This is a genomic window from Pseudomonas sp. LBUM1655, from assembly GCF_059716085.1.
Genome location: NZ_CP166801.1, coordinates 459,075 through 516,745 on the forward strand (window position 1 = coordinate 459,075; position 57,671 = coordinate 516,745).

46 protein-coding genes and 2 pseudogenes (2 of these 48 cut by a window edge) are annotated in these 57,671 nt (G+C 60.2%); 14 read left to right on the forward strand and 34 right to left on the reverse strand.

The window, feature by feature from the left end; all coding sequences use genetic code 11:
* The 4 genes from ACA074_RS02070 to hemE form a co-directional block, all read left to right on the forward strand.
* Window positions 1-1,361, forward strand: partial view of an AAA family ATPase gene (locus tag ACA074_RS02070; RefSeq protein ID WP_497678346.1) — the 3' portion only. Its footprint begins 232 nt before the window's first position; 1,361 of the gene's 1,593 nt are visible here — the last part of the coding sequence; its start codon lies off the left edge, out of view; it ends in the stop codon at window positions 1,359-1,361.
* Window positions 1,362-1,711: 350 nt separating this feature from the next.
* A complete protein-coding gene (gene gltB / locus ACA074_RS02075; protein ID WP_489880424.1) occupies window positions 1,712-6,157 on the forward strand; it encodes a glutamate synthase large subunit in 4,446 nt (1,481 codons plus the stop codon).
* Window positions 6,158-6,190: 33 nt separating this feature from the next.
* Window positions 6,191-7,609: an FAD-dependent oxidoreductase gene (locus tag ACA074_RS02080; protein ID WP_007909438.1), complete on the forward strand. Its 1,419-nt coding sequence runs from the start codon at window positions 6,191-6,193 to the stop codon at window positions 7,607-7,609.
* 252 nt (window positions 7,610-7,861) lie between these two features.
* Entirely contained in the window at window positions 7,862-8,929 is a 1,068-nt protein-coding gene (gene hemE, locus ACA074_RS02085; protein WP_100846503.1) for a uroporphyrinogen decarboxylase, read from the forward strand.
* A 176-nt stretch (window positions 8,930-9,105) separates the two neighbouring features.
* Here hemE and ACA074_RS02090 read toward each other — a convergent pair whose 3' ends face one another.
* Window positions 9,106-10,380 (reverse strand): MFS transporter, encoded by a 1,275-nt coding sequence (locus tag ACA074_RS02090; protein ID WP_497678347.1) that lies wholly within the window; start codon window positions 10,378-10,380, stop codon window positions 9,106-9,108.
* Between the two features lie 119 nt (window positions 10,381-10,499).
* On the opposite strand from ACA074_RS02090, the gene ACA074_RS02095 reads away from it, so the two are divergent.
* Window positions 10,500-11,396 (forward strand): LysR family transcriptional regulator, encoded by an 897-nt coding sequence (locus ACA074_RS02095; RefSeq protein ID WP_187679612.1) that lies wholly within the window; start codon window positions 10,500-10,502, stop codon window positions 11,394-11,396.
* A gap of 36 nt (window positions 11,397-11,432) precedes the next feature.
* Here ACA074_RS02095 and ACA074_RS02100 read toward each other — a convergent pair whose 3' ends face one another.
* From ACA074_RS02100 to ACA074_RS02215, 24 genes are all read right to left on the reverse strand, one after another.
* A complete protein-coding gene (locus tag ACA074_RS02100; protein WP_497678348.1) occupies window positions 11,433-11,870 on the reverse strand; it encodes an excinuclease in 438 nt (145 codons plus the stop codon).
* Window positions 11,871-12,186: 316 nt separating this feature from the next.
* Window positions 12,187-12,564, reverse strand: coding sequence for a hypothetical protein (locus ACA074_RS02105; RefSeq protein ID WP_497678349.1), 378 nt, complete (start codon window positions 12,562-12,564; stop codon window positions 12,187-12,189).
* Between the two features lie 518 nt (window positions 12,565-13,082).
* Window positions 13,083-13,235, reverse strand: coding sequence for a hypothetical protein (locus ACA074_RS02110; RefSeq protein WP_401269095.1), 153 nt, complete (start codon window positions 13,233-13,235; stop codon window positions 13,083-13,085).
* A 191-nt stretch (window positions 13,236-13,426) separates the two neighbouring features.
* Window positions 13,427-14,230 carry a hypothetical protein gene (locus ACA074_RS02115; RefSeq protein ID WP_497616133.1) on the reverse strand — a complete coding sequence of 268 codons (804 nt, stop codon included), beginning with the start codon at window positions 14,228-14,230 and terminating at the stop codon, window positions 13,427-13,429.
* Between the two features lie 25 nt (window positions 14,231-14,255).
* Window positions 14,256-15,482: a beta-ketoacyl-ACP synthase gene (locus ACA074_RS02120; protein ID WP_497678350.1), complete on the reverse strand. Its 1,227-nt coding sequence runs from the start codon at window positions 15,480-15,482 to the stop codon at window positions 14,256-14,258.
* Window positions 15,482-16,210, reverse strand: coding sequence for a 3-oxoacyl-ACP reductase FabG (fabG, locus tag ACA074_RS02125; protein ID WP_187679616.1), 729 nt, complete (start codon window positions 16,208-16,210; stop codon window positions 15,482-15,484). The genes ACA074_RS02120 and fabG overlap by 1 nt, the downstream gene beginning before the upstream one ends.
* Entirely contained in the window at window positions 16,203-16,667 is a 465-nt protein-coding gene (locus ACA074_RS02130) for a hotdog family protein (protein ID WP_401269104.1), read from the reverse strand. The genes fabG and ACA074_RS02130 overlap by 8 nt, the downstream gene beginning before the upstream one ends.
* Window positions 16,664-17,860: a beta-ketoacyl-[acyl-carrier-protein] synthase family protein gene (locus ACA074_RS02135; protein ID WP_497678351.1), complete on the reverse strand. Its 1,197-nt coding sequence runs from the start codon at window positions 17,858-17,860 to the stop codon at window positions 16,664-16,666. The genes ACA074_RS02130 and ACA074_RS02135 overlap by 4 nt, the downstream gene beginning before the upstream one ends.
* Window positions 17,857-18,447: a hypothetical protein gene (locus tag ACA074_RS02140; RefSeq protein ID WP_497678352.1), complete on the reverse strand. Its 591-nt coding sequence runs from the start codon at window positions 18,445-18,447 to the stop codon at window positions 17,857-17,859. Before ACA074_RS02140 ends, ACA074_RS02135 begins: the two co-directional genes overlap by 4 nt.
* On the reverse strand, window positions 18,447-19,172 hold the full coding sequence (locus ACA074_RS02145) for a class I SAM-dependent methyltransferase (RefSeq protein WP_497678353.1): 726 nt from the start codon (window positions 19,170-19,172) through the stop codon (window positions 18,447-18,449). Before ACA074_RS02145 ends, ACA074_RS02140 begins: the two co-directional genes overlap by 1 nt.
* Window positions 19,169-20,416 (reverse strand): NAD(P)/FAD-dependent oxidoreductase, encoded by a 1,248-nt coding sequence (locus tag ACA074_RS02150; RefSeq protein ID WP_497678354.1) that lies wholly within the window; start codon window positions 20,414-20,416, stop codon window positions 19,169-19,171. Before ACA074_RS02150 ends, ACA074_RS02145 begins: the two co-directional genes overlap by 4 nt.
* Window positions 20,403-21,566, reverse strand: coding sequence for a cation:proton antiporter (locus ACA074_RS02155; protein ID WP_497678355.1), 1,164 nt, complete (start codon window positions 21,564-21,566; stop codon window positions 20,403-20,405). Before ACA074_RS02155 ends, ACA074_RS02150 begins: the two co-directional genes overlap by 14 nt.
* Window positions 21,563-23,902: an MMPL family transporter gene (locus ACA074_RS02160; RefSeq protein WP_497678356.1), complete on the reverse strand. Its 2,340-nt coding sequence runs from the start codon at window positions 23,900-23,902 to the stop codon at window positions 21,563-21,565. Before ACA074_RS02160 ends, ACA074_RS02155 begins: the two co-directional genes overlap by 4 nt.
* A complete protein-coding gene (locus ACA074_RS02165) occupies window positions 23,886-24,488 on the reverse strand; it encodes an outer membrane lipoprotein carrier protein LolA (RefSeq protein ID WP_497678357.1) in 603 nt (200 codons plus the stop codon). The genes ACA074_RS02160 and ACA074_RS02165 overlap by 17 nt, the downstream gene beginning before the upstream one ends.
* Window positions 24,485-24,910, reverse strand: coding sequence for an acyl-CoA thioesterase (locus ACA074_RS02170; protein WP_095187415.1), 426 nt, complete (start codon window positions 24,908-24,910; stop codon window positions 24,485-24,487). Before ACA074_RS02170 ends, ACA074_RS02165 begins: the two co-directional genes overlap by 4 nt.
* Window positions 24,903-26,447, reverse strand: coding sequence for an HAL/PAL/TAL family ammonia-lyase (locus ACA074_RS02175; RefSeq protein WP_497678358.1), 1,545 nt, complete (start codon window positions 26,445-26,447; stop codon window positions 24,903-24,905). Before ACA074_RS02175 ends, ACA074_RS02170 begins: the two co-directional genes overlap by 8 nt.
* Window positions 26,428-27,375 carry a lysophospholipid acyltransferase family protein gene (locus tag ACA074_RS02180; protein WP_497616147.1) on the reverse strand — a complete coding sequence of 316 codons (948 nt, stop codon included), beginning with the start codon at window positions 27,373-27,375 and terminating at the stop codon, window positions 26,428-26,430. Before ACA074_RS02180 ends, ACA074_RS02175 begins: the two co-directional genes overlap by 20 nt.
* Complete coding sequence (locus ACA074_RS02185) at window positions 27,372-28,106, reverse strand: glycosyltransferase family 2 protein (RefSeq protein ID WP_401269129.1); 735 nt, start codon at window positions 28,104-28,106, stop codon at window positions 27,372-27,374. Before ACA074_RS02185 ends, ACA074_RS02180 begins: the two co-directional genes overlap by 4 nt.
* Window positions 28,099-29,778 (reverse strand): ApeI family dehydratase, encoded by a 1,680-nt coding sequence (locus ACA074_RS02190; protein WP_497678359.1) that lies wholly within the window; start codon window positions 29,776-29,778, stop codon window positions 28,099-28,101. Before ACA074_RS02190 ends, ACA074_RS02185 begins: the two co-directional genes overlap by 8 nt.
* Entirely contained in the window at window positions 29,775-30,320 is a 546-nt protein-coding gene (locus ACA074_RS02195) for a COG4648 family protein (protein ID WP_187679628.1), read from the reverse strand. Before ACA074_RS02195 ends, ACA074_RS02190 begins: the two co-directional genes overlap by 4 nt.
* A complete protein-coding gene (locus ACA074_RS02200; RefSeq protein WP_401269136.1) occupies window positions 30,317-30,571 on the reverse strand; it encodes an acyl carrier protein in 255 nt (84 codons plus the stop codon). The genes ACA074_RS02195 and ACA074_RS02200 overlap by 4 nt, the downstream gene beginning before the upstream one ends.
* A gap of 9 nt (window positions 30,572-30,580) precedes the next feature.
* Window positions 30,581-30,841, reverse strand: a complete 261-nt coding sequence (locus ACA074_RS02205) for a phosphopantetheine-binding protein (protein WP_201235862.1) — start codon at window positions 30,839-30,841, stop codon at window positions 30,581-30,583.
* Window positions 30,822-31,631, reverse strand: coding sequence for a lysophospholipid acyltransferase family protein (locus ACA074_RS02210; RefSeq protein WP_497616154.1), 810 nt, complete (start codon window positions 31,629-31,631; stop codon window positions 30,822-30,824). The genes ACA074_RS02205 and ACA074_RS02210 overlap by 20 nt, the downstream gene beginning before the upstream one ends.
* Window positions 31,607-32,332, reverse strand: a complete 726-nt coding sequence (locus tag ACA074_RS02215) for a beta-ketoacyl synthase chain length factor (protein ID WP_401269139.1) — start codon at window positions 32,330-32,332, stop codon at window positions 31,607-31,609. The genes ACA074_RS02210 and ACA074_RS02215 overlap by 25 nt, the downstream gene beginning before the upstream one ends.
* Before the next feature lie 356 nt (window positions 32,333-32,688).
* Between ACA074_RS02215 and ACA074_RS02220 the strand changes: the two genes are divergently transcribed.
* Complete coding sequence (locus ACA074_RS02220; protein WP_102355587.1) at window positions 32,689-33,459, forward strand: ParA family protein; 771 nt, start codon at window positions 32,689-32,691, stop codon at window positions 33,457-33,459.
* Between the two features lie 51 nt (window positions 33,460-33,510).
* Here ACA074_RS02220 and trxC read toward each other — a convergent pair whose 3' ends face one another.
* Window positions 33,511-33,945 (reverse strand): thioredoxin TrxC, encoded by a 435-nt coding sequence (gene trxC / locus ACA074_RS02225; protein WP_187679633.1) that lies wholly within the window; start codon window positions 33,943-33,945, stop codon window positions 33,511-33,513.
* Window positions 33,946-34,140: 195 nt separating this feature from the next.
* Here trxC and ACA074_RS02230 point away from each other — a divergent pair, with 195 nt between their 5' ends.
* Both ACA074_RS02230 and ACA074_RS02235 read left to right on the forward strand, forming a co-directional pair.
* On the forward strand, window positions 34,141-34,437 hold the full coding sequence (locus ACA074_RS02230) for a type II toxin-antitoxin system HigB family toxin (protein WP_489880400.1): 297 nt from the start codon (window positions 34,141-34,143) through the stop codon (window positions 34,435-34,437).
* Window positions 34,434-34,835, forward strand: a complete 402-nt coding sequence (locus ACA074_RS02235; protein WP_489880399.1) for a helix-turn-helix domain-containing protein — start codon at window positions 34,434-34,436, stop codon at window positions 34,833-34,835. The genes ACA074_RS02230 and ACA074_RS02235 overlap by 4 nt, the downstream gene beginning before the upstream one ends.
* 7 nt (window positions 34,836-34,842) lie before the next feature.
* Here ACA074_RS02235 and selO read toward each other — a convergent pair whose 3' ends face one another.
* The 5 genes and pseudogenes from selO to ACA074_RS02260 all read right to left on the reverse strand — a co-directional run.
* On the reverse strand, window positions 34,843-36,306 hold the full coding sequence (gene selO, locus ACA074_RS02240; RefSeq protein WP_497678360.1) for a protein adenylyltransferase SelO: 1,464 nt from the start codon (window positions 36,304-36,306) through the stop codon (window positions 34,843-34,845).
* A 48-nt stretch (window positions 36,307-36,354) separates the two neighbouring features.
* Window positions 36,355-39,708, reverse strand: a complete 3,354-nt coding sequence (mscK, locus tag ACA074_RS02245; protein WP_187679637.1) for a mechanosensitive channel MscK — start codon at window positions 39,706-39,708, stop codon at window positions 36,355-36,357.
* Between the two features lie 34 nt (window positions 39,709-39,742).
* The gene (locus ACA074_RS02250; RefSeq protein WP_187679638.1) at window positions 39,743-41,485 is read right to left on the reverse strand and encodes a potassium/proton antiporter; all 1,743 of its coding nucleotides are present in this window, start codon (window positions 41,483-41,485) and stop codon (window positions 39,743-39,745) included.
* A 326-nt stretch (window positions 41,486-41,811) separates the two neighbouring features.
* On the reverse strand, window positions 41,812-42,684 hold the full coding sequence (locus ACA074_RS02255) for a methyl-accepting chemotaxis protein (RefSeq protein ID WP_371042268.1): 873 nt from the start codon (window positions 42,682-42,684) through the stop codon (window positions 41,812-41,814).
* Window positions 42,685-42,714: 30 nt separating this feature from the next.
* Window positions 42,715-43,542 (reverse strand): annotated as a pseudogene (locus tag ACA074_RS02260) (MCP four helix bundle domain-containing protein); the annotation flags it as partial.
* Window positions 43,543-43,713: 171 nt separating this feature from the next.
* Here ACA074_RS02260 and ACA074_RS02265 point away from each other — a divergent pair.
* From ACA074_RS02265 to ACA074_RS02280, 4 genes and pseudogenes are all read left to right on the forward strand, one after another.
* Window positions 43,714-43,944 carry a hypothetical protein gene (locus tag ACA074_RS02265; protein WP_016987570.1) on the forward strand — a complete coding sequence of 77 codons (231 nt, stop codon included), beginning with the start codon at window positions 43,714-43,716 and terminating at the stop codon, window positions 43,942-43,944.
* Window positions 43,941-44,243 carry a cell division protein ZapA gene (locus ACA074_RS02270; RefSeq protein WP_016987569.1) on the forward strand — a complete coding sequence of 101 codons (303 nt, stop codon included), beginning with the start codon at window positions 43,941-43,943 and terminating at the stop codon, window positions 44,241-44,243. The genes ACA074_RS02265 and ACA074_RS02270 overlap by 4 nt, the downstream gene beginning before the upstream one ends.
* A 144-nt stretch (window positions 44,244-44,387) precedes the next feature.
* Window positions 44,388-45,413, forward strand: a pseudogene (locus tag ACA074_RS02275) (HAMP domain-containing protein); the annotation flags it as partial.
* A 135-nt stretch (window positions 45,414-45,548) separates the two neighbouring features.
* Window positions 45,549-46,280: a methyl-accepting chemotaxis protein gene (locus ACA074_RS02280; protein ID WP_404943128.1), complete on the forward strand. Its 732-nt coding sequence runs from the start codon at window positions 45,549-45,551 to the stop codon at window positions 46,278-46,280.
* A gap of 146 nt (window positions 46,281-46,426) precedes the next feature.
* On the opposite strand, the gene ACA074_RS02285 is transcribed toward ACA074_RS02280, so the two are convergent.
* From ACA074_RS02285 to putA, 3 genes are all read right to left on the reverse strand, one after another.
* Window positions 46,427-48,229, reverse strand: coding sequence for an acyl-CoA dehydrogenase (locus tag ACA074_RS02285; RefSeq protein ID WP_497678361.1), 1,803 nt, complete (start codon window positions 48,227-48,229; stop codon window positions 46,427-46,429).
* A gap of 145 nt (window positions 48,230-48,374) precedes the next feature.
* On the reverse strand, window positions 48,375-49,346 hold the full coding sequence (locus ACA074_RS02290; protein ID WP_497657519.1) for an IS110 family RNA-guided transposase: 972 nt from the start codon (window positions 49,344-49,346) through the stop codon (window positions 48,375-48,377).
* A gap of 321 nt (window positions 49,347-49,667) precedes the next feature.
* A complete protein-coding gene (gene putA, locus ACA074_RS02295; protein WP_497678362.1) occupies window positions 49,668-53,621 on the reverse strand; it encodes a trifunctional transcriptional regulator/proline dehydrogenase/L-glutamate gamma-semialdehyde dehydrogenase in 3,954 nt (1,317 codons plus the stop codon).
* A gap of 456 nt (window positions 53,622-54,077) precedes the next feature.
* Between putA and putP the strand changes: the two genes are divergently transcribed.
* Together putP and ACA074_RS02305 are read left to right on the forward strand one after the other, a co-directional pair.
* A complete protein-coding gene (gene putP, locus ACA074_RS02300) occupies window positions 54,078-55,562 on the forward strand; it encodes a sodium/proline symporter PutP (RefSeq protein ID WP_187679643.1) in 1,485 nt (494 codons plus the stop codon).
* A 357-nt stretch (window positions 55,563-55,919) separates the two neighbouring features.
* On the forward strand, window positions 55,920-57,671 hold the 5' portion of the coding sequence (locus tag ACA074_RS02305; RefSeq protein WP_497678363.1) for a type VI secretion system Vgr family protein. The gene runs 264 nt beyond the window's last position; the window shows 1,752 of its 2,016 coding nt (coding positions 1-1,752); the start codon lies at window positions 55,920-55,922; the stop codon falls past the right edge of the window.

A 57,671-nucleotide genomic window follows, 5' to 3' on the forward strand; every position in this document is an offset into this window, starting at 1 on the left:
CGGTGCAGAGCGTTGTTGTCTCCGCACGCGGTGCCGGCGATGCGGCGGGCGTGCTGCGTCAGGTCGCTCAGGCGCTGAACGTGGCCCAGGCCGAAGTCGGCGCGATTCTGGATCAGGTGGTGCAACTCGCGCTGACTGGCCAGGAAGTCTATTTGCTGGTGGATGACGCCGAGCAACTCGACGAGTCCGCTCTCGAAGCGCTGATGGCGCTGGGTGCCGGCGCTCCGGAAGGTCGTCCGCATGTGTTCCTGTTCGGTGAGTCGTCGCTGATCGCTCAGCTCGAGGCTTTGCACCTCGAGGAAGAGCGCTTCCACGTCATCGAACTGCAGCCGTACACCGAAGAAGAGACCCGCGAGTATCTCGACCAACGGCTGGAAGGTGCCGGCCGGGGTGTCGAACTTTTCACCGCGGATCAGATCTCTGATATTCACGAAAGCTCCGAGGGTTGGCCGGGCAACATCAACCAGGTCGCTCGCGATGCTCTGATAGAAGTCATGATTGCCAGCCGCTCTGCGGTCAAGCGTCCAAGTATGGGGTTCAACATGCCGAAGAAACACGTATTGGCGATTTCCGCCGTCGTTGTGGTCGCGGTCGCCGCCGCCTGGTTGATGCCGGGTCGCAACAAGGCGCCAACCACCGGCGCACCCGCCAACGAACAGGCACAACTGCCATTGGGCCAGGGCGCTGCCAATGGCGCTGCACCGAACGTCGAGTTCGCCGGCAACACGCAGCCGATGCCATTGCCGCTGGTCGGCAATTCGCAACCGGTGATGCGAGGCCCGTTGGCTGAAGCCGCTGGCGGAATCACCGAAGGCGATGACGGCGTGCCACTGGAAGGCTCCAGCGATACGCCGCCAACCGTGACCACTTCGGCGCCACCAGCGGGCGTTCCAGCCGGGCCTGCACCGACGCCGGTTCCAGTGCCTGCGGCCAAACCTGTGCCTGCTCCGACTCAGATCGCTACTGCCAAGCCTGCTCCGGCAGCGCCAGCACCATCGACCAAACCGGCGCCAGCCAAGCCAGTCGCCGCCGCCAAACCGGCCGAGAAGCCGGTTACCGTGGCCAAAGCCGCCGGTGGCAGCTGGTACGCCGGTCAGCCGACGAGCAACTACGTGGTGCAGATTCTCGGCACCAGCTCCGAAGCAGCCGCGCAAAGCTTCGTCAAGGAGCAGGGCGGCGAGTACCGTTATTTCAAGAAAGTCCTCAACGGCAAGCCTCTCTACGTGATCACCTACGGCAACTTCGCCAATCGTGATGCGGCTGTTTCTGCCATCAAGGCCTTGCCAGCGAAGGTTCAGGCTGGTAAACCTTGGCCTCGCACTGTCGCCAGCGTCCAACAGGAACTGGCAACAACTCGCTGAAGATTCGGCGGCCTTACCCAGGCCGCCACTCCAGGCACCTCAAAATTTCCGCAAGTGCGCGCCGCCTCTACAGGCCGCGTGCCTTGTGGTGTCTGCGTCACAGTAGTCTTTGAGTCGTTGCAGTCAAAATTAAAAAAGTTTTGACTAGCACAGCAGATCGCTTTAAACCTTTCACAAATGCGACATAGATTTGCGACATTTCGTCGTCAAATTTGTGAGCGTCTGTGTCGCTGTGTACAATGACCACCCTTTTGCCCCCGCTAAGCCGGCGTACGTTCGGCGTGGATCGCAAGTGGTTGAATTGAAAAGAAATTTGCCTCGAAAAGAGGCAGCCTGGTGAGAAAGTGTCTATGAAAGCAGGTCTGTACCAACCAGATGAATTCAAGGATAACTGCGGTTTCGGCCTGATAGCCCACATGCAGGGCGAGCCCAGTCATACCCTTTTGCAAACGGCCATTGAGGCCCTGACCTGCATGACCCACCGCGGTGGGATTAATGCCGACGGCAAGACCGGTGACGGTTGCGGTCTGCTGATTCAAAAGCCTGACGCGTTCCTGCGTGCCATTGCCCAGGAATCCTTCAGCGTCGAACTGCCCAAGCAATATGCCGTGGGCATGGTCTTCTTCAATCAGGATCCGGCCAAGGCCGAAGCCGCTCGCGAGAACATGAACCGCGAGATCCTTGCTGAAGGCCTGCAACTGATCGGCTGGCGCAAAGTGCCCATCGACACCAGCGTCCTCGGCCGCCTGGCCCTGGAGCGCCTGCCGCAGATCGAGCAGGTGTACATCGGCGGTGAAGGCCTGAGCGATCAGGACATGGCGGTAAAGCTGTTCAGCGCCCGTCGTCGTTCGTCGGTGTCTAACGCCGTCGACTCCGACCACTACATCTGCAGCTTTTCGCACAAGACCATCATCTATAAAGGCCTGATGATGCCGGCCGACCTGGCCGCGTTTTATCCGGACCTGAGTGACGAGCGCCTGCAAACCGCGATCTGCGTGTTCCACCAGCGCTTCTCCACCAACACCCTGCCGAAATGGCCGCTGGCTCAGCCATTCCGCTTCCTCGCCCACAACGGCGAGATCAACACCATCACCGGTAACCGTAACTGGGCACAGGCCCGTCGGACCAAGTTCACCAATGATCTGATGGATCTGGAAGAACTCGGCCCGCTGGTCAACCGTGTCGGCTCCGACTCCTCGAGCATGGACAACATGCTTGAGCTGATGGTCACCGGCGGCATCGACCTGTTCCGTGGCGTGCGGATGATCATTCCGCCTGCGTGGCAGAACGTCGAAACCATGGACCCGGATCTGCGTGCGTTCTACGAGTACAACTCGATGCACATGGAACCGTGGGACGGCCCGGCCGGCGTGGTCATGACCGACGGTCGCTACGCGGTGTGCCTGCTCGACCGTAACGGTCTGCGCCCGGCGCGCTGGGTCACCACCACCAACGGTTTCATCACCGTTGCGTCGGAAATCGGCGTCTGGAATTACCAGCCCGAAGACGTTATCGCCAAGGGCCGCGTAGGCCCGGGCCAGATCCTTGCCGTGGACACCGAAACCGGGCAGATCCTCGACACCGATGCGATCGACAACCGTCTGAAATCCCGTCATCCGTACAAGCAATGGCTGCGCAAGAACGCCCTGCGCATTCAGGCGACCATGGAAGACAACGATCACGGTTCGGCCTTCTACGACGTTGATCAGCTCAAGCAATACATGAAGATGTATCAGGTCACGTTCGAGGAGCGCGATCAGGTACTGCGTCCGCTCGGTGAGCAAGGCTATGAAGCCGTGGGTTCGATGGGCGATGACACGCCGATGGCCGTGCTGTCCCAGCGTGTGCGCACGCCGTACGATTATTTCCGTCAGCAGTTTGCGCAGGTGACCAACCCGCCGATCGACCCGCTGCGTGAAGCGATCGTGATGTCGCTGGAAATCTGCCTCGGTGCCGAGCGCAACATCTTCCAGGAGTCGCCGGAACACGCCTCGCGCGTGATCCTCAGCTCGCCGGTCATTTCCCCGGCCAAGTGGCGTTCGTTGATGAACCTCGACCGCCCGGGTTTCGAGCGGCAGATCATCGACCTCAACTACGACGAAAGCGTCGGTCTCGAAGCGGCCATCCGCAATGTTGCCGATCAGGCTGAAGAAGCCGTGCGTGCCGGTCGTACCCAGATCGTTCTGAGCGACCGCCATATCGCTCCGGGCAAACTGCCGATCCACGCTTCGCTGGCCACCGGCGCGGTACACCACCGCCTGACCGAAAAAGGCCTGCGCTGCGACTCCAACATCCTTGTTGAAACCGCTACTGCACGCGATCCGCATCACTTCGCGGTGCTGATCGGTTTTGGTGCCTCGGCGGTCTATCCGTTCCTGGCTTACGAAGTGCTGGGCGACCTGATCCGTACCGGTGAAGTGCTGGGCGACCTCTACGAGGTGTTCAAGAACTACCGCAAAGGCATCACCAAAGGTCTGCTGAAGATCCTCTCGAAGATGGGCATCTCGACCATCGCTTCGTACCGTGGCGCTCAGTTGTTCGAAGCCATCGGTCTGTCTGAAGAAGTGTGCGAGCTGAGCTTCCGTGGCGTGCCGAGCCGCATCAAGGGTGCGCGTTTCGTCGACATCGAAGCCGAGCAGAAAGCGCTGGCCACCGAAGCCTGGAGTCCGCGCAAGCCGATCCAGCAGGGCGGTCTGCTGAAGTTCGTCCACGGTGGCGAATATCACGCCTACAACCCGGACGTGGTCAACACCCTGCAAGCCGCCGTGCAGCAGGGCGACTACGCCAAGTTCAAGGAATACACCTCGCTGGTGGACAACCGTCCGGTGTCGATGATTCGCGACCTGCTCAAGGTCAAGACCCTCGACACGCCGCTGGACATCAGTGAAATCGAACCGCTGGAATCGGTGCTCAAGCGCTTCGACTCCGCCGGTATCTCGCTGGGCGCCCTGTCGCCGGAAGCTCACGAAGCCCTGGCCGAAGCCATGAACCGCCTCGGCGCGCGTTCCAACTCCGGCGAAGGCGGCGAAGACCCGGCGCGTTACGGCACCATCAAGAGCTCGAAAATCAAGCAAGTCGCGACTGGCCGTTTCGGGGTAACCCCGGAATACCTGGTCAACGCCGAAGTGCTGCAGATCAAGGTTGCCCAGGGCGCCAAGCCGGGCGAGGGCGGGCAACTGCCGGGCGGTAAAGTCAACGGGCTGATCGCCAAGCTGCGTTATGCAGTACCGGGCGTAACCCTGATTTCGCCGCCGCCGCACCACGACATCTATTCGATCGAAGACTTGTCGCAGTTGATCTTTGACCTCAAGCAGGTCAACCCGAAGGCGCTGGTCTCGGTGAAACTGGTAGCAGAAGCGGGCGTCGGCACCATCGCTGCCGGTGTGGCCAAGGCCTACGCGGACTTGATCACCATCTCCGGCTACGACGGTGGCACCGGTGCTTCGCCGCTGACCTCGATCAAGTACGCTGGTGCGCCGTGGGAACTCGGCCTCGCCGAAACCCACCAGACCCTGCGCGGCAACGACCTACGCGGCAAAGTCCGGGTGCAGACCGATGGCGGCCTGAAAACCGGCCTCGACGTGATCAAGGCTGCGATCCTCGGCGCCGAAAGCTTCGGCTTCGGCACCGCGCCAATGATCGCGCTGGGCTGCAAATACCTGCGTATCTGCCACCTGAACAACTGCGCCACCGGCGTTGCGACTCAGAACGAGAAGCTGCGCAAGGATCACTACATCGGCACCGTCGACATGGTGGTGAACTTCTTCACCTATGTCGCCGAAGAAACCCGTGAGTGGCTGGCCAAGCTTGGCGTGCGCTCCCTCGAAGAGCTGATCGGTCGCACCGATCTGCTGGAAATCCTCGAAGGCCAGACCGCCAAGCAAAACCACCTGGATCTGACTCCGCTGCTGGGCAGCGATCACATCCCGGCGGACAAGCCTCAGTTCTGCGGCGTTGAGCGCAACCCGCCGTTCGACCAAGGCCTGTTGGCCGAGAAAATGGTCGAGATGGCGACGTCAGCGATCAACGACATGAGCGGCGCCGAGTTCGAACTGGACATCTGCAACTGCGACCGTTCGATCGGTGCACGGATCTCCGGCGAAATCGCGCGCAAGCACGGCAACCAGGGCATGGCCAAGGCGCCGATCACCTTCCGCTTCAAAGGCACTGCCGGGCAGAGCTTCGGGGTGTGGAACGCCGGCGGTCTGAACATGTATCTGGAAGGCGATGCCAACGACTACGTCGGCAAAGGCATGACCGGTGGCAAGCTGACCATCGTGCCGCCGAAGGGCAGCGTTTATAAGACTCAGGAAAGCGCCATCATCGGCAACACCTGTCTGTACGGCGCCACGGGCGGCAAGCTGTTCGCCGCCGGCACCGCAGGCGAGCGTTTCGCCGTGCGTAACTCCGGTGCCCACACGGTTGTTGAAGGCACTGGCGATCACTGCTGCGAGTACATGACCGGTGGTTTTGTCGCCGTTCTGGGCAAGACCGGTTACAACTTCGGCTCTGGCATGACCGGTGGTTTCGCCTACGTGCTCGACCAGGACAACACCTTCGTTGACCGGGTCAACCACGAACTGGTGGAAATCCAGCGGATCAGCGGCGAAGCGATGGAGGCTTATCGCAGCCACCTGCAAAACGTGCTGAACGAGTACGTCGCCGAAACCGACAGCGAGTGGGGTCGTGAACTCGCCGAAAACCTCGATGACTACTTGCGCCGTTTCTGGCTGGTCAAGCCGAAGGCTGCCAACCTGAAGTCGTTGCTTTCCAGCACTCGTGCCAACCCGCAGTGATATGCGCCTGAAGAGTTTGATGAGGTTTTAACAATGGCTGAACGTCTGAATAACGACTTCCAGTTCATCGATGTCGGGCGCAAAGATCCGAAGAAGAAACTGTTGCGTCAACGCAAGAAAGAGTTCGTCGAGATCTACGAACCGTTCAAACCCCAGCAGTCGGCCGATCAAGCCCACCGCTGCCTGGGTTGCGGCAACCCGTATTGCGAATGGAAGTGCCCGGTGCACAACTTCATTCCCAACTGGTTGAAGCTGGTGGCCGAGGGCAACATCCTCCAGGCCGCCGAGCTGTCGCACCAGACCAACACCCTGCCGGAAGTCTGCGGCCGGGTTTGCCCGCAGGATCGTCTGTGCGAGGGTGCCTGCACCCTCAACGACGGTTTCGGCGCGGTGACTATCGGTTCGGTCGAGAAGTACATCACCGACACCGCGTTCGCCATGGGCTGGCGCCCGGACATGTCCAAGGTCAAACCGACCGGCAAGCGTGTCGCGATCATTGGTGCAGGCCCGGCGGGTCTGGGCTGTGCTGACGTGCTGGTACGTGGCGGCGTGACCCCGGTGGTGTTCGACAAGAACCCGGAAATCGGCGGTCTGCTGACCTTCGGTATCCCGGAGTTCAAACTGGAAAAGACTGTGCTGAGCAATCGCCGCGAAGTCTTCACCGGCATGGGCATCGAGTTCCGCCTCAACACCGAGGTCGGCAAGGACGTGACCATGGAGCAACTGCTCGCCGAATACGATGCCGTGTTCATGGGCATGGGCACCTACACCTACATGAAGGGCGGTTTTGCCGGTGAGGATCTGCCGGGCGTTTATGACGCGCTGGATTTCCTGATTGCCAACGTCAACCGCAACCTGGGCTTTGAAAAGTCGCCGGAAGATTTCGTCGACATGAAAGGCAAGAAGGTCGTGGTACTCGGCGGCGGCGACACGGCCATGGACTGCAACCGTACGTCGATTCGTCAGGGCGCCAAGTCGGTGACCTGTGCCTATCGTCGTGACGAAGCGAACATGCCCGGCTCGCGCAAAGAGGTGAAGAACGCCAAGGAAGAAGGCGTGAAATTCCTCTACAACCGCCAGCCGATCGCCATCGTCGGTGAAGACAAGGTCGAAGGCGTCAAAGTGGTCGAGACCCGTCTCGGCGAACCGGACGCCCGTGGCCGCCGCAGCCCTGAGCCGATTCCGGGCTCCGAAGAGATCATCCCGGCCGACGCCGTGGTCATCGCCTTCGGTTTCCGCCCGAGCCCGGCGCCGTGGTTTGAACAGTTCGAAATCCAGACCGACAGCCAGGGCCGCGTGGTGGCCCCGGAACAAGGTCAGTACAAGCACCAGACCAGCAACCCGAAAATCTTCGCCGGTGGCGACATGGTGCGCGGTTCGGATCTGGTAGTGACGGCGATCTTCGAAGGCCGTAATGCGGCTGAAGGGATTCTGGATTACCTGGGCGTCTAACCCCGGGCCCTGAGCCAAATGCAATAACCCTGTGGGAGCGAGCCTGCTCGCGAGAGCGGTCTGTCAGCCAACTTCAATGTTGGATGTACCGGCCTCTTCGCGAGCAGGCTCGCTCCCACGGTTGTTTCTCAGTGTTGCTAGTAGCGCAATCCAGCGCAATTAATTGACCCGATAGACAAAAGGCTGACCTGCATCCGTGCCTTTTGCGTCGCGCTCTGAGAAAATGCCCGCACTTTTTTTCCGGATGCCGACATGACTGCCCTGAAGAACGACCGTTTCCTCCGCGCCCTGCTCAAGCAACCCGTAGACGTCACCCCCGTGTGGATGATGCGTCAGGCCGGTCGCTACCTGCCGGAATACCGCGCCAGCCGTGCCCACGCCGGTGACTTCATGAGCCTGTGCATGAATCCGGAGTTCGCTTGCGAAGTCACGATGCAACCGCTCGACCGTTATCCACAACTGGACGCGGCGATCCTGTTTTCCGACATCCTCACCATTCCCGATGCCATGGGCCAGGGCCTGTACTTCGAGACCGGTGAAGGCCCGCGCTTCAAGAAAGTCGTCAGCACCCTGGCCGACATCGAAGCCCTGCCGATCCCTGATCCGCACAAAGACCTCGGCTACGTGATGGACGCGGTCAGCACCATCCGCCGCGAACTCAACGGTCGCGTGCCGCTGATCGGTTTCTCCGGTAGCCCTTGGACGCTGGCCACCTACATGGTCGAGGGCGGCTCGTCGAAAGACTTCCGCAAGACCAAAGCCATGCTCTACGACAACCCGCAAGCCATGCACCTGCTGTTGGATAAACTGGCGCAGTCGGTGACCTCGTACCTCAACGGCCAGATCATGGCCGGTGCGCAAGCGGTGCAGATCTTCGACACCTGGGGCGGCAACCTGTCGGCGGCGGCGTACCAGGAGTTCTCGCTGGCCTACATGAAGAAAATCGTCAGCGGCCTGATCCGCGAGCACGACGGTCGTAAGGTGCCGGTGATCCTTTTCACCAAGAACGGCGGCCTGTGGCTGGAAAGCATCGCCGAGGCTGGGGCCGACGCACTGGGCCTGGACTGGACCTGCGACATCGGCAACGCCCGCGCCCGCGTCGGCGACAAGGTTGCGCTGCAAGGCAACATGGACCCGACCGTGCTTTACGCGAAGCCGGAAGCCATCCGCACCGAAGTCGGGCGCATCCTCGCCAGCTACGGCAAGGGCAGCGGCCATGTGTTCAACCTCGGTCACGGCATCACCCCTGAGGTTGATCCGGAACACGCCGGCGCCTTCCTGCGCGCAGTGCATGAGCTGTCGGCGCAGTATCACGAGTGATCTTTGCCCAATAAAAAACGCCCGGCTTATGTCGGGCGTTTTTGTTTGCACGATTCAATGTCGGACACAGATCAACTGTGGGAGCGAGCCTGCTCGCGAAAGCGGTGGATCAGCAAACTTTGCATCAACTGACAAAACGTCTTCGCGAGCAGGCTCGCTCCCACATGGGTTTTTTGTCAGGCTTTGACGCCCTGCAACGGCGGTAACTTCGCCAGCTTCAACGCCACCAACAGCGCCACCAGCAACAACGCGCCGATGAACAAGCCAATCCCGTTCCATCCGCCCAAGTGCCAGAACACCCCGCCTGCCGTCCCGGCAATGCTCGACCCGGCGTAATAGCTGAACAGATACAACGACGACGCCTGGCCCCTGGCCTTGATTGCGCGCCGGCCGATCCAGCTGCTCGCTACCGAGTGAGCGGCGAAGAAGCCGAAGGTGAAGATCAGCATGCCGATGATTACCAGCGGCAACGGCGTGAACATCGTCAGGGCGAGGCCGACGAACATCAGGGCAATCGTCGCCCACAACACTTTGCGCCGTCCCAGCTTGTCCGCCAGCGAACCGATCTTCGCCGAGCTGTAGATACCCGACAGGTACACCACCGAGAGCAAGCCGACAAACACCTGATCGAGGTTGTATGGCTGAGCCAGCAAGCGATAACCGATGTAGTTGAACAACGTGACAAACGCGCCCATCAACACGAAAGCTTCGAGAAACAGCAGCGGCAAACCGGCATCGCGAAAGTGCATGGTGAAACCGTCGAGCAGACTGCGCGGATGCAACGAACGCGAGCGGAAATTGCGTGACTCCGGAAGAATCTTCCAGAACACTGCCGCCGCAATCAGCGCCAGACCGCCGATCACCAGCATCGCCGTGTGCCAACTGACGAAGTCGATCAGCACCCCGGTGATCAAGCGTCCGCTCATCCCGCCAATCGCGTTGCCGCCGATGTACAGACCCATCGCCAGGCCGATGTGTTGCGGGTGAATCTCTTCGCTCAAGTAAGTCATTGCCACCGCCGCCAGCCCGCTCAACGACAGCCCGATCAGCGCGCGCATGATCAGCACGCCTTGCCAGCTCGGCATCATCGAACTGGCGATGGTGCACAGCGCCGCCGCAAACAGTGCAGTGACCATCACCGGTTTGCGTCCGACCCGATCGGAAATCGGCCCGGTAATCAGCAGGCCAATGGCGAGCATGCCGGTGGCGACCGAGAGGATCAGGCTGCTCTGCGCCGCGTTGATCGAATATTCGTGAGATAGCAGCGGCATCATCGGCTGCACGCAATACAGCAGGGCAAACGTCGCAAACCCGCCGCTGAACAACGCCAGCACCGTGCGCATGAACATCGGCGTGCCTTTTTCGATGTAGATCTCTTGCAGCTCGGCGACGACATCGTCGGCCGCAGCGGGCGGGACTTCATGGGCAAGAGAGGCGGCGGCGGTTTTCACATCAGACCTCGGAGAGCACGGCCAGGCAGGCAATGGAAAAAATCATATAGCTGGCTAATGTTTCTATCCAATATATTGTTCGACCTGTTTGATAGCTTTAACGACCTAATGGGGTTTTCATGGAATTGCGTCACCTGCGCTACTTCATCGCCGTCGCCGAAGAACTGCATTTCGGCCGTGCTGCACAAGTGCTGGGCATTTCCCAGCCGCCGCTGAGCCAGCAGATTCAGGCGCTGGAGCAAGAGGTCGGTGCGCGGTTGTTTGAACGCACCAATCGTCGGGTCGAGCTGAGCGAAGCCGGCAGATTATTTCTCGAGGAAGCGCGGCTGGTGCTGGCGCAGGTCGACAAAGCGGCGGATGTCGCCCGGCGTGCGCAACTCGGCGAACTCGGTGAATTGAAGATCGGCTTCACCTCGTCGGCGCCGTTCAACTCGACCATTCCCCAGGCGATTTTCTCGTTTCGTCAGCGTTTTCCGGCGGTGCACCTGAACCTGCGGGAGATGAGCAGCACCATGGTTGCCGACGCCTTGGTGGACGAGTCGATTGAAGTTGGCATCATGCGCCCGCTGGGTCTGCCCGATTCGTTGAGCGTGGTGGAGCTGATGCGCGAGCCTTTGGTGGCGGTGCTCAGTGCCAAGCATCCGTTGGCCCAAGGCAGCGAAGAAGGTCTGTTTCTCTCGGCGCTGGCGCTGGAGCCGTTCGTGTTTTTCCCGCGCAGTTACGGTAGCGGTCTTTACGCACAACTGCTCAGTCTGGCTCGCGATGCCGGATTCAGTCCGCATTTTGCCCAAGAGGCCGGGGAGGCGATGACCATCATCGGGCTGGTGGCGGCGGGGTTGGGTGTGTCGGTATTGCCTGCGTCCTATCAGCGGATGCGCATCGACGGCGTGGTCTACCGGCCGCTGCTGGATCCTGAAGCGATTTCAGCGGTGTGGCTGGTGCAGCGCAAGGATCAGAAATCGCCGATGGCCAAGGCCTTTGTCGAATTGCTCACGCGCAAGGTTGAAGGTGATTGATTAACCGCCGAAGGCTGCGATCTTTTGATCTTGCCGTTAAGGCAACCGCACCAAATCCCCCTTCAACGCCACCCGCGTGACAAAAATCCCCGCCCGGCATTCATACGTATTCAAATCCTTGCGCACATGCTGGTCGTAATAACTGACGATATTGACCACCGCATTCGCCCCGACCCGCTTGGCCTCGGCCTGCAACTTGATCAGGTTCGACTGCAACACCCACTCGCAGGAATCGTGATCGCTCTTGTTGAAGCCATTGGTCTTCAGATCACTGGTCACATCGCGCTGCAACAACCGCTGAGTGCCCTGAGGCCCATTCCCGGCCAGATAAAACTTCACACTGCCATCCAGCCGCCCGGCACGGAGCGCGTCCGACAACACCGTCTCGAAGGGCATGTACATCAGATTGGTGGCATGGCTGGCACTGGGGAGCAGTCCGAAGAGCGTGGCGGCGATCAGGGCTTTCACTTGCATGGTCATCTCCTTGACGGTGAAAGTGAACCGCGAGTACTCGGCGGATTGGGGCTCGCTGTTCTGGCAGGCGTTGTGTGATGGTCTGCTTGAATGAGTGTAGATCGTGTAAATGAAGAGGGCTCGGACGGAAGTACACCGGATATCCTTAAAACAATTAAGAGTAGCCAATGGAAATTAAGCCGACACTCATAACTTGATGTATCAATGTATGCCTACTCGTCGTCAGCTATCGAAATGAAGTCTTGGATAGATAGTTTTGTTTCAGGTCCATGCGCCTCAACCCGAAGGGTTCAATGCATCGAGCGGTACTTAACAATCAACGAATAATGTTGATCGTGACCACGCAAAACATGGTTTTTCTGTTGTGTGTGTCTCTGATCTCTTGTCTGTAGGGCGCATATCCTTGAGTGAAGCGCCTTATGTTTTCAATGTCTTGCTCGTTCGAGTTTAAAAAATCGTAGGCGGGATTCAGATACTCGTTAATCCTGGATACGAAATCCTGGATGGATAATTGAGTTTCAGATCCATGCGCCTCAACCAAAAGGTTGATAGGCGTGAAAATACGTTTGTTTGATTCAGTGTAAATAAAATCTCCTTCCTTTGTTCGAATGGTGTTCTTGTCATCCGCTGTGACATCTATCATCAGTTGCTGAATTGTTTTTTCAAGTTTTTGTGCGCCGACTATATCGTTCATGGGTATTCCCTTTTGATAAATAAATTTGTGAAGGAATGGTGTGTTAATCCATTCTCCATTGCGTTTATGTCACGGGAGTAATTTAGTTGATCTCTGCAGTCTCTACACCTGTCACTAATGACAGGCGCAGAGACTGATTCGCTATATTTTCGTATTTTTTTAAATGTTTTTGTTTTATGGCGCTTGATGCTTTTTGAGCTAAAGGCATCTAGGTGTTTAATAACAATTTTGTCTGTTCTGTGGCAGTCAAACGCATTCCTATGCTCCAGTTGGGAGCAGCTTTTAGACGAAAAACACAATGGCTACACTGAACTTTTTAGCAAATAAACTTCCAGAATGAAAAAGGGCGCCGAATGGCGCCCTTTGTCGTTCCTACAACTCAACCAATCTGTTTGTGAAAAATCCCCACGCAACGCTACGCTCGACACCATTTTTTACAGGTCGTAGCGGTCGGGGCTGGCCGTTGGGTAACGCTGCGTATTAATCTATGTCATTTAATTTAACTTGCTGGGCTAGCTTCAATGCCCATTGCCTTGCATCGAACTCTGTATTTGTTCTTGTTGTTGTTTTTGTTTTAATAACTCTGCTCGCCGAGCGGCGTTCTCTGCGTCAAGATCTTTAATTTGCTCCTGATTTAGATTGAGAAGTTCTTTGTCGGATAGGGTTGGCATTTTGATCACCTTGGTCGTTTGGGATAAGCTACGTGAGCATCCTGTGACAGCCAAGCGCATTGCGACACTGTAAGAAGTAACAGTTTTTTAGACGATTTTACGATAATCGTTATTCATTAAATAATAAAGAATGAAACTTCCTGAATGACAGAGGGCGCCGAAAGGCGCCCTTTGTCGTTTCTACAGTTCCATCAATCCACGTGCGCCAAATCTCCACGCAACGCCACGCTCGACACCACCATCCCCGCGCGGCACTGGAATTTTTCGGTGTCTTTGTACAGGTCGCGCTGGTCGACGCTGGCGATGTTGATCACGGCGTTGGCGTCGGCTTTTTTCGCGGCGTTTTGCAGGGTCGCGAGGGCCGACTGCAGGGCCCAGAAGCAGGCGTCTTCGTCGGATTTGTTCGAGCCGTTGGTTTTGCGGCTGCTGCTCACGGTGTCGAGTTTGCGCACTTGTTTGGGCAGGGTTTCGCCGGCCAGGTAGAACTTCACGCTGCCGTCGAGCAGGCCGGCGTCGGTGGCGCGTTTGACGCCTTCGCGAAAGCTCAGGTAGGTCGGCTCGTCGGCACCTTGTTTGATGATGCCAAGACTGTTGACGGCTTCGATGTCCGGGTTGATCGACAGCTCTTTGAGCACGTTGTCGCGCAGGCGGTTGACCCAACGGTTGTAGTTGCCGTGGATCTTGCCGTCCTTGGCGTCGAGGCCGTAGCTGCTGCGATAGTCGATTTCGAACGAGGTTGGGGTGAACGGGATGTCGACTTCGGCATGATGGCGACCGCGTACGGTGATCGCAGCTTTGATCATGCCTGGGCGTACCGATTGCACGACCCATTGACGGTCGTTGAGCGCGGTGACGATGGCGCGGCTCATTTGTGACTGGGTAAAGCCGAGGTTCGGCGAGAACTCTTCCTTGGCGTTGTACACCGGTTTGCTGGTGCAACCGCCGAGGACGAAGGCCAGGGCCAACAGGGCGGCGATGCGGTAAAACTGAGTCATTCCCTTCACTCCAAACGTGTTGCGATCAGTGCCAGCGGCGGAAAATCAACGAGGTGTTGACGCCACCAAAAGCGAAATTGTTGTTCATCACGTACTCGTGATGCATCTGGCGGAATTCGCCGCGCAGGTAATCGAGCTTGCCGCAATGCGGATCGACCTCGTCGAGGTTGAACGTGTGCACGTACAGGTCACGGTTGAGCATTTCGATGCTGAACCACGACTCCAGCGCCCCGCAGGCCCCGAGCGTGTGGCCGAGGAAACTCTTCTGCGAACTGATCGGCATGCGCTCGCCGAACAAACTGCTGGTTGCCAGTGTTTCGGCAATGTCGCCCTGTTCTGTAGCCGTGCCGTGACCATTTACGTAACCGATGGCATCGGGCGTGAGGCCGGCGTCTTCCAGCGCCAGTTCCATCGCACGGCGCATGGTGATTTGTTCCGGGCGGGTGGTGTGCTGGCCGTCGGCGTTGCTGCCGAAACCGACGATCTCGGCGTGGATGTGTGCGCCGCGAGCGAGGGCGTGCTCCAGCTCCTCAAGCACCAACATGCCGCCACCTTCGCCGATCACCAGACCGTCGCGGCCCTTGTCGTACGGGCGCGGGCTGGTTTGTGGCGCATCGTTTTTCAGGCTGGTGGCGTAGAGCGCGTCGAAGACCATCGCTTCGGTCGGGCAGAGTTCTTCGGCGCCGCCCGCGAGCATCAACGGCAGCCGACCGAACTTGATCGCTTCATACGCATAGCCGATGCCCTGGCTGCCGCTGGTGCAGGCGCTGGACGTCGGGATCAGGCGTCCGGTGAGGCCGAAGAAGATGCTGATATTCGCGGCGGTGGTGTGCGGCATCATCCGCACGTAGGAGTTGGCGTTCAGGCCTTCGGCCACCGAGTTGAGCAGCATGTTGCCGAACGCTTTGATCTCGTCGGTGCTGCCGGTGGACGAACCACAGGCCACGCCCATGCGCCCGTCCTTGATCGATTCGTCGCCGAGCAAACCGGCATCGGCCAAGGCTTGTTCCGCCGCACCGACTGCCAGCCGCGACACCCGGCCCATGCTGCGCAATTGCTTGCGGGTCCAGTGTGCGGGCACCACAAAATCATCGATAGGGCCGGCCAGGCGCGTGTTGAGTTCGCTGAAGCGATCCCACTCGTCCATCCGGCGGATGCCGCTGCGGTTGGCCGCGAAGTTGCCGGCGATGGTCTCCCAGTTGCTGCCCAGCGAGGTGATGCCGGCCATGCCGGTGACGACGACGCGCTTCATCAGCACAGGCCTCCGTTGACCGCCAGCACCTGGCGGGTGATGTACGAGGCTTCCGCCGACATCAGGAAATTCACCGCACTGGCCACCTCTTCCGGGGTGCCCATGCGTTGCGCGGGGATCATTTTCATCAGTTCTTCCACCGGCACGTTTTCGTCGAGCATCGCCGTGTCGATCAGGCCCGGCGCGACGCAGTTAACGGTGATTTTGCGCTTGCCCAGTTCGATCGCCAATGCCTTCGCCGCGCCGATCACGCCGGCCTTGGAGGCGCTGTAGTTGACCTGGCCACGGTTGCCGATCAATCCCGATACCGAGGTGATGCAAACAATGCGACCAGCGGCACGGCGGCGGATCATCGGCATCATCACCGGGTGCAGGACGTTGTAGAAACCGTCGAGGTTGGTGCGCAGGACTACGTCCCAATCGTCATCGCTCAGGGCCGGGAAAGCGCCGTCGCGGGTCAGACCGGCGTTGAGCACCACGCCGTAATAGGCACCATGGGTTTCGACGTCGGCTTCAAGAATTCTTTTGCAGGCTTCACGGTCGGCGACGTCGAATTGCAGGATGCGCGCGCTGCGGCCCAGCGCTTCGATTTCGACCTGCACGGCTTGTGCGTCGGCAACGCCGCTACGGCAATGCAGGACGATGTCATGCCCGGCCTGCGCCAGACGCAAGGCAATGGCGCGGCCGATGCCACGGCTGGAGCCGGTGACCAGTACGGATTCAGTCATCGTTCGACTCCTGTGCTTGTTGCAGATATTGGGTTGGCTGTGGCGGGCGGAACACATTCAGTCGAGCACTGACCTCAATGCCGGGCGCGTTGATATGGCACTCGAACACGCCCATGCCATTGTCGTCTTCCAGCGAGCGGATGCCATGGATGGTCAACTCGCTGCCCGCAGGAAACGCCTCGACGTTGCACTCGAACTTGCGCGTGCCGAGCAGAAAGCCCAGCTCCACCGGATTGCCTTTCTGTCGCGCGTGGCATCCGGCGAAGGCGGCGACGCTTTGCGCCATCAACTCGATGCCGACCCACGCCGGCAGGCTGCCGTCGGGCAGGTTGAACAAACCCTCGGACTTGACCGTGAGGCGGGTGTAGATCTGCTCATCATCGAAGCTGAGGATCTTGTCGATCAGGATCATGTCGCCAGCGTGGGGCAACAGTTCGGCGAGCGGCCAGTCGGTCATGGGGCGTCTCCGATAATCAGGCTGACGTTATTGCCGCCGAAGGCAAACGAATTGCTCATCAGGTAGCGGGGTGCAATGGACGACAGGCGTTCGTTCGCGGTCACCCACTTCAGCGGCGGCAGCTCGGGATCGGCCTGGCCATCCCAGACGTGCGGCGGCAGCGCGTGTTGCGGGTTGTCGGCGCTGAGGCTCAGCCAGCAGAACGCCGCTTCCAATGCGCCGGCTGCGCCGAGAGTGTGGCCGGTCATCGGTTTGGTCGAAGAGCAGGCAACGCCCTCGGGGAATAGCGAGGCGACTGCCATACTTTCCATGGCGTCGTTGTGTTGGGTCGCGGTGCCGTGCAGGTTCAGATAGTTGATCTGCGCGGTTTGCAGGTGGGCGCGGCTCAAGGCTTTCTGCATCGCTTGCAAGGCGCCGCGTCCGCTCGGCTCAGGCGCGGAGATATGGTGCGCGTCGGAGCTGGCACCGGCACCGAGCAAGGCGATGGCCGGGCCGTCGCCACGCTGCTTGCTCATCACGAACAGCACCGCCGCTTCGCCGATGTTGATGCCGTTGCGGTTGGCCGAGAACGGATTGCAGCGCTCGTCGGACACCGCTTCCAGCGACGAAAAGCCGTTAAGGGTCAGCTTGCACAGACTGTCGACGCCACCGCACAACACCGCGTCGCACAGACCGAGATCGAGCAGGCGTTGCGCGCTCATCAATGCGCGGGCGCTGGAGGTGCACGCGGTGGAAATCACATAGGCCGGGCCGCTCAGTTGCAGCCAGTCGGCGAGGAAATTCGCCGGGGCGCCGAGTTCCTGTTGTCCGTAGTCGTATCCCGCCGGGAAATGCTGTTCACGGAGGAAATGCGCCAGGCCACGGCTGGCTTCGTCGATACCCGAGGTGCTGGTGCCGAGCACTACGCCGATGCGGTCGCGGCCGTAGGTCTGGATCGCGTGATCAATGTCGGCGCGAATCTGCAGCGCGGCTTCCAGCAGCAACTGATTGTTGCGACTGCTCTGGTCGGCCAGCGCTTCCGGGATCGGCGCCAGTTCACCGTGTACGGCGGCCACCGGCAACTCACGCTCCGCCACCCAGCCCGCCTCGGGGCGCATGCCCGAGCAGTCGCCGGCGAACAGATTGCGCGCGATTTCTTGCTTGTCGCGGCCCAGGGCGCAGATCACGCCGAGGGCATTCAGGTAGGCAGTCATGGCGTCGGTTCACCGAGTGGGGAGACGCGATAGTGCGGGCCTTGGGGCAGGTTCAATTCGAAGCTCAACGGTTGTGCATAACGGATGTCCCAGCGCGTCGGCAGCGAACGTTGCCCGTCCTGTTGCTGCGCGGTGGGGTAATTGCGCAGCAGTTCGCCCGGTGGTGTCAGGGCGAACAGCAGCGCGGCGAAGAGCTCCCGGGCTTCCGGATTGGGCGGCAGCAGGCCGTCAGCCTGCCAGTGGCCGTCGATCAGTTGCTGACGCGCCTGGGGAATGCCCAGCGGGTCCATCATCGACCAGCGGATGCCCGGGCCTTCGCGCTGGATGACGAGCAGCCAGTCCTGACGCTGATCGGCTTGTTGGCGCTCGATGTGCAGTTGCAAGGGCAGCGGCAGCGTCGGGTTGCCGGTTGGCAGCGGCGCCTGGCTGGCGCAACCACTTAGCGAAGCAAATAGCACTAACATCAGCCACACCACATACCCTGTGGGAGCGAGCCTGCTCGCGAAGACGCCAGCACATTCAACATAGAGGCTGGCTGACCCACCGCTTTCGCGAGCAGGCTCGCTCCCACAGGTTATGTGGTGCATCAGATATCACCTTGCAATGGCTTGCGGGCGACAACGTTCACCAGCGTTTCCTCACGCTCGCCAAACGGCTTCGGTTTGCGCAACCCGGAGCGCTCCAGCAAACCGAAATCTTTCGAACGGCTCCACCACAGATACGGGTACGAGACATTGCGCTCGCCAAACTCGAAACCCTGCTCGCGAATCATCTGCAGATACTGCGCCGCACTCTTCTGCACATGCATCGGATGGCGGAACAGCCAGCGAATCACCCAGGTATCAATGTAAGCCTCGGTGGACTCGGCGAACAGCAGATAACCGCCCGGTTTGAGTACGCGATAGAACTCGGCGAGGGCTTTTTCCTGCTCCACCAGATGATGAAAGGTCTGATGACAGAACAGCAGGTCGACGCTGGCGTCCGGCACGTTGAGAGTCGCGCAATCGCTGCCGATCAACTCGACGTCCAGGCCCTGGCGCGCCGCTTCTTCGCCGCTCAACTCAAGGCTGTGCGGATCGGCGTCAACGCCGATCAAACGCTGTGGCGCGAAGGTCTGGCGCAGGTGGCGGAACGACTTGCCCTGACCGCAACCGGCATCCAGCAGCACCGGGTTCGCCGGCAGCGACTCGCTGAACAACCCACGCAGATCGTTGATCGCCACACGCAACACATGGTGCTGCCAGGTATGGCTGCGCAGGAACCAGAAACCGAAGCGGGTTTCTTCGACGTAGCTGTCGCTCAGGTAACTCATGGGGCGTCCTTTGCACAAAGTTCGGAAATCATCTTCAACCGGCGACGCGCTTCGCTGACGAACGGGTTGCGTTCATCCCAGGCGTAACCGGCGAGGATCGAGCAGATCATCCGGCGAATTTCCGCCTGGCTGTCTTCATAGAAAATCACGTCCTGAAAGGTGCCGGCGTACCAGCCCTCGACGTAGCAGCGGAAGGTGTCGACGCCGCGCTTCAGCGGCTCGGCAAATTCGCTTTGCCAGTCGACGGTTTCGCCCTGCAACTGACGATGCAGCACAGCGGCCGCCATGCTCGCCGAACGCATGGCGATGGTCACGCCGGAGGAGAACACCGGGTCGAGAAATTCCGCCGCGTTGCCCAGCAGCGCGAAGCCCGGGCCGTGCAGGGTTTTGACGTTGGCCGCGTAGCCGCCGAGGGTGCGCGCCGGGGTGTCCCACACGGCGTTGTTCAGCACGCCGGCGAGGCTTGGCGTCTCGGCAATGAAACCGCGCAGGCAGGCGTCGAGGTCGGCATCGCGACCGCTGAAGTGTTCGGCGGCGGCGACCACGCCCACCGAGCAGCGACCGTTGCTGAACGGGATCGTCCAGAACCAGATATCGCGATGCTGCGGGTGGGTGGTGACGAGGATTTTTTCGCGGTCGAAGGCCGGGTTGTCGATGTGATCTTCGACGTGGGTGAACACGGCCTGACGCACCGGGAAATTCGACGGCGCTTCCAGATCCAGCAAGCGCGAGAGCACACGACCGTAACCGCTGGCATCGAGGACGAAATCGGCCTCGACGCGGTATTCGCTGCCGTCTTCACGTCGCACATCAAGTTGTGGTTTTGCCCGCTCGAAATCGACGCTGACGATGGCATCGCCAAAGCGGATCTCGGCACCTTGCAGCGCCGCTTGATCGGCCAGCAGCTTGTCGAAATCGGCGCGCTGCACCTGGAACGTGGTCGGCTTGCCGTTGGTGAAGGTGTCGCCGAAATCGAACGCGCTGTAGCGCTCGCCCCAGGCAAACGCGGCGCCGGTCTTGCGCTGGAATCCGGCGGCGTTGACGGCGTCGAGCATGCCTGCTTCTTCGACGAAGTCCAGGCAGTGGCTGAGCAGGCTTTCGCCGATGGAAAACCGTGGGAAGTGTTGGCGCTCGATCACCAGCACGTCGTGGCCCTTGCGCTTGAGCAGCGCGGCGGCGATGGCGCCGGACGGGCCGGCGCCAATGATCACTACCTGACGACGTTGCATTTCAACGGTTGGCACGTGAACTCCCGGGCGCGATGGCGGTGTGTTTGAGGGGCGTGCGGTGCAGGCCGATCAGGGCCGGCAACAGCGTCGCGATCAGGCCCATCACCATCAGCGCGAAGTACAGCGCGGGGGTGATGAGTTGTTGTTGCAACAGCAAGTTGAGAAAGACGATTTCGCTCAGACCGCGAATGTTCAACAAAACACTTTCGCGCCAGCGGCTGGCGCCCTCAAACGAGGCACCGGCCCAGCCGAGTCCGAGCCAGTTGCCGAGCAGTTTACTGGCAATCGGCAACAGCAGCAGTGCCGCCCATTGCACGGCGCCGAGGCTGGCGAGGGCGGCGTGTACGTCGATCTGGACGATGCCGAACGTGAGGATCAGCGGGATCGCGATCCACGTTTGCAAACGGCTCATCCAGCGCGCCGGCAGCGGCAAGACCAGCGGCACTTTCAGCGCCGCCATACACAGCAGATAACCGATGCCGAAGATCAGCGCGTTGAGTTTGTAGTGCTCGGCCATGACCAGCAGCGCAAAGAAACCGAGGCTGTAGGTCAGCGGCCGACGAACACCGAACAGACGCAGCAGCAAGGGCACGCAAGCCAGCCCTAGCGGCAGCAACAGACTGCTCAAATGCAGACTGCCCTGAGCGAGACCGAACAACGTCCAGCTGGTCAGGTCGATCAGGATCGCGGTTTGCACCAGACGCCGGGTGGCAGCGGGTGGGTAATCGATGTGACGCAGATACAGGTACAGCACCGGGATCGCGGTAATCGCGAACACCAGTCCGATGGCCAGCGAGTTCAGCCACGGTTGCACCGGCAACAGCCAATACGCGGCCGCCAGACCACAGGTGAACGGCACGGCGAAACTCGGCACGGCGATTTTCACGCTCTGGCGATCCAGGCGCAGGTCGATCACATCGCTGAGAATATGCCCGAGCAACAGCGCGAAACTCAGGCTGTAGAGGTTTTTCAGCCACACCGGCGCGATCAGTTCAGCGCCGCTGAGTTGCCAGCCCGGTTCGATCCAGAAATACATCAGCAGCGGCAAGCCGAAACTCGCCAGCAGCAACTGGCTGACAATCGGAATCAGACCGAAGTGGCGACCGATGCGCGTGGCCACGGCAAACAACGCCAGGGCCAGCAACCAGAAACCGATGACCATCATGCGGCATGCTCCGTAACGGTGGCCGTGTGTTCATGACGCCCGGCCCACGGCGCGAGCATGAAACTGAACGCCAGACCGAGACTCACCGACAGGCCGAAATTGCTCACTGCCGGTGTGCTGGAAACCGCCAGCAAGCCAAACGACAGCCATGTGGTCACGGCCGCCAGCAAGGTGCCGAGCAGACTTACCGCCGCACCGCCGACCTGCTCGCGCATGAGAATCGCGTAGTCGACGCTGATCGCCGTCACCAGCAACAGGCCGAACAGGCTGAACAGGGTCAGCGGCTGGCCGAGCCAGCCAAGGCTGGCCAGACTGCACAGCGCCGCCAGCAACGGCAGGGCGACGATGCGCAACGCGCCGCCGAAACCGAATGGCAGGATCAATACCAGCACGATCAACACGCAGGAAGCGAGTTTCAGTTCGGCGGCGCTGATCTGCGTGGCCGCGAAAACGTTGTTCAGCTCACCGAGGCGATCCACCAGCACCACGCCCGGCAGATCCAGCGCCTGCACCCGCAGCAGTGAAGGGTTGTTCAGGCCTTGCAGGCTGGTCATCGTCGCGACTCCATCCTCGGTGGGGCCAAGCCATAGCGTGCGATAGGGCTCGCCGAGCGGGCCGGCCAGCGCGGCGTCGATGTCTTCAAGCGGTAGCGTCTGCAACTGTTGCAGCTCGGTTTGCAGGGCGGCGAGGGGGACGCCGAGATCAAGCAATGGCTGCCAGACCTGTGGCAGTTTGTTCAGCGCGTCGCGCACTTGCTGTTGCTGACTCGGCGGGCTGACCAGTTGATCCAGCGCCAGATAGCCTTGCAGTTTGTCGAGGTTGACCAGTTGCTGCAGCCGATCGCTCAGCGCGGCCTGACGTTCGAGCAATTCTTGCTGGTTGGCCGCGCGAACGAGGAAGAATTGACTGGTCGGCTGATAGCCAGTGATGCGTGCAATGGTCTGCGCTTCATCGGTCAGGCGTTGCGGTGCGCCGACCCATTGGCGGATGTCGTTTTTGCTTTGCAGTTGCAACAGACCGCCGATGCAGAAGGCGATCAGCAGTGCGAGCAGCACCGGTGTATGGACACGCTCGAGCAATTTTCCCCGCAGATTAATCAGGCGTTCGGCCAGATGCAGCGGCCATTGCGCCGGGCGCAGTTCGACATTGTTCAGCAGCGCCGGCAGCAGGCACACCGCCGACAGATAGGCGCCGAGCAATCCGGCGGCGGAGAACACGGCAATTTGTGTCAGCGCCGGGAACGGTGTCCACGCCAGCGCCAGATAACCGATGGCGCTGGTGATCAGACTCAACGTCAGCCCGGACAGGGTCAGGCGCAGGGCCGGCCAGCTGCGCCAAGGCTTGAGGCTCCAGCTCTTCGACAGATAGTGCAGCGGGTAATCCACTGCCACGCCGATCAGGCTGGAACCCAGTACCAGGGTCATCACATGCATACGGCCGAACAGCGCTACACACGCTACCGCCCCGAACAGCATGCCAACCAGCACCGGTACAAACGCCAGCAACACCCGCCAGCGGCGGAACGCCAATAGCAAAAGCAGCAGGATGCCGAGGGTGGCACCACCACCGACCCAAGTCATCTCGCGAGTGGCTTGCTGCTGACCGTTTGCGGCGTAGAGCAATCCGCTGGCGGCCAGTAATTGCACATCGGATTTCGCCGCCTGCTCGCGACTGTGCTGGAGCAGATCCGCCACTTGCAGCGGCAGGTTCATATCGAAAGCGTTGCCGGTGGTGCGCGCACGCAGCAGCACCCAGCTCTTGCCGTCGGCGTCGGCGACCAATGCACCGCTGCCGATGTCCAGTTGCACCGCGCCGTGTTGCGGCTGGCTGTTCTGGATGCGCCCGGTGAGGCCCAGCCAGTCATCCTGGTTCGGCACCAGACTGAAACCGGTGAAGGGGTCGAACAGCGCCTGCACCCGTTGCTGAATAAATGCGTCGGGATGTTCGATCAGCAGTTGCCGATCATCCGCCGAGAGCATCGCCAGCCGCCCTTGCAGCAATTGCGTGCGCAGGGCCGGCAGGTCGGCTTGCAGGTTCCACTGCACTTTTTCGAACAAGCCGCTGGCCTGCCATTGCTCGCCCAGCGTCTGCGCCATGGCCACCGCTTGCTGGCGATCGGCGTGGCCGACCAACACCAGCATTTCGCGGTTGAGCGGTTCCTGCATGCGTTGTTCGGCGCGCAGTTCAAGTGCATCGGGATTGGTGCCCGGCACCAACTCCATCAGGTTCGCCGACAGCGGCGCACCGTCGCGCCACTGCCAACCGGCCAGGGCGACAACCGCCAGCAGCAGAATCAGGAACAGCCAGGGCAGCTTGCGTTCACTCGGCAAAGTCATGTTGCTCCGCGTCGCTCAATGGTTGGCCGGCCGTGCTGTTTTGCATGCGTAGCACGGTGCTGTCGCCCTGGGTTTCCAGCAGTTCGATGGTTTGCACCAACTCGCCGCCGTCGATGTTGATCTGGTTGAACACTTGCTTGAGCAGCATCGAGCGCGGGGTCAGAGTCAGTTTCCATTTCTGCGCATCGCCGCTCAGGGCCAGTTCGAAATCCCGTTGCAGGCCACTGCTGTCGCCCTGCAACACGGCGAGGAACAAACGGTTCTGCTCGGCGCCGGCGCTCTTGTTCGGCAGCAATTGCCAGCCGTTGCCGTCACGCCGGGCAATGCCTTTGGCGCTGATGCGGTAATCCTGTTGCAGCGGGGTTTTCAGCAGCCAGAGCAGGCCGTGATTTTTCGCGAGGACGAAGCTGCCTTTGCTGATCAGCGGCTGGGGCAGGGCGCGCAGGTGTTTTTCCTGGATGAACTGGCCGTGGATCACGTCCGGTTTCGCCAGTTGTTCACTGAGCTGTTGCAGATCGAAGGCGTTAGCCAGAGACGACACCGCCAGCAGCGCCAGTACGCTCAAGCCTTTAACAAAAACATTCATCGCAGCATCCTTTCCACGGCATCGGTGAAGACTTTTGGCGAAGCCAGTTGCATCTCGCGGCTGCTCACTTCGACCGCCACTTGCACCGAGCTGGCGCGGGTCAGGCGTTCGCCGCTTTGCAGGTCGGTGATCAGATAATTGATCTTCAGGCGGTTTTCCCACTCGACCAGACTGGCGCGCACGTTCAGCTTCTGGCCGAACACCGCGCCACGCACGTAGCGCAATTGCAGGTCGATAATTGGCCAGGCGTAACCGGATTCGACCATGTGGGTGTAGTTGTGGCCGATCTTGTCGAGCAACGCGCAACGCGCCACTTCGAGGTATTTGACGTAATGGCCGTGCCAGACCACGTGCATCGTGTCGACGTCAAAGAACGGCACGAGGATTTCCGTATCGGCGTGAAGCACTCCGGCACTACGCATGCAGCCTCCAGTGTTGTGCGGCGATGCGTTGCAGGCACAGGCGCAGCTCGCCCTCCAGTGCACGGTCTTCGATTACCGGCGGGAAGTCTTGGGCCAGTTCTTCGTGCATGGCGGCCAGTGCTGGCGGCAGTGGTCGGGCGTCTTCGGCCTGACCCCGCAGCCACACCCCTTGGTTAGCAGCGAGCAGCGTGGCCGCGGCGACTTGTTCGGTCAGCTCCAGCACGCGGATCGCATCGCGGGCAGCGATGGTGCCCATGCTCACCTTGTCCTGGTTGTGGCACTCGGTGGAGCGCGAGAACACGCTGGCCGGCATGGTGTTTTTCAACGCCTCGGCGGTCCACGCGCTGGTGCCGATCTGTACAGCCTTGAAGCCGTGGTTGAGCATCGCTCGATCGGCGCTGGCGCCGGACAGGTTGCTCGGCAAACCGTGGTTGTAGCGTTCGTCCACGAGCAACGCGAGTTGGCGGTCGAGCAGGTCGGCGACGTTGGCCACGAGGTTTTTCAGGCTGTCCATGGCAAACGCGATGTGCCCGCCGTAGAAGTGCCCACCGTGCAAAACGCGCTCGGCTTCGGCGTCGATGATCGGGTTGTCGTTGGCGCTGTTGAGTTCGATCTCGATGAACGAACGCAGCCAGTTCAGGCTGTCGGCCAACACACCAAGCACGTGCGGGGCGCAGCGTAGCGAGTAGCGATCCTGCAAGCGATGCAGCGGCGCGGTCGGCGCGTCGATCGCCAGATCCTTGCGCAGCCACGCGGCGACTTGCATCTGCCCCGGATGCGGTTTGGCGGCGAACAGGCGTTCGTCGAAGTGTTCCGGGTTGCCTTGCAGCGCCACCACGTTGAGCGCGGTGATGCGCGTGGCCAGTTGCAGCAGGTAATCGGCGCGGGCGTAGGCGAGGCAGGCGAGGCCGGTCATCACGGCGGTGCCGTTCATCAATGCCAGCGCCTCTTTCGGGCGCAGCACCAATGGTGTCCAGCCCAATTCGCGATGCACATCGGCAGCCTGACGGCGCTCGCCACGGAACATCACTTCACGCTCGCCGGACAGGGTTGCGGCAACGTAGGACAACGGCGTCAGATCGCCGCTGGCGCCGACCGAACCTTCTTCCGGGATCAGCGGCAGGATGTCGTATTCGAGGAAGGCGTGCAGACGCTCCAGCAGTTCCACACGCACCCCGGACACGCCGTGGCACAGCGACTGCAAACGCGCCGCCAGTACGGCGCGGGTGGCTTGCGCGTCGAGCAGTTTGCCCAGCCCGCAACCGTGAAAAGTGTAGAGATGACGCGGCAGCGCTTCGACGTGATGCAGCGGCACCGCGACCACGCAGGAATCGCCGTAACCGGTGGTCACGCCGTAGATCACGCCTTCCTTGTCCAGCAACGAATCAAGGAACCGCGCGCCCTTGGCGATGCGCTCGCGGTAAGCCGCGTCGCTCTGCAACTGCACGGGCGCCTGACGGTTGGCCAGGGCCAGCACGTCTTCGATGCGCAAAGGGCGTTCGCCGAAGGTTACCGGCTCATGGGTTGGCGTCGTCATCGGTCTTCCAGAAAGGGTAAAAGTTGAACCATTGCTGCGGCGCTTCAAGGCAATAGTGACTCAGGCGCTGCGCATAGCGAGTGGCCCACTGATGAATGACCTGATCGCGCTCGCGGCGTGTCCACACCACAGCATCGGCGAAGGGTTCGAGGGTCAGGCGATAGTGGCCGTCGGGTTGCTTGAGGCACATCAGCAGATTGACCGGGCACTTCAGCAGGCCGGCCAGCAACCACGGGCCTTGCGGAAAGGGCGCCGGGTGGCCGAGAAAGTCCACGCTGACGCTGCGCCCGCCGTGCAGCGGTACACGGTCGCCGGCAATCGCCAGCCATTCGCCGCGCTCCAGGCGTTCGTGCAGTTGCAGCATGATCACCGGATCGAGCTCGCTGACCTGAATCAGGCGCAGATTGGTCGCCCCGGCCTCGCCGAGCAAGCGGTTGAATTGCTCGGCGTGCTTGGTGTGCACCAGCACATTCATCGTGACCTTCTCGCCGATCTCGGCCAGCGCCCGGCACACTTCAAGATTGCCCAGGTGTGCGCCGACCAGCAGTTGCCCGCGACTGCCGCGCAACTGATTGCGCAGCAGCGCCGGATCGATGATTTCGATCTGCTCGATACGCAGCTTGCCGTTCCACACATCAAGCTTGTCGAGCATCGAATCGGCGAACGCCATGAACTGGCCGAACACCCGCCAATGGCTCGGACGCAAGTCTTCGCGTTTGCTCCATTCTGCCAGTCGCTGCTGGTACTGCCAGGCACTGCGCCGCGCGGTGCGGCCAAACAGGAAAAAGTACAGAACGATGCCGTACAGCAATGGGCTCAGCAGGCGTCGGCCAAGGACTTTGGCGGCGAACGCGGTGAATTTCATCAGCAGGAAACTGCCGCGTTCTTCGCGGTCGGCCCAGTGCTTCTTGTCGGTCTCGACGCTCATGTGCGCCACCGTCGCCAGAGGATGACGGGCAGGCGCAGCAACATGCCGAAGAACAGCCGGGTGTGCATGCTGGAAATCAGCGCGTTGTCGTGGAACAGCCGGAAGTGCGACACGCCATCGAGCGGGTAATGCACGCTGGTTTGCAGCCAGCGCATCGGCTGATTGCGCCACGACAGGCGCACCAGAATGTCCGAATCGAAATCCATGCGTTTGCCGACTTTGGCCGAGTCGATCACGGCCAGCGTCGGCGCCAGCGGATAAACGCGGAAGCCACACATCGAATCGCGGATTTGCAGCGACAGCGTATTGATCCACACCATCACGTGGGTCAGGTAACGCGCGTACAAACGGCCCTTGGGCACGCTCTTATCGAACAGCGGAAAACCGCAGATCATTGCTTCAGGACAGGCGCGGGATTCCTCGACGAAACGGGCGACATCGTGCAGGTCGTGCTGGCCGTCGGCGTCGACCTGCAAGGCATGGCTGAAGCCCAGTCGCGACGCTTCGCGCAGACCAGTCATCACCGCGCCACCCTTGCCCTGATTGGCGGTCAGCCGCACCAGAAACACGTTGTCGCGCTCGGCCAGAGCATCGAGCACGCGTGCGCAGGATTGTGTGCTGGCGTCGTCCACCAGAATGCACGGCAGACCCTGGGCGAGCAGGGCGTCGACCACGGTGCCGATTGCGGTTTCGTGGTTGTAGACCGGGATGACGGCACAGGGGTTATGCATGATCGGCCTCCAGCAAAATCCGCCCGCTGGAGCAGGTGGCGCTGTCGTTGCGGTAGGCGAAGTACAGTTTGCCGCGCTCGGGATCGAAGCGCAGGTGCAGCTGGATTTCATCGCCGGGGCGCACCAGTTGCTGGAATTTCAGCACTTCCATGCCGGCGAACGTGCCGGACAGGTTCAGCAGTTGGCGACCGAGGTTCAGCGCCCATTCCACCTGCACCACGCCGGGCAGCACCGGGGCTTTGGGGAAGTGGCCGCTGAAGTAGGCCAGGTCCGGCGGCACACTGAGTTGCAGGCTCCATTCGCCGTCGGTTTCGACTTGCTCCAGCACTTCGGGGGCTTTCGGTCGAGACGCCAGCAGCAGCGCTTCGACATCGGCTTGCGGCAGTTTGCCTTGGCTGTTCAGCGGCAGTTGCCGCACCAGACGCCAGCGACGCGGCAGGGCCAGGGCTTCGCAATGCTGGCTCAGGTGCTTGCGCAAGGTTTCGGTCAGGCTGCGGCGGCCATGTTCGCGTAACGCAAACAAACCGTCTTCACTGAGCACCAGCAATGCGCCGAGGACGGCACGATTTTCCTGCACCACACCCAGCCGCGCTTCGGCGACCCAGTCGTGGGCGACCAGCGCTTGCTCCAGCATCGGCAGGGAAATGCGTTTTTCTTCGAGTTTGACGATCCGGTCCAGTCGCCCCAGCAATTGGAAACGACCGTCGGCTGCAATGCGCGCGGCATCGGCGGTGTGTTCAACATGCCCGGCAGGCAGATACGGTGAGGCGATCAGCAGGGCGCCGTCGGCGTCCTGACTCAGTTCGACAGCGGCGAACGGCTGCCACAGGGTTTCGCCCTGGCGCCAGGCGATACCGCCGGTTTCCGAGCTGCCGAGGATTTCCGTCGGCCATTGCTGCAGACGCTGATGCAGGCTCTGCGCCGCTTCGGCCGGTAACGCACCGCCGGAGGAAAACACCTGACGCACCGCGCTCAGCGCCGGCCAGTCGAGGTTATCGCCCATGCGCTTGAGCAGCGCCGGACTGGCGACCCAGGCGAAAGCCGAATGCTCGCGACTGGCGCGCTGCAAATCCTCGGGGAAGGCCAGTTGCTTGCGCACAAACGTCCGCCCGGCGCACAGCGGCCATAGCACGCGGAACAGCAAACCGTAGATGTGTTGGGTGGCAACGCTGCCGATAATGCAGGCTTCGCCGAGATCCCCGCCCCACAGTTGTTCCAGCGCTTCGACCTCATTGGCCAATTGACGCAGGGTCTTGTCGATGCGCTTGGGTTCACCGCTGGAGCCGGAAGTACACAGGCTCAAGCGGCACTCATCGAGATCCAGTTCAGCGCCTGGCATTGCAGGTTCATGCAAGTCAGCCAAGCGACTGTCACCGGTTTGATCGGTCAGCCACAGATCGACTTCACCCGACCAGCGCTGACGGGTCTGCGCTTGCAGATCCGAGGGCAGCAAGACACTGACGCCAGCACGCCACGCGCCAAGCAGGGCGATGGCCAGTTCGGCGGCATCTTCCAGATGCACGGCCAGACGCTGCACGCCTTTGGCTTGCAGGCCGGCGGCAAGGCGCAACGCCTGTTCGCACAGTTGCGCGTGATCGAGTGCCGGTGCGTGGCTGATCGCCCGCGCCGGCAGGGCCTTGAGCAACAGCTGCTCAAGTTTTATCCAGTTCATGTACGGCCTCTTACCCGTTGTCGTATCAGCCATTCAATGGCAAACATCAGGCCGATCAATCCGTAGGAGATCAGGCCGGTGTACAACATCCACCAATTCAGCGGCGCCCACAGGGTGAGCAGGGCGGCGCACAAACCGTTGCAGAAGAAAAACACGCTCCAGGCCACCGTGACCTGACGGGTGTAGCGGATCGCCTCGGGCGGCAGTTGCGGTTCACGTAGCCGCGCCAGACGCTCGACCATCGGCGGGCCGAATTTCAGGCTCAGGCTGAACAGCACCAGCATGAAGCCGCTGATCAGCACCGGATACCAGCGCAGCAGCAAAGGGCTGTCGAACACTGCCAGCAGCAGGCAGAACCCGATCGCAACGCCGGCCATCCACAGGCTGCCGGGTTTGCGCTCGCCGGTCAGCGCGCGCGCCAGCCACAGGCTGCCCAGCAGCAGACCGAACTGCCACGGGGCGAAGTGCTCCATGCCGAAATACACCGCAAAGGGGTACAGCAGGCCGGCCAGCAGCAGGCCGAGGCCGATCAATCGGCTCATGCGGCCGGTTGAACCAAGCGGTACACCGCCTCGACCACGTCACGCACGGTACGCACCGATTTGAATTCTTCGGCGGCGATTTTCTTGCCGGTCTGACGCTTGATGTGATCGATCAGATCGACCGCGTCGATGCTGTCGATTTCCAGATCCTGATACAGGTTGGATTCCAGGCTCACACGGGCCGGATCCAGTTCGAACAGCTCGACCAGGGCATCGCGCAGGGTGTTGAAAATGTCGTCACGAGTTTGCATGGTCCGGTCTCAAGCTGCCTGTTTTGCCGTGACGAAGGCCGCAAGGCTCGCCACGTTGGTGAAGTGGTTACGGGTGTCTTTGGCGTCGGCGTCGATCTTGATGCCGTACTTTTTCTGGATCGCCAGACCCAGTTCAAGCGCGTCGACCGAATCCAGGCCCAGGCCTTCGCCAAACAGCGTCTGGTCGTCGCCGATGTCGTCGACGCTGATGTCTTCGAGACCTAGGGCGTCGATGATCAGCAGTTTGATGTCACGGTGCAGATCGCTCATCTTCGGCGAGCTCCTTGATGAAGTAAGAGTGCAAATAATCGTTGAGCTTGCGCGAAGCCTGCGGTGCCGGGCCAAGCGCTGCGAATGTCTGTGGATCTATATCGGCCCCGACGCGAAAACTGAAATGCACGCGGCGGCTGGGGATCCGATACCAGGGCTCGGCTTTGGTCAGCGTGGTCGGGCTGACCTTGATGATCACCGGGGTAAGAATTTTCGCACCGCGCAGGGCAATCGCCGCCGCGCCCCGATGAAAGGACGGTGCCTGCCCCGGTTGAGTGCGGGTGCCTTCGGGGAAAATGATCAGGGTCTGACCGTTTTGCAGGGACTCGGCGGCGGCATCGAGCATGTCCATGCTGCCGTCATTGCTGATGTATTCGGTGCTGCGCAGCGGGCCACGGGTGAAAGGGTTTTCCCACAGGCTTTTCTTCACCACGCAATTGGCCTGACGCACCAGGCCGATCAGGAACACCACGTCGATCAGCGACGGGTGATTGGCGATGATCATCTGCCCGGGACGGCCGAGACGTTCAGCGCCTTGAATGTCGTAAGTGAGCACGCCGGTGCGGGCCATGAACCGGACAAAAAACCAGAACAGTCGACTGACGGTCTGCCGCGCGCGTCGGCGGTGTTTCAGGGCATCGCCCGGCAGGCAGCCGAGCAGCGGAAACACCAGTATCCGCAGGCACAGCCCGCCCAGCCCGAATAGAGCGAAGCTTGCGGCGGTGGCCAGCAGGCGCCAGTAATAGGCGTCGCGGTGCTTTTCGGTCACGGTTTGCGTTGCCAGGTCCATACGCGATTTTTCCAGGCATGTTGGCAAAGGGTTTGCTGGCCGAGCAGGGTACGCAGCAGATTCAACGCGTGTGGCCAGTGCGCCTTGGACAGTGCTTCTGAGGTGCTGTTCAGGGTCAGCCGCCAGTCGGTACCCGGGGTGAGCAAAAGGCCTACCGCGTAAGGAAACGGCACGTCGTCGATCCACCGCGAATAGGCTTCGGGCGGTTGTTCTTCGGTGATTACCAGCAATACCGCCGGAGCGCCTTCATTGAGCAGCGCCGCGGCTTCGAGCATGCCGTGTTCGAGACCGTCACCCGCGGCGGCGAGGGCGGTCATTTCGCTGGTTTCGCCGCGCATGATCGACCACAGACCGATGATCGCGTTGTGCACCGACAGGCTGAACTGGGTCGGCGACAGCGGTTCGTCCTTGGCCAGATCACTGAGAATCTCGTAAGTACGCGGAGTTTCGCCGTGTCGCGAGACAAACACCAATGGCAGGTTGTCCCGTCCGTCGGCCAACGGCCAGCCAACACTGAAGGCCATTCGCGCCAACCGACTGAGACGGCGGCGCTGCATGGCCGGCAAAAACGACACATCGGGCGCGGCATCGCTGCTCTGGAGCACGACCGGTTGTCGGCTCCAGGCCTGCCAGGCGTCCACGCTATCGAGCCCCGGGGCCCATGCGCGCCATTGGGCGATGTTGAAGTTGATCACGGACATTCATCCCGCCCCTGCGGGCATTTGTTGACGCGTTGAGTCGCCAAAGCCGCAGCAGGCTTGACGTGGCGCTAGGCACCGGGTGGCGCGCATTATCCCGGTGCGACGAGTGTGTAGCAAATGCTGGTTACATTTTGCGCAACGAAATGTACCGAATGGTTCGCTGAAAAACTGTCAATTGGCCATTATCCAGATTGGCAGAGGCTTGTCTGTCGGGCATCTCGGCAATTGATGGCGGTTTTTAGTCGGTCTGCATGCGGATATTTGCACCTGACCTTGTAGTCCACCGCTGTGAAGGTAGCGAAGCGAGGCCGCGCGCATCTACACTCGGTCATTCTTTGATACACGGAGGTTTGGTCATGCGGCGCGTGGTGTTCAATCAGAAAGGTGGCGTGGGCAAATCCAGCATTGCCTGCAATCTGGCGGCGGTCAGCGCGAGCGAGGGGTATCGCACGCTGTTAGTGGATCTCGATGCCCAGGCCAACTCCACTCAGTATCTGACCGGGCTCACCGGCGACGACATCCCGATGGGCATTGCCGACTTCTTCAAGCAGACCCTGTCTTCCGGACCTTTTTCGAAAAAGAACCAGGCCGATATTTACGAAACCCCGTTCGACAACCTGCACATCATCACCGCCACGGCCGAGCTGGCCGACCTGCAGCCCAAGCTTGAGGCCAAGCACAAGATCAACAAGCTGCGTAAGTTGCTAGATGAGCTATCGGAAGATTACGACCGGATCTACCTCGATACGCCTCCAGCGCTGAATTTCTACGCGGTATCGGCGTTGATTGCGGCTGATCGCGTACTGATTCCCTTCGATTGCGACAGTTTCTCGCGCCAAGCCTTGTATGGCCTGCTGGCGGAAATCGAAGAATTGAAGGAAGACCACAACGAAGGGCTGGAAGTCGAAGGCATCGTGGTGAACCAGTTCCAGGCCCGGGCAAGCCTGCCGCAGCAGATTCTCGATGAGTTGATCGCCGAAGGTCTGCCGGTGTTGCCGGTGTATCTGACCAGTTCAGTGCGGATGCGCGAGTCGCATCAGGCCAATACGCCGCTGATCCACCTCGATCCGCGACACAAGCTGACCCAGCAATTTGTCGAACTGCACAATCTGCTCGAAGATGCCTGAAAACCAATGTGGGAGCTAGCAGGCTAGCTCCCACAGGGGATGCGCGGGGTATCAGATCCCCTGGCTACGCAGCCAGCTCATCAACTGCGGCAACGGAAACGCGCCACTCTGCCGTGCCACTTCCCGGCCGTTCTTGAACAGAATCAGACTCGGAATCGAGCGAATCCCCAACTGCGCCGACAACTGCTGATTGGCTTCGCTATCGAGCTTGGCCAACCGGCACTTGCCCGCCAATTGTGCCGCCGCCTGCTCAAACACCGGTGCAAACGACTTGCACGGCCCGCACCAGTCCGCCCACACGTCCACCAATAGCGGCAGATCGCCCTTGATCTGGCTGGCGTAATCGCCTTGCTTGAGTTCGAACGGTTTGCTTGACAGAACCGCAGATTTGCAGCGCCCGCACTTCGGCTGGTCGGCGAGGCGCTCGGCGGGGATGCGGTTGAGTCCGTTGCAGGATGGGCAGGGGATTAGCAGTGGGTTGGTCATAAGCGAGATCCAAGGGAGAGCTGATAACAGCTAGTTGGAGACGTTTGCTCATATTTTCAATCGTGCACCTCTTCGCGTTATGCCTAGGCTGAGGACGAAGCAGGCGAGTCCGTTGGTCTGCCTTCCAGTATCGCAACTTGCGATATTTCTGGTTTGTGATTAACTCCCCATAGCAGAATGCGATAAGGATGTTGCATGCATGTGTTTAGTGAAAAACCCATTCGGGAGGCCAAAGAACAATGGCCTCAGGCAGCAAGTGCTCTGGCGCAGTGGTTTCGTCTGGCAAGCAGGAGTTATCCAAAGGATTTCTCGGCGATGAAGTCGATATTTCCCGCGGCCGACAAGGTTGGTGAATTCCATGTTTTCGATATCGGTGGCAACAAACTCAGGTTGATAGCTTTTGTCAGTTATCGATCTCAGCGGCTCTACATAAAGTACGTAATGGATCACCGCGAATATGATCGCGGCAAGTGGAAGGAGGGAAGGGCATGAGTGTTTTGATCAAAACGGTTGCCGAGCATTGGGAGTTTGTTTCTCCGTTGGTTCGAAAACCAAAGAACGAGGACGATTACGACTCCTTGGTGCAAGCTGTCGACGAGTTACTCGAGATTACGGGCGATGATGCATCACATCCGTTGATGAGCCTGGTCGATATCATCGGTGACTGGATCGAAGAATGGGATCACACCCATCACCCCATGGCCCAAGCGAGTGGCGAAGAGGTTCTCGGTTACATGATGCGCGAACACGGCCTGACCCAGAGCGACCTGCCGGGTGTCGGTACGCAATCTGTCGTTTCGGAAATTCTGAGTGGCAAGCGCAAGCTCAACCTACGCCAGATTCGTTGGTTGGCAGAGCGCTTCAATGTGCCGATCGATGTGTTTACCTGATTTTGGTTCAGGAAGAACAACTGATTTCCAGATGCTTGCCCCACTCCGGCGGACGCTCTGCATAGCTCTCCATCCCCGGCTGCTCCTCGAACGGCTTGCTCAGCACCGCATGCAGCCGGCGCACCTCTGAGTAATCCCCTTGTTCGGCGGCATCGATCGCTTTCTGCGCCAGATAATTACGCAGGATGTACAGCGGATTCACCGCGTGCATCCGCGCGCGGCGCTGTTCCTGATCGAGCGCGCCATCGCGCGTAACACGGGCGACGTAACGTTCGCCCCAGGCATCGAAGCCTTTGATATCGACGAAGTCGTCACGCAATTGAGCAACGGCCAGTTCTGCGGATTGATCACCGAGCCGGCGGAAGAACAGCGTGTAATCAACGCCGCTGTTCTGCATCAGTTGCAGCAGGTTTTCCAGCAGCAATTGATCGTCATCTTCAGCCGTGGTGAAACCGAAGCGGCGGCGCATCAGGTCGAGGTAATGCGCCTGAAACAGCGGCAAATACAGACCCAGCGTTTCGCGCAACGCTTCGACGCTGATGAACGGCGTCAACGCTTGGGCAAGTGCGCTGAGGTTCCATTGGCCGATGGGTACCTGATTGCTGAACGAGTAGCGGCCCTGATCATCGGAGTGGTTGCAGATGAAGTTGGCGTCGAAGTCGTCGAGGAAGGCGAATGGGCCGAAGTCGAAGGTGATGCCCAGGATCGACATGTTGTCGGTGTTCATAACGCCGTGGCAGAAGCCGTAGGCCTGCCATTTGGCGATCAGTTCGGCGTTGCGTTCGACGATCTCGCGGAACATCGCCAGATACGGCTCAGGTTGTTCCAGGCATTCCGGGAAGTGCATCGCCAGCACGTGTTCGCCGAGCTGCTTCTGCTGCTCGGGACGCTTGGTGTAGTAGAAATATTCGAAGTGGCCGAAGCGGATATGGCTCGGCGCCAGACGCAGCACCATCGCCGCGCGTTCCTGCTTTTCGCGCCAGACCGGGGTGTCGGAGCCGATCACACAGGCTGCGCGTGAGGACGGAATGTTCAGCGCATTCAGGGCTTCGGAAGCCAGGAATTCACGTATCGACGAACGCAGCACCGCGCGGCCATCGCCCATACGCGAAAAGGGTGTTTGCCCGGCGCCCTTGAGGTGCAGATCCCAGTGTTCGCCGGCTTCGTTGTAGACCTCGCCCAACAGCAAACCGCGACCATCGCCCAGTTGCGGGGTGTAGCCGCCGAACTGATGCCCGGAATAGACCATCGCCCGTGGCTCGGCATCGGCCCACAGTTTGTGGCCGCCGAACAATTCAGCAAATTCCAGGGTTTCAGCGGTCGCCGGCTCTAGGTCGAGTAAGGCCATGGCCGCAGGGCTCGACACCACCAGACGCGGGTTGTCGATCGGCTCTGGCAGCACGTGGGCGGAGAACGCCTCGCCCAGACGGGCGAAGCGATTGTCGAAGGTCAGTTCGTCGAGGGCTTTCAAGGGCCTGCTCCAGCAGAATGTCCGAGCATTCTGCTGGGATTAGACCGGTTAGTCGAGTTTGGCCGGCGGCGGCTCTTGCAGCGGTTTCTGCTCGTCGGGCACCGCGACGATGGTTTTGGTTTCCGGCTCGATTGGCACCATCTTGTATTCCTGGCCGTGCAGGTTCTTCAGATAAACCTCCATCTGGCGGAACGAGATGTTGATTTGCTGTTTCTTGAACTCGCGGTTGATGAAGCGGTTGACCTCATCGAGTACCGGGTTGCGGTCACCCAGGTCACGCACGTGCATGCGCAGTTCGTGGTCGAGGGTGCTTTCGCCGAAGTTGAGGAAGTACACGTGCGGCTCGGGTTCCTTGAGCACGCGCGGGTTTTCCCGGGCAGCCTTGAGCAGCAGTTCCTTGACCAGATCCAGATCCGAACCGTAGTCGACACCCAGTTTCAGCGTCACTCGAGTGATGGTGTCGGTCAGCGACCAGTTGATCAGTTGTCCGGTGATGAACGTCTTGTTCGGGACAATGATGTCCTTGCGGTCGAAGTCGGTGATGGTCGTGGCACGAATACGGATCTTGCTCACCGTGCCTGACAGGTTGCCGATGGTGATGGTGTCACCGATCCGCACCGGACGTTCGAACAGGATCATGATGCCGGAGATGAAGTTCGCAAAAATCTCCTGCATGCCGAAACCGAGGCCGACCGACAGCGCCGCCACCAGCCATTGCAACTTGTCCCAACTCACGCCGAGGGTCGACAGGGTCGAGACAAAACCGACGCCGGCGATCACATACGACAGCAGCGTCGTCGTCGCGTAGGCACTGCCTTGGGCCAGATTGAGTTTCGACAGCACGAACACTTCAAGCAGGCCCGGCAAGTTGCGCGCCAGAGCGAAGGTGATGCCGATGATGATCAGCGCACCCAGCATGTCGCCGATACTGATCGGCACCATGCTCATGTTGGCGCCGGTGCCGCTGGTGTATTCGTAGAGGGTGATGTTGTCGAGGTACGAGAACACCGAAATCAGGTCCGACCAGACCCAGTACAGCGCCGCGATAAAGCCGCCGAGCAGGGCCAGACGAATCAGGCGTAGAGACTGCTCGTTGACCTTTTCGATATCCAGGGTCGGCTCTTCGATCACCGCTTCGCCGTCGCCGGCCTCTTTCGCCGCTTGGCGTTTGGCCAAGGCGCGCTGATAGGCGAGACGTCGCGCCGCGACACTCAGACCACGGACGAAAGTGGCTTCGATCACCAACCAGAACATCAGCAAATAGAGGGTATTGATCAAGCGGTCGCTGAGTTTCAGCGCGGTGTAGTAGTAGCCAAAGCACACCGCGACGAACAGGGCGATTGGCAGCAGGGTGAACATCACCCCGACAGCCTTGCGGAACAGCGAGGCGTTTTCGTGGGCCGGGCTGCTGATCAGCAAGCGACTGAGCAACCACGCCATCAACGCGTAGCAGGTCAGCACCACCGGCATGCCAAGCACATCGTCGGCGAGCGCCGCCGGTTGCAACTCGGCGACGGCCACCACGGCGACCAGCGCCATGACCACCAGCCCGAGTCGGCGTACCCAGCCTTGAAGGAATTCGACCTGGGGTTTTTCCCAGCGGAAATGCAACTCAGCCACGCCGCCCGGCGCGAGAATCCGGTAGGCGGTGTAGAACACCAGCCACGCCTGGCCCATTTGCAGCAGCGCCGCGCCCATGTTGGCGTTCTGGCCGCGGGCGTCGATCTGCAAGGCCAGACCGCACAGGCCCAGACCGAGCGCCACCGGCATCGCCAACAGAATGTTGATCAGAATCGCCTGCGGGGTGTGCCACTGACTGTCGCGTTTGAAATGGCCAATGTCCTGGTGAACCTTGTTCAGCCGACCGTAGAGACTTTTGCGCCGCCACAGCAGTGCGCCGATCAGCAACGCCAGCGGCAGGAACAGCAAGGGGCGCTGGGTCAGACCGTCGGTCAGTTCGCTCAGGCTGGATGCCCATGGCAGCGTGTCGACCTGACGTTTCAGCCGCTCCGGCACGCCACGCATCCACTCCAGGTCCAGCGGCTTGTTGCTGGGAATCCAGAACATTTGCTCATCGAGGGTCGCGCGCAGGCTCTGGGCCGTGCTCAGCAGTTGCTTCTGGTTGAGTTGCAGAGTGATCGATTCATTGAGCATCGCACTCAGTTCGCGGTTCAGACGCTCCAGCAGGTCGACGCGAGTGTTGGCCAGATCCAGCAGGCTTTTGCGCAACTGCGGGGTGACGAGCTCTGGCGACTGGGTGGCCAGCAGATTGTCGACATAGGCCGCCGGATTGCTCAGCAGTTCACGCTGCTGGCTGACATCAAACTGATACAGGCGAATGTCGGCGATTTGATCGGCCAGATCACGGTCTACCTTGAGCCGTGGCAAGGCCTGCTTCTGTTTGTAGAGAATCTTCGACAGCAACAGGCTGCCCTTGAGCACGTTGATCTGCTCGTCGAGGGCCGAATCGCTCTGGGTCAGGGCGTCGAGTTGCTGTTTGGTTTGCAGGTTTTGCTGGGTGACTTCGTTGAGGCGGTCGGTGCTTTTGAGCAGGTAGTCCGAGAGCTTGAGGTTGGCTGCGCTTTCTGTGGCAAGCAGGCTGCTGCTGCCGGCCTTTTGCGCCTCGATTGACTGTTGCGTGACGGTTTCCTGAGATTGCGCCAGACGCTTCTGGTTGATCAGGGTTTGCAGTTCCTGAATCTCGCGGTCGAGGCGGTCGGATTTCTCCGAGAGCAAGTCATGTTGAGCGTTCCCCAGGTCCTGCAACTGGCTGTTACCGGCCAGTTCCTGACGGCGCAGCGGGATCAGCGCATTCAGTGCCGCCAGCTCGGCGTTCAACTGGTCGCGTTGCTCGTTGCTGACAGTCTTGCCGGCGTCTTTGCCGGACTTGAGGATGTTGTTTATCTGCTGGATGCGCGTCTGGCTGGCGGAAATTTCTGCCTGGGCGCGTTCGGGGCGGGTCTGGGCTGTGATGATCAGGCTGTTGGCGTCGGCCAAGGCCTTTTGCAGATCACTTTGCTGAGTCGAGCGGTCGGTGAGGATCTGCTCCAGCTGCGGGATCGACTCCTTGGGAAAACGCTGTGCGACCGGCACCACCGCAGTGGCCTTGAGGCGCGTCAGTTCGCGGGCATTCTCGATCGTCTGCTTCGGCGCCGTGGCCAACTGCTGCTTGAGGTCGATCAGCTTCTGTGCGTAATCACGCTGATTGTTCAGCTGATTGAGCGTGCTCTGCAGGACGGACTGCAGGGACTTTTTATCGGCCTCCGGCAGTTTGCTGTCGGCGAGCTTGTCCAGACTGGCCTGCACGGCTTCGCTGGACGGTGGTTCGGCGGCATAAAGCGGGCCGACAGTAAGACTCAGGCCCAGCAGGGCCGCGGCGAAAAAGGAGCGCAGGTTAGGCATAGAGACCGGTCAAGCAAGTGATAGTGGACGCAGTTTAGAGGAAGAGCCCGGGGCCCGGGCGACTTCCTTCGGGGAATCTGACGCCCACTTTGCCAATCTTGTTCCCGTCCATGACTGCGACGGTCCAGTGGGTGTTGTTCCACTCCACCTGGTCACCGACGATAGGAGCACCGCCGACTTTATGGGCAATGAAGGTGCCGAGGGTCATGTCTGGGTCGATGCCTTCGGCCGGCAAGCCATAAAGCGCTGCAACGGCTTTAAGCTGGGCGTCTCCTTCGAGCACGAAATCACCGAAGAAGCGCAGATCGAGGCCGCGTTGTGGCGCCTGGCTGAACAGTTTTCCGAGGGCTGGCAAGTTGTGTTCGTGGCCGATAACACACAGCAAATCATCGACTTCCAGCACCGTACTACCCGACGGATGGAGCAGTTGCTGGCCACGAAACAGCGCGGCAATACGTGTTCCCTCGGGCATTTTCAGCTCACGCAGGGGCGAACCGATGCACCATTTCTCGGCACCGAGCTTATAAACGAACAGCTCCCACTCGCTGGTGACGTGCACTTCCAGTGCGGATCGGGAAATCGGTGCGGGCTCGGGCGGTACCGTCACCTTCAGCAGTTTGGCCACCCACGGCAGGCTCGTGCCCTGCACCAACAGCGACACCAGCACGATAAAGAACGCGAGGTTGAAGTACAGCTGCGCATTCGGCAGCCCGGCCATCAGCGGGAACACCGCGAGAATGATCGGTACCGCGCCGCGCAAGCCGACCCAGGAAATAAAGGCTTTTTCGCGGCCATGGAACGCCTTGAACGGCAGCAGGCCCACCACCACCGACAGCGGCCGCGCGAACAGAATCATCCACAGCGCCAGACCGAGGGCGGGCAGGGCGATGGGCAGCAGATCATGAGGGGTAACCAGCAAGCCCAGCACGAGGAACATGCCGATCTGCGCCAGCCACGCCATGCCGTCGAGCATATGCAGAATGCCGTGGCGACTGCGCACCGGACGGTTACCGATCACCAGGCCGCACAGGTAAACCGCGAGGAAACCACTGCCATGCAAGGCGTTGGTCAGGGCGAACACCACCAGACCGCCGGCGATCATCAGAATCGGATACAGGCCAGCGGCGAGGTTGATCCGGTTGACCAGTTGCAGCATCAGCCAGCCACCGCCCAGACCGATCACGCCACCGATGCCGAACTCGCGGATCAGGTGCGTCAGCAGGCTCCAGTGCAACCCGGTCTGGCCGCTGGCGAGCATATCGATCAGGGTCACGGTGAGAAAAACCGCCATCGGATCGTTGCTGCCGGATTCGATTTCCAGGGTGGCGGTCACCCGTTCGTTCAGACCTTTGCCGCCGAGCAGCGAAAACACCGCTGCGGCGTCGGTCGAGCCGACGATGGCGCCGATCAGGAGGCCCTGAATCATGTTCAAATCGAACAGCCACGCAGCCGCCATGCCGGTCAGCCCGGTGGTGATCAACACCCCGACCGTGGCCAGCGACAGCGCCGGCCATAACGCCACGCGAAAACTTGAAACCCGCGTGCGCAAGCCGCCGTCGAGGAGAATCACTGCCAGTGCGAGGTTGCCGACCAGATAGGCCGTGGGGTAGTTATCGAAAATGATCCCGCCGCCATCGACCCCGGCCGCCATGCCGACCGCGAGAATGATGACCAGAATCGGAATGCCGAGACGGGAAGAAAGAGAGCTGACAAGAATGCTTGCGCCTACCAGCAACGCGCCGATCAAGAACAGGCTGTTGATGGTCGTCGCATTCAAAGGCAGTACTCCACAAGCGTAAAGACGGGCACAAACTGACCATGCAGTCTGCGTGCCAGCGATTCTAACCTGTTGAAATGTGATGCTGTCAAAAAGCTTTTTCAGTGTGGCATCAGGTTTTGTGTTCGGCGGGCTATTGCTGCCCTCACCCTAGCCCTCTCCCGGGGGGAGAGGGGACTGATCGAGGTGTTTGTGCGTGGTACGCCGACCTGAAAGCCCTAGTCGAACTCAGACTTTGAAAAGTATGAAGAACTGCTCCCTTTCCCCTCGCCCCCTTGGGGGAGAGGGCTGGGGTGAGGGGGGAGCTTTTGATCCTGCTTTTGATCTTAGAGGCTGAACCGCCCAACCATATTGTTCAGGTCCAGCGCCAGGCGCGACAGCTCATTGCTCGCCGCACTGGTCTGATTCGCCCCGGTCGCCGATTGCACCGACAGATCACGGATGTTCACCAGGTTGCGATCCACTTCCCGCGCCACTTGCGCCTGTTCTTCGGCGGCGCTGGCGATCACCAGGTTGCGCTCGTTGATCTCGACGATGGCGGTGTTGATGGTGTCCAGCGACATCCCGGCACCACGGGCAATGTTCAGCGTCGACTCGGCGCGCTCGGTGCTGTTACGCATCGAATCCACAGCGTGTTCGGTGCCACTCTGAATGCTGCCGATCATGCGTTCGATTTCGCTGGTCGACTGCTGGGTGCGATGGGCCAGGGCACGAACTTCATCAGCCACCACCGCAAAACCACGACCGGCCTCACCGGCGCGCGCCGCTTCAATCGCTGCGTTCAGGGCCAGCAGGTTGGTCTGGTCAGCCAGGCCACGGATCACGTCCAGCACCTTGCCGATGTCGCGGGATTCATTGGCCAGATCACCGATCAGGCTCGCCGTACTCTGCACGTCGGCGCTCATGCGTTCGATGGCGCTGACGGTTTCCTGGACCAGATCACGGCCGTCACCGGCAGAGGTGGTGGCGTTCTTCGAGGCTTCCGAGGTGCTGACCGCATTGCGCGCGACTTCTTCTACCGCACTGGTCATCTCGTTGACGGCGGTAGCAGCCTGTTCGATTTCGTTGTTCTGCTGAGTCAGGCCGCGAGCGCTTTCGTCGGTGACACTGTTCAGCTCTTCAGCGGCCGAGGCCAACTGCGTGGCCGAACCGGAAATCCGCTGCAAGGTGTCGCGCAGTTTCGATTGCATCTTGGCCATGGCCGCCAGCAGACGTCCGGCTTCATCGGAGCCGTCGACATGGATCGGCTGGGTCAGGTTGCCTTCGGCGATGGTTTCCGCTGCGTCCAGTGCCTTGGAGATCGGCTTGGTGATGCTGACGGTCAGCAGCCAGGCGAACAGGACAGTCAGGCCGGTGGCGATGACCAGCAAAGTGACGACCAGATTAAATGCCGAGGAATATTGATCGGCCGCTTGCTGATTGGTTTGGCTGATTTGCTCGCCGTTAATCTGCATCAGGCGGTTGAGCACGCCGTTCATCGCTTCGGAGTTATTCAGCAATTCGGTGTTGAGCAGGTTGCGCAACTCATCCACCTGATTGTTGCGCGACAGGGTCTTCATCCTGTCTTCGATCTGGCGGTACTGACCGAGCAACTGCACGTATTGGTCGTAGGCCGAACGCTCGTCCGGGCTGCCGATCAGCGGCTCGTAATCAGACTGGGCTTTGCGGATCTGCTGATTGCGCATGTCCAGCAGTTCCATGGTTTTCTGCTGCACGTCCGGCTCGCGGTTGACCAGCAAGCGGTATGACAGCACGCGCAGGCGCAGGGTCAACTGAGTGAATTCGTCGAGGTTCTTGATGCTCGGCACGCTGCTCGACGAGATGTCCTCGGCGGCGTCGCGGATTTTGCTCATTTGATTCAAGGCGAACACGCCGAGAATCAGCATCAGGCCGCCGATCAGGGCAAAACCGGTGAACGCCCGGGGGGCGATATTCATATTACGAAGGGACATGTGCGGATACCGAGGAGGGCCGCATCCATGCGGGCTGAGACTGCTGTTGAGTGACTTATCGGTCAGGCGGATGAACTCTTTAGTCCATGTGCGTATTTGTCGCATCCGGGTTTGAGCGACGAAGTGCAGGAACCAGATCGGCAGATCACAGTCTTTTAAACTCGCGAGAACGGTCTCCCGCCAGGAAAATCAAGGCTTTGCACCGGTTTAACCCTGGCATCCGTGGTGACTTTTCTTTATCGTACGCGCCCTTTGAAAAACGCTTGGAAGATCAAAATGTTGGAAGCATCCCTCAGCCAATTGGAACAGCTCGTCAGCGACCTGGTGCAACAGAACCAGAGCCTTGCGCAAACCAACCAGACCTTGTCTACGGAACTGGCCCAGGCCAAGGATGAGAACGAAAGCCTGCAACTGAACCTGATGGAACAGGAAGAAAAGCACGGCGCCACCGCCGCACGCATTCAAGCCCTGGTTGATCGCGTCAACGCAGGTCCTGTCAGCGCATGAACCACCACACAGCAGGGGTAAAAGTCGTCTCCATTCTCGGGGAGGACTATTCGATCAAGGCACCGGCCGGGGAAGAACAGACCCTGCTGGACGCGGCAATGATGCTCAAGGCCGCGCTGGATGACACCAAACGCAAATACCCGACGCTGATCGGCGACCGCCTGCTGGTGCTGGCGGCGATGAATCTGTGCTCGCAGCAGATTGAAATGAAGAAGCAGCATCAGGAAGAACTCGACCGTTACCAAGAGCAAGTCAGCGCCACGGTCGACACCATCGCCAAGACCATCAATCAGGGTTGATGGGGTTGCGCACAACCAAAGAATAGATTGTCGATTGGGTTGTATACAATCGGCACGGCTGTTGCATTGCTTCCGCCTCTTATTCTTTGGGGGTGCTCCATGCAGTTGTGGCGACGCAGTATTCAATGGCAGCTGATTCTCAGCATGGGCACCGCCCTGCTGGTCAGCATCCTGATTGTGGTTGGCATTTATACCCTGGTGGTCAACCGCCTCGCCCAGAGCTATCTGGTCGAACAAGCGCTGCCGTCGAGCATCGAAGCGACGCGCAACGACATCGAACGCATCCTCGTCCAACCCCTGACCGCCGCGAAAGATATTGCCAGCAACTCCATGGTGCGCGACTGGTTGGCAGCGGGTGAAGACAGCAGCAAAACGGCGGCCTTCGCGCAGTATCTGGAAGGCATCCGCGCCGAACACAAAGCATTTACGGCTTTGATCATCGGCACCGAATCCAATCACTACATCACCGAAAAAGGCCTGGATCGCACCCTGAGTCGGGCCAAGCCGGCCGATGCCTGGTTTTATTCTTTCCTCGACAGCAATCAGCCGCGCACCCTCAATATCGACAACGATGGCGCCACCGGCGAATTGGCGCTGTTCATCGATTTGAAGGTCGAGCAGGCCGGCAAAGTGGTCGGTGTCGCAGGGCTGGGGCTGAGCATGAAAGAGCTGTCGGAGCTGATCCACAACTTCAGCTTTGGCGAGCGCGGCAAGGTCTATCTCGTGCGTTCCGACGGTTTGATTCAGGTGCATCCTGAGGCGCAGTTCAGTGGCAAACGCACCCTGAGCGAGCAGATCGGTGCTTCGGCGGCGCAATCAGTCCTCGGTCAAAAAAATGCCGTGAGCAGCAGCTTCCAGCGCGACGGCGAAGACTTCCTCGCCTTCAGCCTGCCGTTGCGCGACCTGGGCTGGACGCTGGTGGCCGAAGTGCCACAGGCGCAGATCTATGCCGAAGCGCGCAAGGCGATGTGGATGAGCGGCGGCATTGGTCTGGCGGTGGCGCTGGTATGCCTGGCGCTGGTGGTTTGGCTGGCTCAGGGGCTGGTGCGGCCGATTCGTCAGGTAACAGCGGCACTGGTAGCAATCGGTAGCGGTGGGGGAGATTTGACCCACCGGTTAGATTCCAGCCGTGCCGATGAGCTGGGCGATCTGGCCCGTGGCTTCAATCGCTTCCTCGACAGCCAGCGCGGGATGATCGGCGAAGTGCTGACCACCAGCGAGCGTCTGCGCACAGCCGTTAGCCAAGTGGCGAAAGTGGTGGAAAACACCGCCGAGCGTTCCGGCCGCCAACAGGAAATGACCGACATGGTTGCCACCGCCGTCCACGAAATGGGCCTGACCGTGCAGGAAATCGCCCAGAACGCCGGCAACGCAGCGCTCGCCTCGCAAACCGCTCGGGATGAAGCGATGCAGGCGCGGGAAGTGGTGGGTGGTTCGATCCGGCATATAGAAAGCATGTCCGACGAAATCGGCGTGGCGGCCGGTGCTGTGGGTGAACTGGCCAATCAAGTGGCGTCCATTGATTCGGTGTTGGCGGTGATTCGTGGGGTTTCTGAACAGACCAACTTATTGGCGCTGAACGCCGCCATCGAAGCGGCGCGTGCCGGCGACATGGGCCGTGGTTTTGCAGTGGTGGCGGACGAAGTGCGTACTTTGGCGCGACGGACTCAGGCGTCTACCGATGAGATTCAGCAGATGATCGGCAGCCTCAAGCAAGGTGCGGAAAACGCCGTATCGTCGATGCGCACCGGTCAGGCGGCAACCGGCACCGGGGTTGAGTCGAGCCAGCGTACCGGCGCGTCGTTGACCGCGATTACCGGGCAGGTCGAGCGCATCAGTGACATGAACCACCAGGTGGCAACGGCGACGGAAGAGCAGTCGGCCGTGACCGAGGAGATCAACCGAAACGTGCAGGGGATTTCCGATCTGGCCCGGGCGACGGCGGGTGAGGTTCGGGCGTGTCGCGAGGATTGTCAGATGTTGCAGCGGTTGGCGGATGATCTGGCGCGGCAGATGGGTGGGTTCAAACTGTCCTGAAAGGTATGTTGTTTGAACTGACGCCTTCGCGAGCAGGCTCGCTCCCACATTGGGTCCGGTGTGTCCACAAACCCTGTGAACAACACAAAACCCTGTGGGAGCGAGCCTGCTCGCGAATGGATTTCAGCCGCTTAATAAAACCCGGATCAGAACCACTCATCCCGCATGTTGAGGCACGTATCATCCCGCGCCTCCAGCAATGCCAGCTCATGGTGGCAACCCGGCACTTCCCACGTCAGGAAATACCGCGCCGCCTGCAACTTGCCCTTATAGAAGTCAGCATCCGCCGCATTTCCTTTGGCCAAGCCTTCCTCGGCGCGAATCGCCTGCTCCAGCCAGCGCCAGCCAATCACCGTGTGCCCGAACACTTTCAGGTACAGCGCCGAATTCGCCAGGCTGCTGTTGACTTTGCCTTGCGCCAGATCGGTGAGCAAACCGAGGGTCACGACTTGCAGGCGTGCCACCAGTTTCTCCAGCGGCTCGCGCAATGCAGTCAGCGATTCGTACGCCGTAGCGCGTTCGGCGGAGTCGGCAATCAGGCGAACCAATTGCTTGAGCCCGGCACCGCCGTTCTGCGCCAGTTTGCGCCCGAGCAAGTCCAGCGACTGAATGCCGTGGGTGCCTTCGTGGATCGGGTTCAAGCGGTTGTCGCGGTAATACTGCTCCACCGGATACTCGCGGGTGTAACCGTGACCGCCGAGGATCTGGATCGCCAGTTCGTTGGCCTTCAGGCAAAACTCCGACGGCCAGGATTTGACGATGGGCGTCAGCAGATCCAGCAGTTCATGGGCCTGCTTACGCTCGGCTTCGCTCTCAAGCGTGGTGGTGTCATCGAACAACCGCGCGGCGTACAGGCCGAGGTCAAACGCCCCTTCGACGTAGGACTTTTGCGTCAGCAGCATGCGTCTGACATCCGCATGCTGAATGATCGCCACCGGCGCGGTGCTCGGGTCCTTGCTGTCCGGTACTCGCCCTTGTGGGCGTTCACGGGCGTACTCCAGTGAATACAGGTAGCCGGCATAACCGAGCATCACCGCACCCATGCCGACACCGATCCGTGCCTCGTTCATCATCTGGAACATGTAGCTCAAACCATGATGCGGCTTGCCCACCAGATAGCCGACACACTTACCGTTATCGCCGAAGTTCAGCGCGGTTGACGTCGTGCCGCGCCAGCCCATCTTGTGGAACAGCCCGGCCAGCAGCACATCGTTGCGCTCGCCGAGGCTGCCGTCATCGTTGACCAGAAACTTCGGCACGATAAACAGCGAAATGCCTTTCACCCCCGGCGGAGCGTCCGGCAGCTTGGCCAGGACCATGTGCACGATGTTTTCCGAGAGCGGGTGGTCGCCGCCGGAAATAAAGATTTTGTTGCCCTTGAGGCGATAAGTGCCGTCGGACGCAGGCTCGGCGCGGGTACGAATATCCGACAGCGATGAGCCGGCGTGCGGCTCGGTCAGGGCCATGGTGCCGAAGAAACGCCCGTCGATCATCGGTTGCAGGAAACGCTGTTTTTGCTCGTCAGTGCCGAAGCTCTCGATCAGGTTGGCCGCACCCATGGTCAGGAACGGGTACGAAGTCGAAGCGGCGTTGGCCGACTGGAAATGCGCGAAGCAGGCTTGCGACAGCAGTGTAGGAAGTTGCATGCCGCCGGCGTCGAAACTTCGCGCGGCGTTGAGGAAGCCAGCCTCAAGGAAGGCATCCACCGCCGGCTTCACCTCGGGAATCAGAATCGCCTTGCCGTCCTCATAGCGCGGCTCGTTCTCGTCACCCTTGCGGTTGTGCGGCGCGAAATACTTCTCGGCGATGCTGCGCGCGGTGCCGATGGCGGCGTCGAAGGTCTCGCGGTTGTGTTCGGCAAAGCGCTCACGCCGGGTCAGGCCCTCGGCATCAAGGACTTCATACAGCTCGAAAGCCAGATTGCGGGAACTGAGCAGCGTCTCGGACATGGCGGCCTACCTGAAATTGGGGTTGGGCCGAGTCTAGGCGTGCGGATAAAGGCTGAACAGGATGATTGATGGGCGTGATACAGAAGCAAAAGATCGCAGCCTTCGGCAGCTCCTACATGGGACGGTGTAGATACCGTCTTGCCCCTCATCGGGCAAGGGCAATTTTCGGGTCAAATGGCTGGCCCGATTTAAGAACGGCGTAGACAAAATGTAGGAGTTTGCGCATCGCTGCACAGATGATTTGCTTGGGGGCCTTGCCGTTGGCCTTCAAGCGGTCCTTCATGGCGATGATTGCCTTGTTGTGCTTCAGTGCAACCAACCCAGGCATGTATAGACCCGCCCGAACGCGAGCCGATCCGATTCTCGAAATCACTGTTCTGCCTTTGAACTTTCCCGAGTCCTGCAGCTTTGGGTTCAACCCGGCGGCAGCGACCAGCTTGCGAGGGTCGTCATATTTACGCAGGTCGCCCAACTCGGCCAGCAGCCGCTCAAGGGTTTTCTGGCCGATACCGTCGATGGTCACGATCAAGTCGCGCATTTGGCGCATGTCTGGATCATCGTCGATGTGTTTTTTGATTGCTTTGTGAGTTTCAACGATCTCTTTCTCGATGTGACGCAGCACAGAGTTGATCGAGTCTTTGACCTTTTCGTCGGACACATCCAGGCGATTGAGCTCCATTTGCTCCATTTCCTGAAGGTCATCCAAGCGACGTACCATCGCCTTTAGCTGACGATATTTCAGCGGCTCTGGAGCCCAAAGCTGAAGCTTTTCAGCCTTTTCCCGAGCAAAGTCAGCGATCAATTTGGCGTCGCTTTTGTCGGTTTTGATCCGGCGCAGCTCGCTGTCAGCGTAAGCGTGGGTCGTAGCCGGATTGACGACGCAGACCCGGTAACCCTTGTTGTAGACGAACTCGGCAAGTTCCAGGTGATAAACGCTGGTGGCTTCCATCACGATCAGAGCTGTAGGCTCGACCTGCTTGTTCAGCCAGGCGTCAAACTCTTTGAAACCTTTTGAGTCGTTAGCCAGTTTGGCCTTGGTTTTGTGCTTGCCGTTTGGCAGGTGAGTGGCAATATCAAAGGTATTTTTAGCGACATCGACGCCGACGAAATTGGACATGACCGTTTCTCCATTAATCCGTTTTCGATCATCACTGCACTCTGTCCAACCTTGCGAATGCGGGCTCTCGCCAGAGACGGGCCCAAGATACCGTTCGAACTATACGAGTGAGTGTGGAGGGCTGGAGCACGATCTACATCACAGGCAAAAAGCCTAAGGAGCTGCACGGCTTCCAAGTCCCTCCCTCGATGATCAGTCGAGAACTATCGCTCCTGACGGAGCGATAGTCGAGATACAAGGAGCTGCCGAAGGCTGCGATCTTTTGATCTTCTGTAGGAGTGATTCCAGGCGACCATTGCGGTCGCCTGGATTTGCAGCGGTTTAACCGATCGTCATCAAGCTCGCATTACCACCCGCCGCAGCGGTGTTAACACTCAACGCCCGCTCGATCACCAGACGCTCCAGGGCAATGTTGGTCTCGCCCTGGGACAAGCCCTGAACGCCAACAATTGCGCCGGCACGCTTGGCGATCTGCTGGCAGACCCCGCGCAACTGGTCGGAATGGCCGTGATGCAGAACCGCATCAAACACCACTTCGTCCTTGTTCCAGTCGGAAGTCAGCTTGATCCGCGCCTGAATGTCCTTCGGCAGGCGTGCGAACAATGCCTTGCTGATGTCGGACTCCGGCCATACCGCCGAACCGCCTACCGCCAATACCGCCGCCAGTTGCGTCAGCAGATCGCCTTCGACGTCCGCCAGGCACAGCACGTGCTCGCGCGGCAGAATCGCATAGCTGTTCTTCTCACCGGTCGGGCCGGCCAGCACACGAGTGATGCCGCTCTGCGATTGTGCGGCGTACTGCACACACAGGGTGCTCAGGTCGGCAAACTTGTTGCTGTCGGCCCAGGCTTTCAGGGCGTTCAGCGGCTTGCTCATGGCGTCGCGCAGGCGAACGTCCGGTGCCACGGCAGCATCACCGCGAGCGAAGGATTGTTCGATAGCGTCGGTAGGACGAGTCGACAGCAAACGGTACAGATACAGCGGACCACCGGCCTTCGGACCCGTACCCGACAGGCCTTCGCCGCCGAACGGCTGCACGCCGACCACGGCACCGACGATGTTGCGGTTGACGTAGACGTTACCGGCGTTGACGTTGTCGATCACCTTGGCGATGGTCTCGTCGATACGGGTATGCACGCCGAGGGTCAGGCCGTAACCGGACGCATTGATCTGGCCGATCAACTGATCGATCTCTTTGCGCTTGTAGCGCACCACGTGCAGCACCGGGCCGAAGATTTCGCGTTGCAGTTCGTCGAAGCTTTCCAGTTCGATCAGGGTCGGCATGACGAAGGTGCCGCGTTTGACTTCTTCGCTGTCGGCAATGGCCACCTGGTACACGTTGCGACCTTTATCGCGCATGCCCTGGATGTGCTTGTCGATGCCAGCCTTGGCTTCGGCGTCGATCACCGGGCCAATGTCCACGGACAGACGCTCAGGGTTGCCGAGACGGCTTTCAGCCATCGCACCTTTGAGCATTTCGATGACGCGATCTGCGGAATCTTCCTGCAAGCACAGCACGCGCAGTGCCGAGCAACGCTGACCGGCGCTGTCGAACGCCGAGGACACCACGTCGATCACGACTTGTTCGGTGAGGGCCGACGAGTCGACGATCATCGCGTTCTGGCCACCGGTTTCGGCGATCAGCGGAATCGGACGGCCCTGGTTGTCGAGGCGACCGGCGATGTTGCGTTGCAGCAAACGAGCGACTTCGGTGGAGCCGGTGAACATCACGCCTTTGACGCGCTCATCACCCACCAGACCGGCGCCGACGGTTTCACCGCGACCCGGCAGCAATTGCAGCACGCCTTCCGGAATCCCGGCTTCGAGCAGCAAACGCACGGCTTGTGCAGCGACCAGCGGAGTCTGTTCAGCCGGTTTGGCCAATACCGGGTTCCCGGCAGCCAGTGCCGCTGCTACTTGACCGCTGAAAATCGCCAGCGGGAAGTTCCACGGGCTGATGCACACCACCGGACCCAGTGGGCGGTGGGCGTCGTTGCTGAAGTCGTTGCGCGCCTGCACTGCGTAATAACGCAGGAAGTCGACGGCTTCGCGGACTTCAGCGATGGCGTTGGCGAAGGTCTTGCCGGCTTCACGGGCCAGCAGGCCCATCAGCGGCTGGATCTCGCCTTCCATCAAATCAGCGGCACGCTCCAGAATCGCGGCGCGTTCGGCCGGCGGGGTGGCCTGCCAAATCGGCGCAGCATTCAGGGCGCATTGAATGGCGTTGTCGACGTCCTCGACAGTGGCTTCTTGAACGTGGCCGACCACATCGCGGTGATCTGCCGGGTTCAGCACCGGTGCCGGGGCTTCAGTGCTGGAAGCGCAACCGAGCATCGGCGCGGCTTTCCAGTTGTTGTGCGCGGTGGCGAGCAACGCGCAAGACAAGGACGCCAGACGATGTTCGTTGGCCATGTCGATACCGCTGGAGTTGGCGCGCTCGGAGCCATACAGGTCACGCGGCAGCGGGATACGCGGGTGCGGCAGGCCGAAACCACCTTCCACGGTCGCCATCTGCTCGATCTGAGCAACCGGATCGGCCACCAGCTCCTGAATCGAAATCGACTGGTCGGCGATGCGGTTGACGAACGAAGTGTTGGCGCCGTTTTCCAGCAGGCGACGAACCAGATAGGCCAGCAGGGTTTCGTGCGTACCGACCGGAGCGTACACGCGGCACGGACGGTTCAGCTTGCCTTCGGAAACTTTGCCTACAACCTGCTCGTAAAGCGGTTCGCCCATGCCGTGCAGGCACTGGAATTCGTACTGGCCCGGGTAATAGTTCTGACCGGCGATGTGGTAAATGGCCGACAGGGTGTGGGCGTTGTGCGTGGCGAACTGCGGGTAGATGACTTCCGGCACCGACAGCAGTTTGCGTGCGCAAGCGATGTAAGAAACGTCGGTGTACACCTTGCGGGTGTAGACCGGATAGCCTTCCAGACCTTCGACCTGGGCGCGCTTGATTTCGCTGTCCCAGTACGCGCCTTTCACTAGGCGGATCATCAGACGATGACGGCTGCGGCGTGCCAGATCGATCACGTAGTCGATCACGTACGGGCAACGCTTCTGGTAAGCCTGAATCACGAAACCGATGCCGTTCCAGCCCGTCAGTTGCGGCTCAAAGCACAGGCGCTCGAGCAGATCCAGCGACAGCTCCAGGCGATCGGCTTCTTCGGCGTCGATGTTCAGGCCGATGTCGTATTGCTTGGCCAGCAGGGTCAGCGACAACAGGCGCGGGTACAGCTCGTCCATCACACGCTCGTACTGCGCACGGCTGTAACGCGGGTGCAGTGCCGACAGCTTGATGGAAATGCCCGGGCCTTCATAAATCCCACGACCGTGGGAGGCTTTGCCGATCGAGTGGATGGCTTGTTCGTACGAGGCGAGGTACTTCTGCGCGTCGTGTTCGGTCAGTGCCGCTTCGCCGAGCATGTCGTAGGAGTAGCGGAAGCCCTTGGCTTCGAACTTGCTCGCGTTGGCCAGTGCTTCAGCGATGGTTTCGCCGGTGACGAACTGCTCGCCCATCAGGCGCATGGCCATGTCGACGCCCTTGCGGATCATCGGCTCGCCGCTCTTGCCGATGATGCGGCTCAGCGACGAGGTCAGGCCAGCTTCATTGTGAGTCGACACCAGTTTGCCGGTCAGTAGCAGACCCCAGGTGGCGGCGTTGACGAACAGCGAAGGGCTGTTGCCCAAATGCGGATGCCAGTTGCCGGTGCTGATCTTGTCGCGGATCAGCGCATCGCGAGTGCCTTTGTCCGGGATACGCAGCAGCGCTTCGGCCAGGCACATCAGCGCCACGCCTTCCTGGGACGACAGGGAGAATTCCTGCAGCAGACCCTGAACAATGCCTGCACGACCGCCGGCACTTTTCTGGTTACGCAGTTTTTCTGCGATAGAGGCGGCGAGTTTGTTGGTGGCTTCGGCCATCGATGCCGGCAGGCGAGCCTGCTCGATCAGCATCGGCACGACTTCCGGCTCAGGGCGACGGTACGCGGCGGTGATCGACGCGCGCAGTACCGACTGCGGCAGGATGCTTTCGGCGAATTCGAGGAAGCACTGGTGAGCGTGATCGGTGTGGACTTCGCCCGCGTCGTCGGCGTCCTTGGCGGACAAGCCGTTCAGCTCGGTCAGGGTTGCACCACCCTCGAGTTTTTCCAGGTAATTGAAAATTGCCTGCTTGATCAGCCAGTGCGGTGTGCGATCAATCGAGGTCGCGGCAGCTTTAAGGCGCTCGCGGGTCGGGTCATCGAGTTTGACCCCAAGGGTGGTGGTAGCCATATTTTTATCCTCATGGTTGCCACAGTTGCGTGGCATCAGCTGGCCGCAAGATTAGCCGTGCGCTGAAAGAGGTGCAACCGGGTGCAACCCTTTTTTTGTCGGAATAATAAGCAGCTCGTCAGGAATTATTTTCTGGTACGAAAGTGCTGCTCTTACTAGGTGCATTTGCTTCTGAGAAACGGGCATGACTGCGCTAAAAGGGAGCAAGAACGACGCTTTCAGGAGGAAATCCGACTAGGTGCAACTTATTCGCTCGAAACTGGTTGCACCTTATTTGATTTGTTGCATAGCATTCGCGCCCAAGGTGCAACCGGGAAATCCGGTGTACCGGCTGGTGGCTTTCCTGGGGAAACATCAGTCCTAAATGCGCGGGATCCGGAATCGTCTGCCAAACATCATCGTTTGTGCGCGATTCACCACCGCTGCTACATAAAAACAAAGCCAGGGCGTAACTCAATGAGCGTAAGCAATCCAACACTGATCACGTTCGTGATCTACATCGCAGCAATGGTGCTGATCGGCCTCATGGCCTATCGCTCCACCAACAACCTTTCTGACTATATTCTTGGCGGCCGTAGCTTGGGCAGCGTCGTCACGGCTTTGTCTGCCGGTGCTTCCGACATGAGCGGCTGGTTGCTGATGGGCCTGCCGGGCGCCATCTACATGTCCGGTCTGTCCGAAAGCTGGATCGCCATCGGCCTCATCGTCGGTGCCTACCTGAACTGGCTGTTTGTCGCCGGCCGTCTGCGTGTGCAGACCGAGCACAACGGTGATGCGCTGACCCTGCCAGATTACTTCGCCAGCCGTTTCGAAGATAAAAGTGGCCTGCTGCGGATCATCTCGGCGATCGTGATTCTGGTGTTCTTCACCATCTACTGCGCTTCCGGCATCGTCGCTGGCGCTCGCTTGTTCGAAAGCACCTTCGGCATGTCCTACGAGACGGCACTGTGGGCCGGTGCTGCAGCGACCATTGCCTACACCTTCGTGGGCGGTTTCCTCGCGGTGAGCTGGACTGACACCGTACAAGCCACCCTGATGATCTTCGCGCTGATCCTGACGCCGATCATCGTCCTGCTGGCTACCGGCGGCGTCGACACCACGTTCCTGGCGATCGAAGCCAACGACCCAAGCAACTTCGACATGCTCAAGGGCACCACCTTCATCGGCATCATCTCGCTGCTGGGCTGGGGTCTGGGCTACTTCGGTCAGCCGCACATCCTTGCGCGTTTCATGGCCGCTGACTCGGTGAAGTCGATTGCCAACGCCCGTCGCATCTCCATGACCTGGATGATCCTGTGCCTGGGCGGCACTGTAGCCGTGGGCTTCTTCGGTATCGCTTACTTCTCGGCACACCCGGAAGTTGCCGGTCCCGTGACCGAGAACCACGAGCGCGTGTTTATCGAGCTGGCCAAACTGCTGTTCAACCCATGGATTGCTGGCGTGCTGCTGTCGGCCATTCTGGCTGCCGTCATGAGCACCCTGAGCTGCCAGTTGCTGGTGTGCTCGAGCGCCCTGACCGAAGACTTCTACAAGACCTTCCTGCGTAAATCCGCTTCGCAGACCGAACTGGTCTGGGTCGGCCGCGCCATGGTGTTGCTGGTTGCACTGATCGCCATCGCAATGGCTGCCAACCCGGATAACCGTGTGCTGGGTCTGGTGTCTTACGCCTGGGCCGGTTTCGGTGCTGCGTTCGGCCCGGTTGTGCTGATCTCGGTAATCTGGAAAGGCATGACCCGCGACGGCGCACTGGCCGGTATCCTGGTCGGCGCGATCACCGTGGTGGCGTGGAAGCACTGGGAAGTGATGGGTCTGTACGAAATCATCCCGGGCTTCATCTTCGCCAGTTTGGCCATCTTCATCGTCAGCAAGATGGGCGAGCCATCCAAAGGCATGGTGCAGCGCTTCGAAGCGGCGGAAAAAGATTTCCACCTGAACAAGTGATGCATTGAGCTTAGGCTCACAAACAAACGGCCCGTCTCCTACAAGGAGGCGGGCCGTTTTTTTGTGCCTGTGATATTTGTCTGACTCACCGCAGATCACCCTGTGGGAGCGAGCCTGCTCGCGAATGCAATTGATCATTCAATAAATTCGGCGACTGACACGCCGCCTTCGCGAGCAGGCTCGCTCCCACAGTTGGGCGATGTTGTTTTTAGGGCTTGTGTCTGTAGTCGGATGCGCCGATTTTCGGAGGACTATTCGACAGTAAAAGTAGGGCAAATCTGATTTTCCCGTCACCCGCACAACACCCCTCGCCCCTCATGCAGAATCGCCCGCCCTCATTCTGCAGAGAGACATCGGATGTTCGCGCCTGCCAATCAACCGCGTTTCACGTTGACCCTCGAAGGCGCCCAGCATGACCTCAAAGTCCTTGAGTTCACGGGCAAGGAAGCCATCAGCCAACCCTTTCGTTTCGAACTGGAACTGGTCAGCGAACGGCCGGACCTGGATCTCGAAAGCCTGCTGCACTGTCAGGCGTTTCTTAGTTTTGATGCCGACGGTTCCGGTGTTCACGGTCAGATTTATCAGGTCGGGCAGGGCGACTCCGGGAAACGTCTGACGCGCTATCACGTCAGCCTTGTCCCGCGTCTGACTTACCTCGGACACCGGATCAATCAGCGGATATTCCAGCACCAAAGCGTGCCGCAGATCGTGGCGCAGATCCTCAAGGATCACGCGATCCTGCGCGACGCCTTCGAATTCCGCCTCGGCAGCGACTACCCGGAGCGTGAATATTGCGTGCAGTACGCCGAGAGCGATCTGGCGTTTATCCAGCGCCTGTGTGCCGAAGTCGGCATTCACTACCACTTTCAGCACAGCCCCGACGGACATCTGCTGGTGTTTGGCGACGATCAAACCGTGTTCCCGCGATTGGCCGAGCCAACGCTTTATCTGCCTGGTAGCGGCATGTCGGCCGGGGCGCCGGCAATCAAGCGCTTCAATGTGCGCGTGGAAACCCGCACCAGCGTGGTCACCCGGCGCGACTACAACTTTGAGAAGCCGCGCCTGCAACTGGAAAGCCGCATCGATGGCGAGCTGCGCCCGGTGCTGGAGGACTACCACTTTCCCGGCCAATTCAATGATCGTGACACCGGCAAACACCTGGCCCAACGAGCGCTTGAAAGGCATGTCGCCGATTACCGTCAGGCCGAGGGCATCAGCGACGAATCCGCGCTGGTTTGCGGACATTTCCTGCAACTGACCGAGCATCCGCGTAACGACTGGAACGATCTCTGGTTACTGACGGCCATCGAACACCGTGGTCGACAGCCGCAAGTGCTGGAAGAGTCGGTGACCAGCGATGGGGAAGCATTCCAGGGTTACCGTAATACCTTTCTCGCGACACCGTGGGACGTGTTCTTCCGGCCAGCCCTGGGGCCGGAAAAGCCGCGCATGCTCGGCTATCAGCCCGCAGTTGTCACCGGGCCGCAGGACAGCGAAATCCACTGCGACGAGTTTGGCCGGGTCAAGGTGCAACTGGCCTGGGATCGCGACGGCGAACTCAACGAGCATTCCAGTTGCTGGCTGCGCGTCGCCACCGGTTGGGCGCATGACCGTTACGGCAGCGTGCTGATTCCGAGGGTCGGCATGGAAGTGCTGGTCGGTTTCATCGATGCCGATGCCGACAAACCGCTGGTCATGGGCTGCTTGCCCAATGCCGCCACCCCGGTGCCGCTGGATCTCCCCGCCGACAAGACCCGCAGTATCTTCCGCAGTCAGAGCAGCCCCGGTGGCGGTGGCTATAACGAACTGCGCATCGAGGACAAAAAGGGCGCCGAGGAAATCTACCTGCGCGCCCAACGCAACTGGACCCAGCATGTGCTGCACGATCAGCAGGTACAGGTCGATAACCAGCGCAGCATCGTCGTCACGGGCATGGCCAAGCATGAATTGAAGGCTGATGAACAACGCATCACCCACGGCCAGCGCCAGACCGAAATCAAACAGAACGATCATCTGACGGTGGCGGGCGATCGGCATATCCGCGTGAGCAACCAGGCGACCAGTGCCAGTGCGCAATTCCACGTCAGCGCCGGCCAGCAAGTGGTGATC

Excerpts from the sequence above, each read along its gene's own strand:
- ACA074_RS02210 (WP_497616154.1), bottom strand. The coding sequence starts at position 31,631 with ATGGACCTGGCAACGCAAACCGTGACCGAAAAGCACCGCGACGCCTAT.
- fabG (WP_187679616.1), bottom strand. The coding sequence starts at position 16,210 with ATGACTGAATCCGTACTGGTCACCGGCTCCAGCCGTGGCATCGGCCGC.
- putP (WP_187679643.1), top strand. The coding sequence starts at position 54,078 with ATGAGCGTAAGCAATCCAACACTGATCACGTTCGTGATCTACATCGCA.
- mscK (WP_187679637.1), bottom strand. The coding sequence starts at position 39,708 with ATGCCTAACCTGCGCTCCTTTTTCGCCGCGGCCCTGCTGGGCCTGAGT.
- ACA074_RS02200 (WP_401269136.1), bottom strand. The coding sequence starts at position 30,571 with ATGCAAACTCGTGACGACATTTTCAACACCCTGCGCGATGCCCTGGTC.
- ACA074_RS02230 (WP_489880400.1), top strand. The coding sequence starts at position 34,141 with ATGCATGTGTTTAGTGAAAAACCCATTCGGGAGGCCAAAGAACAATGG.
- ACA074_RS02155 (WP_497678355.1), bottom strand. The coding sequence starts at position 21,566 with ATGATGGTCATCGGTTTCTGGTTGCTGGCCCTGGCGTTGTTTGCCGTG.
- ACA074_RS02285 (WP_497678361.1), bottom strand. The coding sequence starts at position 48,229 with ATGTCCGAGACGCTGCTCAGTTCCCGCAATCTGGCTTTCGAGCTGTAT.
- ACA074_RS02170 (WP_095187415.1), bottom strand. The coding sequence starts at position 24,910 with ATGCGTAGTGCCGGAGTGCTTCACGCCGATACGGAAATCCTCGTGCCG.
- ACA074_RS02165 (WP_497678357.1), bottom strand. The coding sequence starts at position 24,488 with ATGAATGTTTTTGTTAAAGGCTTGAGCGTACTGGCGCTGCTGGCGGTG.
- ACA074_RS02140 (WP_497678352.1), bottom strand. The coding sequence starts at position 18,447 with ATGCACCACATAACCTGTGGGAGCGAGCCTGCTCGCGAAAGCGGTGGG.
- ACA074_RS02105 (WP_497678349.1), bottom strand. The coding sequence starts at position 12,564 with ATGAACGATATAGTCGGCGCACAAAAACTTGAAAAAACAATTCAGCAA.
- ACA074_RS02080 (WP_007909438.1), top strand. The coding sequence starts at position 6,191 with ATGGCTGAACGTCTGAATAACGACTTCCAGTTCATCGATGTCGGGCGC.
- gltB (WP_489880424.1), top strand. The coding sequence starts at position 1,712 with ATGAAAGCAGGTCTGTACCAACCAGATGAATTCAAGGATAACTGCGGT.
- ACA074_RS02115 (WP_497616133.1), bottom strand. The coding sequence starts at position 14,230 with ATGACTCAGTTTTACCGCATCGCCGCCCTGTTGGCCCTGGCCTTCGTC.
- ACA074_RS02255 (WP_371042268.1), bottom strand. The coding sequence starts at position 42,684 with ATGGCCAAGATGCAATCGAAACTGCGCGACACCTTGCAGCGGATTTCC.
- ACA074_RS02180 (WP_497616147.1), bottom strand. The coding sequence starts at position 27,375 with ATGAGCGTCGAGACCGACAAGAAGCACTGGGCCGACCGCGAAGAACGC.
- ACA074_RS02145 (WP_497678353.1), bottom strand. The coding sequence starts at position 19,172 with ATGAGTTACCTGAGCGACAGCTACGTCGAAGAAACCCGCTTCGGTTTC.
- ACA074_RS02120 (WP_497678350.1), bottom strand. The coding sequence starts at position 15,482 with ATGAAGCGCGTCGTCGTCACCGGCATGGCCGGCATCACCTCGCTGGGC.
- ACA074_RS02270 (WP_016987569.1), top strand. The coding sequence starts at position 43,941 with ATGAACCACCACACAGCAGGGGTAAAAGTCGTCTCCATTCTCGGGGAG.
- ACA074_RS02195 (WP_187679628.1), bottom strand. The coding sequence starts at position 30,320 with ATGAGCCGATTGATCGGCCTCGGCCTGCTGCTGGCCGGCCTGCTGTAC.
- hemE (WP_100846503.1), top strand. The coding sequence starts at position 7,862 with ATGACTGCCCTGAAGAACGACCGTTTCCTCCGCGCCCTGCTCAAGCAA.
- ACA074_RS02280 (WP_404943128.1), top strand. The coding sequence starts at position 45,549 with ATGGTTGCCACCGCCGTCCACGAAATGGGCCTGACCGTGCAGGAAATC.
- ACA074_RS02290 (WP_497657519.1), bottom strand. The coding sequence starts at position 49,346 with ATGTCCAATTTCGTCGGCGTCGATGTCGCTAAAAATACCTTTGATATT.
- ACA074_RS02205 (WP_201235862.1), bottom strand. The coding sequence starts at position 30,841 with ATGAGCGATCTGCACCGTGACATCAAACTGCTGATCATCGACGCCCTA.
- ACA074_RS02265 (WP_016987570.1), top strand. The coding sequence starts at position 43,714 with ATGTTGGAAGCATCCCTCAGCCAATTGGAACAGCTCGTCAGCGACCTG.
- putA (WP_497678362.1), bottom strand. The coding sequence starts at position 53,621 with ATGGCTACCACCACCCTTGGGGTCAAACTCGATGACCCGACCCGCGAG.
- ACA074_RS02095 (WP_187679612.1), top strand. The coding sequence starts at position 10,500 with ATGGAATTGCGTCACCTGCGCTACTTCATCGCCGTCGCCGAAGAACTG.
- ACA074_RS02220 (WP_102355587.1), top strand. The coding sequence starts at position 32,689 with ATGCGGCGCGTGGTGTTCAATCAGAAAGGTGGCGTGGGCAAATCCAGC.
- ACA074_RS02130 (WP_401269104.1), bottom strand. The coding sequence starts at position 16,667 with ATGACCGACTGGCCGCTCGCCGAACTGTTGCCCCACGCTGGCGACATG.
- ACA074_RS02100 (WP_497678348.1), bottom strand. The coding sequence starts at position 11,870 with ATGCAAGTGAAAGCCCTGATCGCCGCCACGCTCTTCGGACTGCTCCCC.
- ACA074_RS02110 (WP_401269095.1), bottom strand. The coding sequence starts at position 13,235 with ATGCCAACCCTATCCGACAAAGAACTTCTCAATCTAAATCAGGAGCAA.
- ACA074_RS02160 (WP_497678356.1), bottom strand. The coding sequence starts at position 23,902 with ATGACTTTGCCGAGTGAACGCAAGCTGCCCTGGCTGTTCCTGATTCTG.
- ACA074_RS02185 (WP_401269129.1), bottom strand. The coding sequence starts at position 28,106 with ATGCATAACCCCTGTGCCGTCATCCCGGTCTACAACCACGAAACCGCA.
- trxC (WP_187679633.1), bottom strand. The coding sequence starts at position 33,945 with ATGACCAACCCACTGCTAATCCCCTGCCCATCCTGCAACGGACTCAAC.
- ACA074_RS02175 (WP_497678358.1), bottom strand. The coding sequence starts at position 26,447 with ATGACGACGCCAACCCATGAGCCGGTAACCTTCGGCGAACGCCCTTTG.
- ACA074_RS02235 (WP_489880399.1), top strand. The coding sequence starts at position 34,434 with ATGAGTGTTTTGATCAAAACGGTTGCCGAGCATTGGGAGTTTGTTTCT.
- ACA074_RS02215 (WP_401269139.1), bottom strand. The coding sequence starts at position 32,332 with ATGTCCGTGATCAACTTCAACATCGCCCAATGGCGCGCATGGGCCCCG.
- ACA074_RS02190 (WP_497678359.1), bottom strand. The coding sequence starts at position 29,778 with ATGAACTGGATAAAACTTGAGCAGCTGTTGCTCAAGGCCCTGCCGGCG.
- ACA074_RS02135 (WP_497678351.1), bottom strand. The coding sequence starts at position 17,860 with ATGACTGCCTACCTGAATGCCCTCGGCGTGATCTGCGCCCTGGGCCGC.